Source organism: Streptomyces sp. NPDC006368, from assembly GCF_040612535.1.
GTDB lineage: Bacteria > Actinomycetota > Actinomycetes > Streptomycetales > Streptomycetaceae > Streptomyces.
In genome coordinates this window covers 1-57,377 of sequence record NZ_JBEXQK010000005.1, presented here as the reverse complement: position 1 = coordinate 57,377, position 57,377 = coordinate 1, and the positions used below count along the sequence as shown (strand labels likewise).

The window sequence follows — 57,377 nt, the reverse complement described above, 5'->3', positions numbered from 1 at the left end:
TCTATGGTCGCTTTGCCGGGAGGGGCTGAAGCGCTGGCCAGCGCGCGAGCATACGTTGCCGCAGAGCGGTGCTGAGTCTGCTCACTCCGCTCAGCGAGGTGTGGTCGGCCGTCATCCGGCCAACGACCCCGAGCCGGTGGACGAGCCGTTGTCGGGCGGTCGCGGTGCCCCACCTCCAGTCTTGGTGCGGAATCCGGGCCAGGTGGTCAGTGCTTTCGCGATGTGCCCGCTGAACCAGCGCGTCGCCGCGGAGCAGCCAGCCGGCGCACGCGTCCGCGAGACCGTCCTGGACATCGGAGCCGGTCACAGTGCGCCATTCCTTGCGGTACGCGCTCTCTGCCCGTTCCAGCAGCGGCTCCGGCGCTGAAGTGACGCACCAGCAGGTCGGGAAACCGATGCGCAGGTAGGCGAGCTCCATCAGACCGCTGCCCAGTGATGCTTGCTCGAAGTCGATGAATCTGATCCCCGTGGCGGTGTGGAGATCGTTGCCGGGGCAGGGATCCCCGTGGAGAAGGGCATGTCCGGATGCCTGGTCGAGCCGGTTCACGAGGTCATTGAGTTCGCCGGACACGCCAGAGGTGACAGGAACCTCCAGGGCCCCGGCCAGCCGCAGGAAAGACTCGATATCGGCCTGGTTCGGGCCCTGCCACCGGGGAAGTACGCCAACATCCTCCGGGCGGGCGGTGGCATGCAGCCGTGCCAACGCGGTCGCGTAGCCGACGATCCAGTCACCGGCCGGGTGTCGGTGATCCAGATGCTCCAGTACCAGGACCCGCTCGGCGGGATCGGTGGCCAGCAGCGCCGGCACCACGGGAAGGACAGCTCGGGTGGCGAGCCGCAGCGCGGCCACCTCGCGGGCGTATCGCTCATCGGCGTCAGGGCCGTCGACGATCTGCTTCACCACCGCCGTTGCCTCTGGCAACTCGACACGCCACACGCGCGAGCGGGGGCTGCTGCCCAGCCTGCGAGAGCGCCTGGGCGATCCCAACTCCGCCCGTAACTCGTCCCCGAATGGCAGTCGTAACCACATGCGCTCATCCTCCCACACGGACGAACGAGCCTGCGGTCACCGCCCACAAGTGGCCGTCCTGCTTCACGCCGCCGAGGACCGTGAGACCCGCGGTGAGAGAGGGACACCTGGGGCTGGCTTCGAGGTGCTGGCAGGTCCCATCAACCTGCTTGGCCACTCGGTCACGAAGCGGTGCCAGGCCGTGTCTCCTCACTTTCGGCGGCGCGAGAGACTTCCGCCGCAGCTCGTGGAATCGCGGCCCGACATTCATGAGTACCGCGCCCCGCTGCTTCCTGTGATCGGAAGGCATGCAGGGCGAAGCCGGACGGCATCGCCCTGCACGGTGTGCCTGCTGCGTGAAGCACGTTCCCGGCGCTGCCCGTACCCAGGTGGCCGGAAGCCGGGCACGACCAGTTGCCGGCGCCATGGTCCGGGGCTGGACACCCCAGTGCGCGCGCTGCGCTCGCCGCCCGAGCGCATGAACGAGCCGCCGCGGAGGACTGGGACGTATTCCGTCCTTTCCGCCGGCCGACGGGGTGGTCGACATCGTGTTGGACGTGTTCGCTCCGCGCACCCGTCAGAGTGTCACCGAGTGCTGCGCCCGACCGGCGGGCTGGTCGTGGTACGTCCTACCGAGCGGCACCTGGACGGGCTGTCCGCACGGCCGCCGCGTCACCTCCGGTCGACGCGGCAGGGATCGGCGTTCGGCTCGGGCGTCAGCCGGTCAGGTGGGTCACCACCGAGCGCATGGCGTGGCGCAGGGCCGGGCGAGTCTCCTCGGGCGCGTCGAGGGTTTCGAAGCCGTGGTGGCCGTTCGGGACGTCGACCAGTTCCAGGTGCGCCCCGCAGTCCTTGGCCGCGGTCACGAACGCCTCCACAGTGGCGGCGATCTCGGGTGTCTCCCGCCCCGCACGGAGGAGGACGATGGGCAGGGGACCCGCGTGCGTGACCGCCCGGGCGGGGCGGAACCGGCTACCGGACAGCCCCCAGTTGGGCAGCGGCGCCAGGATCGGGTAGGAGGCGGCCAGGCAGCGCAGCCAGGCCGGGGGTTTCATCAGCCAGTGCGCCGTGAGCAGGCCGCCACCGGAGAAGAACCACAGGGCGACCCGGTCCGCGTCCACCCGGGGATCGGCGCGCACCAGTTCCACCGCGGCGGTGACGTCCGCCGCCGCGCGCTCGTAGTCGGCGATGTCGTGCAGCCGGTGGTCGAGGGTCACGCCGACCATGCCCTCGGCGGCCGCCAGGCGGGCGTAACCCACCAGGGTCGGCCAGTCGCGCGGGGCCGGCCGGGCCCCGGCGGGAACCGGGCCGCCGTGCACGAAGACCACGGCCGGTCGCGGGCCCTCGGCGTCCGGGACGTACAGGTCGACATGTCCCTTGCGGTCCCGGGGCAGCTCGGGCACGTCCAGTGGGAACGGGCGCAGATGGGCGGGCGGTGCGTCGGCGCCGACCGGCCGCAGGCGGCGCCCCTCGCCGACCGCGGCGCGCAGCAGGACGTCCGCCAGTTCGGCGGGGCACGACAGCATCGGCCAGTGCCCGGTGGGCAGTTCGAAGAAGCGCACCCGAGGGCCGGTCAAGGCCGCCAGCATGGGGTCGCCGAAGTCGACGAGCCGCTGCACCAGGTCGACGGTGACGCCGTTACGGGTGCACAGCACCCCGGTGGTGGGCACGGCGGCCACCGCTCCGGTCAGCCGCAGCGGCTGGAGCAGGGTGCCCAGCGGCTGCGGCGCGGCATGGGCGGTGAGCCGGTCCAGTGCCGCGTCGGAGACGCCGGCGGTACTGCCCCAGCGCTGCCACTCGTCACGGGCCGGCGGCGCCAACTCGCCGTCGTACTGACCGTGTTGCGCCCGGTCGGCCAGCTGCGCGCGCAGCACCTGGTCCGGCACGGCGGCCAGGGGCGGGACGCCGTTCCGCGGCATCCCGCAGTCCAGGTGCACGACGCGGGCGACGCGCTGTGGCCGCCGGTCGGCGGCACCGAGCACCGGGTGGATGCCGTAGTCGTGACCGACGAGCACAATCTCCCGGCCGGACGCCGCGTCCACCGCGTCGATCACCGCGATCACGTCCGCGATGTGCGTCTCCAGATCGACGCGCGCTGACGTGGCGGGGCGGCCCGCTTCGACTCCGGTCAGCGGGACCGCGTGCACCTCGCTGCCCGCAGCGGCCAGCCGCGCGGTCGTCTCCTGCCACACATGGGTGCCGGTGAACACGCCCGCCACCATGATGAACACGGTCATTGCACTCCTCGGGTCCGTCACATGACGTCGCGGCGGTCGCGCACGCCCTGGTCCCGCGGACCGGGGCCTTCGCCCGGTCCGCGCGCCGGTACCGTAGGAACTCCCCCAGAGGGAGGTTCAAGTGTCCACGTCGCGCGAGGTTCTCTGGAGCATCGGCGAGCTCGCCGAGCGGGCGGGTGTCACCGTGAAGACCGTCCGTTTCTACTCCGACGGGGGTCTGCTGCCCGAGGCGTCCCGTAGCGGCGGCGGGCATCGTCGGTACGGCCCCGAGGCGCTGGAGCGGCTGCGGCTGATCCGCTCCCTGCGCGCCCTCGATCTGCCGCTGCCCGAGGTGCGCCGGGTCCTGGAGGACGAGGGCGCGGCGGGCCGGGTGCTGGAGGACGCCGTCGCGGGTCGCCTGCGCGAGCTGGGCAGTGAGCTGACGGCGTTGCGCTGGCGGGAGGCGGCGCTGCGGCTGGTGCGGGAGTGCCCGCCGGCGAAGCGGGCCGACCGGCTGCGGCTGATCGGCGCGGTGAGCAGCCCGCCGAGCACGGCACCGCTGGCCCGGTTCTGGCGTGGCTGGCTGCCGCCGCGGATGCCGGCCCGGGCGACCGCGGCGTTTCTGGAGGTGGCCGTTCCGCAGCCGCCCGACGAGCCGGACCCGGCGCAGGTGCTCGCCTTCGCCGAGCTGCACGCGATGACGACAGCCCCCTGTCCGGCCGGACGGCAGCCCCAGCCGGAGGTGCACCGGGTGGCCGGGGCCCGCGGGGCGGCGGTACTGTACGCGGGCCTCACCGAGGCGTACGAGCTCGCGGGCCCGCAGCTGCGCCGAGCGCGGGATCCGATCCCGGGTGAGGCGCTGGACGCCTACGTGGCGGCGTACGCGAGCGCGTACGGCAGCCGGGACACCCGGGAGTTCCGCCGCCTGCTGGCCGCTCGACTCGCGGCCGGGCCGCGTCTGGACCGGTACTGGGAGCTGACGGCTGTGGTGATCACGTCGCCGGGCGGCCGGCCGGAACCGACCCCGGGCTCCGCGGACGACTGGCTGCGCGCGGCGCTGGAGCGGGACAACGCCAAAGCGGTGTAGACAGATACCTGCTCTGTTCCCACGGTCTGTCCACCGTCGTGCCGACCGAGGGAATCCGCGGGTGCTCCGAAGCTCCGGAGCCGAGCAGGCCGTCCACGAACCCACCGGGGCGTTTTCCCCGGCTCGGGCTCCCCGGGCAGCTCGTGCCGGAACCGCTCCGGGGGTCCGGTCCTCACATCGCCATGCGCGCACCGCTTGACCTCAATCACGGTTCAGGTATGACGCTGATCCGCATGACGCCGGAAACCATGGACCGCGCGGCAGACATCGAGGCGATCCACCAACTCGTCGCCACCGTCGAGCACTCCCAGCAGACCAAGGACGCCGAGGAGTTCCTCGGCCTCTTCCACCCGGACGCGATCTGGACGACGGCCCAGGGCAAGGTCCTCCTCATCGGCCTCGACGCAATCTCGCAGTTCACCCGCAAGGTCCTCCCAGCGGCGAGCTGGGACGCCAAGGTCACCTATGAGATGGTCCACGTGCTCTTCACCCGCCCCGACGTCGCGGCCGTCAAAGTCCGTCAGCGTTACCTCACCCCGGGCGAGGAGCGCGAAGGCGCCCCGCTGTATCGACCCGATGTTCTTCAGGCACGCCTCTCCGCGGGTCATGCAGTCCTTGCCCACCGGCATGTCCCAGCACCGGTCGACCAGCTCCACACCCGGCGCGACAGCCCCCGCGGCCAAAGACTTACCGGCCGCTCGGGCCTTCGCTTCCCCGGCCCTGCGCAAGGCCTCGGCGCGCCTGTCCGCACGCGCCTCCTACGCGGCGATGGGAGGGGACAGTCCGATGCGGAGCTTGCGGCCCTTGGCGTCCTGCTTACCTCAGCCACGCTGCTGCGTGGCCTGCCGCTTCACCGCACCGCTCGCGGTGAACGTCGGCAGGGCCGGCCCGGGTCCGTCCTGGTGAACTCGTAGACGCCCTGCCGGCGCGGTCGATCGCTGGCGACGCCTGCGCCGCAGGGAAGCGCCGGCCCGCCGGGCCGCGCCCCGCGACATCACGATCCGGTCAAGAGGTGCCCTCGGGGTCTTGATGTACGGGCGTGTAATCGATTCCATACACACGTCGATGTAATCGATTCCACGAGTGCCCACCCGGTGCTCGCACGACTGATACACAAGGAGGTGGAGACGGTGGCCGGCATCAAGGACGTCGCAGCCGAGGCCCGCGTCTCCGTAGCCACGGTCTCGCGCGTGCTGAACGACCACCCGTCGGTCAGCGCCGACGCACGCACCCGCGTGCTGGCCGCCGTCGAGGCCCTGGGCTACCGACCGAACGCCGTCGCCCGCTCCCTGCGCACCGACCAGACCCACACCCTCGGCCTGGTCATCAGCGACGTGCTGAACCCGTACTTCACCGAACTGGCCCGCTCCGTCGAGGAGGAGGCCCGCGCGCTCGGCTACAGCGTCATCATCGGCAACGCCGACGAGCGGCCCGACCTCCAGGACCACCACGTACGCAACCTCCTGGACCGCCGGATCGACGGCCTGCTCGTCTCCCCGACGGACGGCGGCTCGCCGCTGATGCTGGACGCCGCCCGGGCCGGGACGCCCATGGTGTTCGTGGACCGGTGGATCCCGGGCATGGACGTGCCGGTCGTCCGGGCGGACGGGCGGGCCGCCGTACGGGACCTCGTGGCGCATCTGCACGGGCTCGGGCACCGGCGGCTCGCGATCATCGCGGGCCCGGCGGCGACCACGACCGGCCAGGAGCGCGTCGAGGCCTTCCGCGAGGCGCTCGGCGCGTACGGGCTCGAACTGCCCGACGCCTACATAGGGCAGGGCGACTTCCAGGCCGAGAGCGGCCACCGGGTCACCGAGGGGTTCCTCGCCCTGGCCGAGCCGCCCGAGGTCGTGTTCGCGGCCGACAACCTGATGGCGCTCGGCGCGCTGGACGCGGTACGGGCGCACGGCCTGCGCGTGCCCGACGACCTCGCGCTGGCCGCGTTCGACGACATCCCGTGGTTCGTGCACACGGATCCGCCGATCACGGCGATCGCCCAGCCGACGGACGAGCTGGGCCGGGCCGCCGTACGGGCCCTGGTCGACCGCATCGAGGGACGGCCCGGCGAGTCCGTCACCCTCCCCGCCCGCCTCGTCGTACGCCGCTCCTGCGGCGAGAACCCCGACGAGAACCCCGTAACGAACAGGAGCCAGTCGTGAGCGACGCGGACGAGTTGCTGCGCATCGAGGGCATACGCAAGACCTTCCCGGGCGTGGTGGCACTGGACGGCGTCGACTTCGACCTGCGCCGGGGCGAGGTGCACGTGCTGCTCGGTGAGAACGGCGCGGGCAAGAGCACCCTCATCAAGATGCTCTCCGGCGCCTACACCCCCGACGCCGGGCGGATCCTGGTCGGCGGTGAGGAGACGCGCATCCAGGGCGCGCAGGACTCCGAGCGGCTCGGGATCGCCACCATCTACCAGGAGTTCAACCTCGTACCCGACCTGACGGTCGCCGAGAACATTTTCCTGGGGCGCCAGCCGCGCCGCTTCGGCATGATCGACCGGAAGAGGATGGAGGCGGACGCCGAGGTCCTCCTCGCACGGGTGGGCGTGAACGTGTCGCCCCGCGCACGGGTGGGGGAACTCGGCATCGCCCGCCTGCAGATGGTCGAGATCGCCAAGGCGCTCAGTCTGGACGCGCGCGTGCTGATCATGGACGAGCCGACGGCCGTGCTCACCTCCGAGGAGGTCGAGAAGCTCTTCGCGATCGTGCGCAGGCTGCGCGAGGACGGTGTCGGGATCGTCTTCATCACGCACCACCTGGAGGAGATCGCCGCCTTGGGCGACCGGGTGACCGTCATCCGCGACGGCCGGAGCGTCGGGCAGGTCCCGGCCTCCACGCCCGAGGACGAGCTCGTACGGCTCATGGTGGGGCGCTCGATCGAGCAGCAGTACCCGCGCGAACGGGCCGACCGCGGCCCCGTGTTGCTGTCCGTTGAGGGACTGACCCGGGACGGTGTCTTCCACGACGTCAGCTTCGAGGTGCACGCCGGCGAGGTCGTCGGCATCGCGGGGCTCGTCGGAGCCGGCCGTACGGAGGTCGTACGGGCGGTCTTCGGGGCCGACGCGTACGACCAGGGCACCGTGAAGGTCGCCGGCACGCCGATCGCCAAGGACGACGTCAACGCGGCGATGACCGCCGGCATCGGGCTCATCCCGGAGGACCGCAAGGGTCAGGGCCTGGTACTGGACGCGTCGGTCCAGGAGAACCTCGGCCTGGTGACGCTGCGGTCGGCCACGCGCGCGGGGCTCGTCGACCTCAAGGGCCAGCGCGAGGCCGCCGCGCGGATCGCCGGGCAACTCGGCGTGCGGATGGCCGGACTCGGCCAGCACGTGCGGACACTCTCCGGCGGCAACCAGCAGAAGGTCGTCATCGGCAAGTGGCTGCTCGCCGACACCAAGGTGCTGATCCTCGACGAGCCGACGCGCGGCATCGACGTCGGCGCCAAGGTCGAGATCTACCAGCTCGTCAACGAACTCACCGCCGCCGGCGCGGCCGTCCTGATGATCTCCAGCGACCTTCCCGAGGTGCTCGGCATGAGCGACCGGGTGCTGGTGATGGCCCAGGGCCGGATCGCCGGTGAACTCTCCGCCGACGAGGCGACCCAGGACGCCGTGATGGCACTCGCCGTCAGCACTCCCACGACCGGAACGGAGGCCTCCCGTGGCCACTGACACGCTCAAGAGCACGACGGGCGCGGGTGGCGCCTCGAGGGGCCTGCGCCGCCTCCTGCTCGACAACGGCGCGCTCACCGCGCTCATCGTCCTCGTCATCGCGATGTCGGCGCTGTCCGGTGACTTCCTGACGACGGACAACCTCCTCAACGTCGGCGTCCAGGCGGCCGTGACCGCCATCCTCGCCTTCGGCGTGACCTTCGTGATCGTCTCGGCGGGCATCGACCTGTCGGTCGGCTCGGTCGCCGCGCTGTCGGCCACGGTCCTGGCCTGGAGCGCCACCTCGGCGGGCGTCCCGGTCTTCCTCGCCGTACTCCTCGCCATAGCGACGGGCATCGTCTGCGGACTGGTCAACGGCATCCTGATCTCCTACGGCAAGCTGCCGCCGTTCATCGCCACACTGGCCATGCTGTCCGTGGCCCGCGGCCTGTCCCTCGTCATCTCCGAGGGCTCCCCGATCGCCTTCCCCGACTCCGTCTCCCACCTCGGGGACACGCTCGGCGGCTGGCTGCCCGTGCCGGTGCTGGTGATGGTCGTCATGGGCTTGATCGCCGCCTTCGTCCTCGGCCGGACGTACATCGGCCGCTCCATGTACGCGATCGGCGGCAACGAGGAGGCCGCGCGGCTGTCCGGACTGCGCGTGAAGAAGCAGAAGCTCGCCATCTACGCCTTCTCCGGCGTCTTCGCCGCCGTCGCCGGTGTCGTGCTCGCCGCCCGGCTGTCCTCCGCGCAGCCGCAGGCCGCCGACGGCTACGAACTGGACGCGATCGCCGCGGTCGTCATCGGCGGCGCCTCCCTCGCGGGTGGTACGGGCAAGGCGTCCGGCACGCTGATCGGCGCGCTGATCCTGGCCGTGCTGCGCAACGGGCTGAACCTGCTGAACGTCTCCGCGTTCTGGCAGCAGGTCGTCATCGGCGTCGTCATCGCGCTGGCGGTGCTGCTCGACACCGCCCGCCGCAAGGCCGGGGCGGCGCCGGTCACGGCCGGCACCGGCGGCGACAAGGGCAGGCAGGCGGCGACGTACGCGCTCGCGGCCGTGGTCACCGTCGCGATCGTAGGTGCCACGTCCTTCCTGCACAACGGCTCCTCCGCCCCGAGCAGCCCGAAGATGGGCCTGTCGCTGTCCACCCTCAACAACCCCTTCTTCGTGCAGATCCGGGCGGGTGCCCAGGCGGAGGCGGAGAAGCGGGGCGTGGACCTGACCGTCACGGACGCCCAGAACGACGCGTCCCAGCAGGCCAACCAACTGCAGAACTTCACCAGTGCCGGCCTCGGCGCGATCATCGTCAACCCGGTGGACTCGGACGCGGCGGGCAACTCGGTGAACGCGGCCGACAAGGCGAGGATCCCGGTCATCGCGGTGGACCGGGGCGTCAACAAGGCTCCGGTGGACACCCTCGTCGCCTCCGACAACGTCGCCGGCGGGGAACTCGCCGCCAAGACCATCGCCGACAAGCTGGGCGGCAAGGGCAAGATCGTGATTCTGCAGGGCCAGGCCGGCACCTCCGCCGCCCGCGAGCGCGCCCAGGGCTTCGCCAAGGGCCTCAAGGCCTACCCGGGCATCCAGGTCGTGGCTCAGCAGCCCGCCGACTTCGACCGCACCAAGGGCCTCGACGTGATGTCGAACCTGCTCCAGGCCCACCCGGACGTCCAGGGCGTCATCGCCGCGAACGACGAGATGGCCCTCGGCGCGATCAAGGCGCTGGGTTCCAGGGCCGGCACGTCGGTCTCGGTGGTCGGCTTCGACGGCACGCCTGACGGACTCAAGGCGGTCGAGGGCGGCACGCTGTACGCGTCCGTGGCGCAGCAGCCGTCCCAGCTCGGCAGGATCGCCGTGGACAACGCCCTGAAGGCGCTCCAGGGCAAGAAGGTCGAGGAGACGGTGAAGGTGCCGGTGAAGGTGGTCACGAAGGAGAACGTGGCCGGCTTCACCGGCTGACATCGGGGAACGGCCGGGCGGTCGTCCACCGCTGGTGGGATCGCCCGGTCATGTCACTCACGTGGGGAGACAACACATGTACGACTACGACCTCCTGGTCGTGGGGTCGGCCAACGCCGACCTGGTGATCGGAGTGGAGCGCCGGCCCGGTGCCGGCGAGACCGTGCTCGGCTCCGACCTGGCCGTCCACCCTGGCGGCAAGGGCGCGAACCAGGCGGTCGCCGCCGCCAGACTCGGCGCCCGTACGGCTCTGCTGGCCCGGGTCGGCGACGACGCGCACGGCCGGCTGCTGCTGGACTCGCAGCGGGAGGCCGGCGTCGACACGGTGGGTGTCCTGGCGGGCGGTGCGCCGACCGGGGTCGCGCTGATCACGGTCGACCCGTCCGGGGACAACAGCATCGTCGTCTCACCGGGCGCGAACGGCCGGCTGGCCCCGGAGGACGTGCGCGCCGCCGGGCACCTGTTCCGCGGCTCCCGGGTGGTCTCGGCGCAGCTGGAGATCCCGCTGGAGACCGTGGTGGAGGTCGTACGGAACCTGGCGCCGGGCAGCCGCTTCGTCCTCAACCCCTCGCCGCCGCGCCCTCTGCCGCCGGAGGTGCTGGCGGCCTGCGACCCGCTGATCGTCAACGAGCACGAGGCGAAGGTGATCCTGGGCGGGTCCGCCGTCGGGGACGCGCCCGAGGACTGGGCGCGGACCCTGCTGGCGAAGGGCCCGCGGTCGGTGGTGGTGACGCTGGGTTCGGAGGGCGCGCTGGTGGCGTCGGCGGAGGGCGTCGGCCGTGTCGCGTCCGTGAAGGTGGACGCGGTGGACACGACGGGCGCGGGCGATGCTTTCACGGCCGCCCTGGCCTACCGGCTCGGTGCGGGCGAGTCCCTGGCTCAGGCGGCGGCGTACGCGGCTCGGGTCGGGGCGGCGACGGTGACGAAGGAGGGCGCGCAGGCGTCCTTCCCGACGGCGGCGGAGGTCGCCGCCCAGTGAAGAAGACCGGGATACTGAACCGCCATCTCGCCGGTGCGCTGGCCGAACTGGGCCACGGCGACGGGGTGCTCGTGTGCGACGCGGGCATGCCCATACCGGTCGGCCCGCGTGTGGTGGACCTGGCCTTCCGGGCCGGGGTGCCGGCGTTCGCGGAGGTCCTGGAGGGGCTGCTGGCGGAGCTGGTCGTCGAGGGGGCGACGGCGGCGGCGGAGGTACGGCGGGAGAATCCGCAGGCGTCGAAGCTGCTGGACGGCTACTTCCCCGCGCTGGACCTCGTCTCGCACAAGCGCCTCAAGGAGCTGTCGGCGGGGGCCCGGCTGGTCGTCCGCACCGGCGAGGCACGGCCGTACGCGAACGTGCTGCTGCGCTGCGGCGTCTTCTTCTGAGACCACCGGAACGCTTTCGAGGGGCCCGGTCCGTCGACCGGGCCCTCGGCTTTTCCCCTCCCGCCAGGAACCCCCGCGATCCCCCGGATCCTCTGCCAGAAGTCCTGACACCGAGTAACGATCCGGTCCACGCCGGACAGCGCCGCGCGCGCCCGCCGCCAGTGCTCATCCACCTGGCCCCGGCGTGGCCCGCCACCCCATCGGCGGCAAGTCCGACACCACCACTGGCCCCGCAACCACCACCGCCTCCCTGACCGAGTAGACCAGGTCGTACGGGTCGGCGGTGCGCAGGTGGGCCACGGCGCCGGCGCACACCAGGCTCAGACCCGGGGCGCCCGGGTAGCGGGCGGCGGCGCGCTGGTGCTGCGTGGGGGAGGAGTCCACGGCAGGGACCTTCGCGCCGAGGGCGGCCATGCGGGCGGCGTGCCGGCCAAGCCCGCTGCCCAGGTCGAGCACGCGCGCCCTTCACGTCGCCGAACACCTCGGTGCCGGGGCCCGCCCCCGGGAAGTCCCAGTCCAGCGGTCCAGCTCGGGCAGCTCGATCCGTCGGGCAATCCGGTGGGCGCCTTAGGTGGTCCGGACGCCCTGGTTGTGTGTCTCGATGTCGGACGAGGGGTGCTCCATCAGCAGTGGGGTGGTCAGAGGCGCAGGGCGTAGCAGCGAAGGACGTCGAGGTCGGCGGTGCGCACCACGGACCATCCCGTGGTGAGCAGCTCGGTGTCCGCGGGGGTGATGCCGAGCCGTAGGAGGGCCAGGTCGGTGGTCGTGCGGCGGCCGGCGATCTCGGTGACGACCCGGAAGGTTCCACCGGGTGCCACGAGTCGGCGGACACGGTCGAGGAACGCCGACTTGTCGTCCATCCACCGGTGGACCAGGTGGCACGTGATGAGCGCGTACGCCGACTCCGGCAGGGCGGTGTGGTCGTCGGCGGTGATGTCCAGGCACCGCCACGTCGGCCCGGGGCCGGGGCCGGTGCCCTGGGCGGCGGCGAGCGCGACGGCGCTGGGCGAGCAGTCGACGCCCGTTGTGCGGTATCCGAGCTCATGACAGAGGTGGCGGGCCAGGGCGCCGGCACCGCTGCCGATGTCGAGCGCGGGGCGGCCGTTGCCGGGTCCCGGCTGCTGGTCCATCAGCCGCTTCTCGGCTTCACACAGCGGCCGGTACTGGCGGCCTTGGGCCCAGAGCGGCTCCCAGTAGACGGCGCTCGCGGTGGATGCGGTGGTGGTCACGGTGATCCTTCCCGGGCGGGCGGCACGAACGGGGTGCCGGACGAGGTGGGCATGGTCCGCAGGGTCGGACGGGGAGGCGAGCGGCAGGACCACGGGGACGGTCTGGAGGAGCGCGCCGACGGCGAGGACGGCGCGGACATCTTGGAGGACCGCGGTTCGCGAGAGTGGTGGCGCGGCCGGCGTACTGCAGGCGCCGCCGTCGTCGAACCCGCCGAGCAGCAGACGGGTGGGAGCGGTCAGGGAGCCGGTGACCGCGCCGACGATCGCCTCGCGCACCTTGTACTTCCGCCACCCGCGCATCGCCCCGTCTCTGCGCAGTGGGCCGTACGGGCGAGTGCGGCCCTCCCTTCCGATGGTGACCCAGGGCGAAGTGGCGCACCGTGGTGCCCATGGTGCACACGGCGGATGTGGCGGCGCTCGTACGGGAGCTTGCCCCGCGGGCCGATCCGGCGCGCCTGCGCCGCGACGTGGAGCGCCTCGCGGACGGCCCGCGCAGCCGGACCCGCGCCCCGGAGGCCATGGCGCGGGCCGAGGCGTACGTGACCGGGGAGCTCGCGCGGGCGGGCTGGTGCACCGAACGGCAGCCGTTCGACGTACGGCTCCGCCTCGGCTCCACCGACCGCCGCGGCCACCAGGCGCTCCCGCTGGAGTTCCGGCTGCACCCGCGGCTGTCCGGGGCCAACCTCCTGGCCCGGCCGGCCTGGGGCGACCACCGGGGGAGTGGGACGGCGTCCGCCGCCGGTGGGAGCCGCACCGTGGTCGTTGGCGCCCACCTGGACACCGTCGACGGCAGTCCGGGCGCCGACGACAACGCCTCCGGCGTCGCCGCGCTGCTGGAGATCTCCCGGCTCCTCGCCGCACTGCCGCGGCCGCCCGCAGTGACGCTCATCGTCTTCGACATGGAGGAGCTGGGCCTGATCGGCGCGCGGTACGCGGCCCGGCGGCTCCGCCGCGGCCGGCAGGCCGTGGGCATGATGTGCCTCGAGTCGGTCGGTTACTTCACGCCCGAACCAGGCAGCCAGCAGATGCCGATGGGGTTCGACGCCGCCTTCCCGTCCGTGGCCGCCGAGGTTCGCGCGGCCGGGCTGCGCGGCGACTTCACTCTGGTGGTGCACCGGCGCTCGACGGACGCCGCCGCCGCCTTGTGGCGGGCGGCGGCGCAGGCGGCGGACCCGCCGCTGCCCTGCGTCACCTTGCGGGACCCGCGGCCGCATGGTCCCCTCGGCGCGCTCGCCGGCCTGGCCGTACCGCCGCTGGCGCACCTCGACCGCAGCGATCACGCGGCCTTCTGGAACGTCGGGATCCCGGCCCTGATGCTCACCGGCACCGCGAACTTCCGCAACCGCCACTATCACCGGCCCACCGACACCCCGGACACCCTGGACTACGCGCGGCTTGCGGCGGTCGCCGTGGCGACCGCCGCCACCGCCGTGTGCTGGCCGGAGCGCCGTGCGCGGTTCGGAGGCGCGATCCGGACGTGAGGGTGGCCGGTACCGTGATCAGCGCTCCAGTTCCTCGTCCACCGGTGGCTTGGGCGCGTCGCGCACATGTTGCGACAGTCCGGGCTTGCCCCCGCGCCGGGCCTGCCCGGCTGGCTGCGCGTGGCTGTGGCCGAGGATGTGGCCCCTGCGGTGGGGGCCGGTGGGCACGGCCCGCGGCCACCGCGGTGAGCGGTCCCGCCAGCGCTCCGGGGTACCCCCGGTACCGATTCGTCGATACACCGATCACTGACAGCCCGTTGGGCACAATTGCGCGTGCCGCCCCGGCACACCGCTCTACGGTCGGAGCACCTTGCCAGGCTTGCGGCAGGGCCGCCAGGAAAGGACGCCATGTCCCGTCGTACGAACGAGCCCCAGCTCGGTGGCGTGGCGCCCCTCTTGACGCGGTCCGGCTCGGTCCGGCGGACGACGCGACCGCGATCACCGCAGCCCAGCTGCGGGGTGTTGTCGGCCGGCTCATCGCTGCGGGTCAGTGGCAACCCGGGGACCCGGCCATCGTGATCGTCAGCGACGCCGGCTACGACGTTACCCGCCTGGCCTGGGTTCTGCGGTGACCTGCCGGTCGGGCTGGTTGGCAGGGTCCGCTCCGACCGCGTGATGCGTCTGCCGAAGCCGACGCGGATGCCTGGCGTCAACGGTCGGCCGCCCAAGCACGGTCCGGAGTTCCGCTTCGCCGAGCCGGAGACCTGGCCCGAACCCGCGATCACCACGGTCACCGACACCGCCCACTACGGCAAGGCCAGAACCCAGGCAGGGGACCCGGTCCACCCGCGGCTCACCCATCGCTCATCCTGGCTCGACCACGACGGTGAACTTCCCCTGGTCGAGGGAACGCTGATCCGGATGAAGGCCGAGCCTCTGTCGAAGGACCGTGATGCCCCGCCGGTGTGGCTATGGTCCTCGAAGACCGGCGCCACCCCGGCGGACGTGGACCGTTTGTGGCAGGCCTTTCTCCGCTGCTTCGATCTGGAGCACACCTTCCGCTTCGCGAAGCAGACCCTCGGCTCGACCACCCCGGAACTCCGTACTCCCGAGGCCGCGGACCGCTGGACCTGGATCCTGCTTGTCGCTCAGACCCAGCTCCGGCTCGCCCGCCCACTTGCCGCGGATCTGCGCCGCCCTTGGGAGAAACCCGCCGTCCCCGACCGGCTCACCACGGCACGGGTCCGCCGGGGGTTCAGGAACATCCGCGCTCACCTCGCCTGCCCCAACCGTGTTCCTCAACCCCGAGGGCCCCGGACGGCCACCGGGCGCCGAGAACAAACACCGGGCACCCCGCTACGACGTCGGCAAGATTGTCAAACGCCCCGAGAGCCTCAAGGCCATCGGCAAGCCCGGAAGATCCTGGCAGATAAAGGACAAGATTAGGGGGCTGTTTCAGAAGTGACCTTCTGAGGCGCAAGCCCTCGTTGGTGCCGATGCCGATGAAGCTTGGCAGGTCGGCGAGTCAATAATCGGTTGCCTATTGGCGATGGTGGTGGATCCAATGACCGGCATGTTCACCCGGGCGTGCCCGCCGCGGCGAGACGTGATGAACGCGGACCGCCGGCCCCGGCGCGCGATCCGGGCGGACTGTGACCGCATCGTCCCAGGGGAGACGTCACCCGATGAACACGCCACCATCACCGTCCGGAGCGGAGTCGTCCGTCCGTCTGGGCGCTCTCGTCCCGCTGACGCGGCCCGGCTGGGTCGAGGCGGGCCGCCACCTGCTCGCAGGACTTGACCTGGCCGTTCGCGAGGTCAATGACGCCGGCGGGATCGACGGCAGACCACTGGAGCTGGTGGTCCGGGACACCGCGGCCGATCCGGAGCGGGCCGCGGCGGCCGTGGACGAACTGGCCGCCCTGGGCGTGGCCGCCGTGGCGGGCGAGTACCACAGTGTCGTCGCCCGCGCCGCCGCGGCCCGGGCCGACGCCCTCGGCGTGCCGTTCCTCTGCTCGTCCGCGGTGCTTGACGCGCTTACCGAGGAGCCGACGGAGTGGGTCGCGCGCTTGGCCCCGGCCCAGTCCCGCGGCTGGCGGATCTACGCGGACTTCCTCGTCGGCGCGGGTCGGCATCGGATCGCCGTGGCGACCCAGCCGAGTGTCTACTGGGCGTCCGGGACCCGCGTCCTGCGGGACCACCTCGCTGACCGCGGGGGCACCGTCGTCGAACTCGACACGAACGCGCTCACCCCCGAGGCCCTGTGCGACGCGCTCGTCGATCACGGTGCGACGGCGCTCCTCCTGCTGGTTGGCCATCCGGAGCCGGCGGTGCCGATCGTCAGGGCTGTGCGGGGCGACCGGCGGCTCGCGGAGATTCTGATCGGCGCTCCGGCCGGACAACCGGAGTTCGTCGAATGGGCCGCGGTGCTGGGTGAGGACGGCGCCGGGATCCCCTTCCTGCGCTACCTGCCCGAGCGCCTTGGTCCGCTCGGCGAACGCGTTGGGAAGGAGCTCCGCGAGCGGCTGGGCGAATCGGCCTCCTTCGTCGCCTTCGAGGGCTGGGACACCGTCGCCGTCCTCGCGGACGTGCTGCGTTCCCACGGGGCGGACCGGGCGGCCATCGCCGAGTCATGGCCGCGCGTGGCGGTCGAGGGCACCCGCGGGCCGATCCGGTTCTCCCGCACGCCGGGCATCAGCGTTTGGCAATGGGCTTGGACACCAATCCAAGTCGTTGATCGGGACCCGGTGGAACCCGATCGCTTTCGGATCCTCCACGCCGGCTGAGAAGCCGGTGCTAGGGTGCGTTCGTCACAACCACTCGTTGATGGCTGCAACCAGCACGGTCGCCTCGTAGCGGACGGCGAGTTTGTCGTATCTCGTGGCGACCGCGCGGTGGCGCTTGAGGCGATTGATTCCGCACTCCACCGCGTGGCGCTCTTTGTAGTCGGCCTTGTCGAACTTCGGCGGCGGCCACCGTGAGAGCCGCGTTTCTTTCGGTTGGCGATCTGGTCGCGCTTCTCCGGGATCGTGCAGCGGATACCGCGCTTGCGCAGGTACGTGCGGTTGTGAAGTCCACTCCTGCGACGGCGAGATGCTCGTCCACCGTGAGCACCCGGGCCGCGACTCCGTACAGTCGCTGATAGCGCTCCGTCGTCCAGATTCCCGCGCAGCGCCCCGTGCCAGACCCTGGGTCGCGAGGTAGGCACTACTCGTGTGTTCCGACGCGCGGGGGTGGGAGCGTGCGCGTTCGGGACCGTGGTCGCCGGTTCATCAGCCACTTACCGCTTTAGGGTTTCGGTGAGATCAACGTCAAGAACCCCCCTTCGCCGCGCGCTTTGCTGCGCCCGTTGCGCAGAGAAGGTCACGGAACACATACCCACCGGCACGGACCCCATCGATGAAGGGGTTGGGTCCCAACCCGGCGCGCGCCCCGCCCCGGCCGTCACAGCGGCAAGGAAGGTTCGGCGTCATAAGCCTGATGCAGCTGCTTCAGGAAGAGTGGGGCGTCCGGCAGGGGGACCGGGCCGATGCGGTGTACCGGGATTCCCGGGGTCCAGGAGTTCATGACGACCGCTCCGGCCAGCGCGGGCAGATCGTCGAGGGAGATCTCCTCGGTGCGCTGGGGAATACCGAGGTGTTCCAGTTGGCGGCGGATGATGACCATCGTCGTGCCCGTCAGCATCTCCGCGGCAGGCCACACCACGCTGTCGCCGTCCCAGAAGGCCAGGTTCCAGATCGTGGCCTCGCTCAGCCGGCCCCGCCGGTCGACGAAGGCCGCATCGTCGAATCCCTGTTCGACGGCCTGGCGGAGATGATACGTCTTGGCCACCTCGCCGACATGTTTCACGGCCGGGAGTTCCCGTTCGTGCTCGACCGCCGCCAGGGCCAGCGGGCCCTCGGGACCGGTCGCCGCAGGTCCCGTACGGACCAGCAGCTCAGGCTCCACCTCAGGTCCGGCCGCGGTGAATTCGCCTGCCGGGGAGTACACCGTGGCGATCAGCGAGAGGTCGGCCGGGCCAGCCCGCAACGCCGTCCGCAGGTAGGAACGGACCCTGTCGTCAGGCAGTGCCCGCCCGAACATTTCCACGGAGGCGGACCGCAGCCGCTCCAGGTGGAGGTCGAGGCCCCGGACCCGGCCGTCCCGGACCTGTAGGGCGGTGAAGTGCGCGTAGCCCGCGAAGGCGAGGGGCGTCAGCTCCTCGGTGGTCGCCGCCAGGCCGTTACGTTGGACAACGAAAGACATCGTGCATCACTCCAGCATCCGTAGTCATCAGTCAGGCACCAGTGCGAAATGCCCGCTCGGTGGACGACGTTAAGGCTTAACATCGATGCGAAGGTCAAGACGCGAGCAGGCACGACGGGCGGGGCAGCATGCTGATCGGGGAGTTGTCCCGGCGTACCGGGGTAAAGGCGCGGTTGCTGCGGTACTACGAAGCGCAGGGCCTCCTGGACGCCAGGCGCGAGCAGAACGGCTACCGGGACTACGACGAGGACGCGGTCGTCACCGTGCGAAGAGTGCGCGCTCTGCTGGACGCGGGCCTGTCCACCGAGGTGATCCGTTCGGTGCTGCCATGCGTCCGCGGTGAGGCGCAGGAAACGCCGGAGTTCGACTGGTGCGCCGACCTGCGGGTCATCCTGCAGGGGGAGATGGCGGCCATGGACGAGCACATCGACCACCTCCGACGCACCCGCGGCACTCTCGCCGACTACTTGGCGCAGTCGCCCGTCAGCCCCACCCGTTGAAGGCGGCCACACCCAGCGTGGCGGTGGTGCCCCGCGGCATTCGCACGGTCTGGTCAGGCCCGGCTGCTGGCGCCGGACGTGGACAAGTACGCCGCGGGCCTGGTCCGTCGCGGCGTTGGAAACCGGGCGGGCGTCGTGGACCGCGCTGCTGGCCGCGATCCGGTTGGAGCCTGGCGCCGATGTCGCCGCGGTCACCGCCGGACAGGTCCGCGACGTCGTCGGACGCCCTGGTGAACGCCAGCCAGTGGCGGGCTGCCCGAGCATCCGCAAGCCTGTGCCGGTGCCGTGGATCTGTCCGCCGCAGGGCGGTCGGCCGCCTCAGCACGGCGGGGGTCGTCTTCGGCGACCCGGCCACGTGGGGCGAGGCCACCGCGGTCACCGTCACCAACACCGACCGGTACGGGGCGGCGACCGCGCAGGCGTGCCCCACCCCCGGCTGACGCGGCGAGCCGCGTGGGGTGACAACGAGGGCCCGTTGCCGATCATCAAGGGCACCGTGATCCGGTTGACAGTCGAGAAGCTGCCCAGCGGCGGGGGCGAACAAGCCCGTCTGGCTGTGGTGGTCCGGCACCGGCGCCACTACGCAGGACGTCGACCGGTGTTGGCAGTCCTTCCTCAGGCGCTTCGACCCGGAGTACACGTTCCGCCTGCTCAAGCAGCTCCTCGGAGGGGCCCGGCCGCGGCTGCGGGGCTCCGGAGCGGCCGACCGCTGGACCTGGCTCGTCCTGGCCGCACACGCCCAGCTCCGCCTGATCCGAGGAGGCGGAGGGGAATTCAGCGCGCGGACGAGATGCTGCCGATGTGCACGGGCGCGGCCGTGCGGGCGTGGATGTCTTCGACGGTGACGCCGGATGCGGTCTCCACCAGGGTCAGGCCGTGGTCGGTGACGTCCAGGACGCCGAGGTCGGTGACGATGCGGTCGACGCAGCGGCGCCCGGTGAGCGGGAGCGTGCACTCGTCGACGATTTTCCGGGTGCCGTCCTTGGCAGTGTGCTCCATGAGGACGATGACCCTTCGCGCGCCGTGGACGAGGTCCATGGCGCCGCCCATGCCCTTGACCATCTGGCCGGGGATCATCCAGTTGGCGAGGTCACCGGCCGAGGAGACCTGCATGGCGCCGAGGACGGCGGTGTCGATGTGGCCGCCACGGATCATCCCGAACGACAGCGCCGAGTCGAAGAAGGAGGCCCCGGGAAGGACGGTGACGGTCTCCTTGCCGGCGTTGATCAGGTCGGGGTCGACCTGGTCCTCGGACGGGTAGGGACCGGTGCCCAGGATGCCGTTCTCGGAGTGCAGCACGACATGGACGCCGGCCGGGAGGTGGCTGGGGATGAGGGTGGGCAGGCCGATGCCGAGGTTGACGTAGGAGCCGTCGGTGAGTTCGGCGGCGGCTCGGGCTGCCATCTGCGCGCGAGTCCAGGTCATCGGGGACGTACCGTCCTTTTCTCGATCGGTTTGTCGGCCGCCTGAGCGGGGGTGAGTTGGACGACGCGCTGGACGAAGACGCCGGGCACGTGGATGTGGTCGGCGGCCAGTTCGCCGGGTTCGACCAGTTCCTCGACCTCGGCGATCGTGATCCGGCCGGCCATGGCCGCGAGCGGGTTGAAGTTGGCGGCGGCCCGGTGGAAGACGAGGTTGCCGTGGTGGTCGCCGCGCCAGGCCCGGACGAGGGCGTAGTCGGTGGTAATGGCGTGCTCCAGGACGTGCGTGCGCCCGGCGAAGATCCGGGTTTCCTTGGGGGGCGAGGCGAGGGCGATTGTTCCGTCGGGCGCGTAGCGCCAGGGCAGTCCGCCGGTGGCGACCTGGGTACCCACGCCTGCCGGGGTGTAGAAGGCCGGGATACCCGTGCCGCCGGAGCGCAGTCGCTCGGCGAGGGTTCCCTGGGGCACCAGTTCCACCTCCAGTTCCCCGCTCAGGTACTGGCGGGCGAACTCCTTGTTGTCACCGACGTAGGAGCCGGTGACCCGGGATATGCGGCCTGAGCCCAACAGGATCCCCAGGCCGCGCCCGTCCACGCCGCAGTTGTTGGAGACCACTTTGAGGTCGTCAGCGCCCTGCTCGTGGAGCGCCCGGATGAGGGTGTCGGGTACGCCGCTGAGGCCGAACCCGCCGACGGCCAGGATCGCTCCGGCAGAGATGTCGGCCACTGCTTGCGTGGCCGAAGCCATCGTCTTGTTCATGGAAGTGAAGAGGCCCTTCGTGTGCGGTGCCCCGCGGGCCGGCTGCAGAAACGTTCGCTGCGCTGGGCCACCAGGGAGGGTGCGTAAGTCAGGGTCGGTGTGGAAGGCGGGGCGGGGCCGGCCGTGCCGGGCGCTGCCAAGTGCAGGACCCGGCACGGCCGGTGGACGCTCTCGTCCCAACCGGTGGGGGTCAGGCGCTTTCGTGTGCGGTGATGAAGGAACGCATCTTCGCCAGCGCCGTGGCGTTGGAGATGATCATGAGGTGGTTGGGTGCCATCGGCCCGCTCATGAGGTAGTTCTCGTCCGCGCCGGCCAGCATCGCGGTGTCGACGGGTGTGGCGTTGGTGTCCGCGGTCGACCTGATCGTGAGGTAGTCGACCTTGTCGTTGAAGGGGACCTCGGAGGAGCTGTTCAGCTCCTGCAGGAAGGGGGTGTTCGGGGAGGCGAACTGCTGGCAGGACACGTACCACTGGCAACCGTTGTTGGTGGTGCCGTGCTGCGGTCCGGCGAAGCCGATGTACTGGGAGACCTTGTCGGCGCCGTCGAGGTTCTTGATGTAGTACCGGGCGGCCAGGGTGGACGCGGACCACGTGGCGAGGACGACCTTGTCCGCCCCGGTCTGGCTGCGGACCTGGTCGACCTTGGCCGACAGCTGCCGGGCTGCCTTGGCCAGGTCCTGCGTCATGGAGCTGCTGTCGGTCCACGTGAACAGCCTGTTCGCGGGCCAGCCATTGCTCTGCAGGTTGGACTTCATGGTGTTCATGTTGGACGGGGTGCCGGTCATGCCCGGGATCATGATCACGGGGTCGTGTCCGGCAGTAGAGGTCGCCGGCTGAGGCGCTGCAATGGATGTCTGGGATGCCAGTCCCAGAAGGCTCGTGGTCAGCAGGGCCGCGAGGGAGGCGCTGAGCAGCCGCCGCGCACGGACCGGTCGCCGGTTGCCCGTGTGCGTCGTTGCCGGCCCGCGGGGCGTCGTGGATGCAAACAGCATGTGGGGCTCCTTACCCGTCGTGCGGTCATCGAGCGCTGATGTTGCGGCTCGCACTCGGCGGACGCCGACAGGGGTGGTGGGGTGGTGTGACACAGGGCACGCTAGAGCCTCCTGCCGCAGCAGTCAGATGGTCACAGCGCACGTCTTTCGCCCCCTGCGGTGTCCGCTCCAGCCATTACGTCTCGGCCGCCCGAGCGGGTCACGCGCGACCGCTGGCGCTGGGCCGCGTGGGTGCGCCGAGTATGCGGTGTGCACACCCCTAGTGCTCCGCGTGTGTGTGCCGCACCTCTCGTAGTACCTGGCGGGGGCGGAATACCGTCATAGCGATTCGGCGGGGCTGCCGTCGACCGAGCCGTGCGGACCACGTTCTGCAGCTTCAGCCTCCGCCTGCTGTGCGCCTCGCCATGCATCTCCAGCTCTCAGAGCCGCGAGGGCACACGTCACCGCACAACCGCTCAGCTATTGGAGGACAGGCAATGACCCGGTTCGGAATCATCGGCGGTGGGCTCATGGGGCACGGGATCGCTGTTGCTCTGGCTCAGGCAGGGCACCGTGTCATGGTGTACGACGCGGACCCTGCGACCCTGGCATCGCTCGATGAGCGCATCGTGCGGGCCCTGGAACGCTGCGACATCCCGCCGGGCGATGTCGGGATGATGACCGCACGCGTCACGGCAGCCAAAACCCTGACGGACCTGGTGCTACGGGTGGATGTGGTGATCGAAGCCGTCCCCGAGCGTCTCGACGTCAAGCATCAGGTCCTGGGAGCGCTGGAAGCGAAGATTCCGGCCGTGATGCCGGTGTGGTCCAACACCTCGGTGCTCCCGCTCACCGAGGTGGCCAAGGGCATGCGGTACCCGCAGCGGTTGGTGGGGGTGCACTGGTGGAATCCGCCCTATGTCATCCCGCTGGTCGAGGTCGCCCCGGGCGCGGAGACGGACCACCGGTTCGTGCAGGAAGCGTGCGACATGCTGGATGGGATGGGCAAGACGACGGTGCGCCTGCACCGGGATGTCCCGGGGTTCATCGGCAACCGGCTCCAGTTCGCCCTGGTTCGGGAGGCACTGCATCTGTTGGAGCAGGGAGTCTGCGACCCGGGGACGATCGACACGGTCATGCGGGCGAGCCTGGGCCTGCGCTGGTCGGCTGTGGGCCCCATGGAGAACGCGGACTTCATCGGCCTGGACCTGACCAGGGACATCCTCGACAGCCTGGCGCCCCACTTGTCAGCTGCGGTCACGTTCCCCACGCTCGATAAATCCCTCAACGCCGGACATCGAGGCCGCGCCTCCGGTGGCGGACTGCTGGCCTGGCCGGCCGGGCGGGGAGAAGAAGTGGCAGAGCGCCTGGACCGCGGCGTCCGCCGCAACCTCGACGAACCGTAGAACGCCCGGGCCGGCGCCAGGGGACCGGTTGAAGGCCGGCGATGGCGGCAGAGCAGAGGGGCGGCGGCTCCCCCAGTTCGCTGCGGTGCCTGACCGGGCAGCGCCATACTTGCCGAGCGCCGGGAGTACGGCTCGACGGAGGATCAATGGCACACGGGTACGGATTGTCTTTCCTGAAGCTGCTCGTCGATGACACCGACATCGAAGCCTTCGACGAGGCCCTGGCACTGGCCCGCGCCGCAGGGGAACCGGCCGGCCGGCTCGACATTCTGGAGGAGGAGCGAGCGATCGCGTTGCGTCTGCGGGAAAGACTGCTGCGCCACCGCCGCAACGAGGCGGAGCTGCAGCTGCTCAACGACACCGCGAACGACCTGGCCTCCCTGCGGGACCTGGACACCATCCTCCAAGCGATCGCCGACCGGGCACGGCGGCTGCTGGACTGCGATCTCGCCTACATCAGCCTCAGCGACCGCGGCCGCGGCGACAGCTACATCAAAGCCGCCGCCGGCAACATCTCCGGCCTGCTGCGCGAACTGCGGCTGCCCATCGGGACCGGCGTCGGGGGGATCGTCGCGCGGACCGGCGAACCCTACGCCGTCGCCGCCTACCTCACCGACGACTCCTTCGCCCACACCACCGAGATCGACAAAACCGTAGCCGCCGAGCGGATCGAGTCCTTGCTGGGTGTGCCGGTCAAACTCAACCAGGAGGTGATCGGAGTCCTGCTGGCCGCACACCGGAGCCAGCAGGACTTCAGCAGCCGGGACATCAGCGTGCTGATGATGCTCGGCTCGCACGCCGCGGTGGCCATAGAGAACAACCGCCTGCTGAGCGCCGCCCAACGGGCGGTGTCGGAGCTGCGGGTCGCCAACGACACGATCAGCTCCCACATGGCGGACCTGGAACGCACCGCGGAGGTCCATGAACGCCTCACCCGCCTGGTCATCCAGGGCAATGGCGTCGACGAAGTCGTACAGGCCACCGCGACCGCGGTCTCCGGCACGGTGGTCGTCCTCGACGAGGAGGGCACCATCGTGGCCCAGTCCTGCGGCCACGACACGGTGCCGGCCGACGAACTCGGCCGGCTCAGCGCGGACGCCTGGCAGGCCGGACACACCGTGATCCGCACCACGCGTTGCGCCGTTCCCCTGATCACCGAGTCCGAGCCCCTCGGCACCATCGTCCTGAGCGCCACCGCGCAGGTCGACGCCACCGACCGGCGCATCCTGGAAAGGGCCGCACTGGTGGCCTCCCTCGTGCTCGTCACCCGCAGACGCATGGCGGAGGCCGAAGCCCGCGTACGCGGAGAACTGCTGGGTGACCTGCTGGCCGCGCACGACAAGGACTACGACCTCCTTCGGCACCGGGCCGCCCTGCTCGACGTCGACCTCGCCACCTGTCGCACCGTGGTGGTGGCCCGGGTCGATGACGAACCACGCGAGCGGGTCTACGCCGCCGCCGCGGCCATCGCCCGGCGCTCCCACGGCCTGGCGACCTTCCAGCGCAGCACGGTCATCCTGCTGCTGCCGGGAGATGACCCCCAAGCCGTGGCGCGCCGCGCCGTCGATGAACTGGCGCGGACCTCACGCCACCCCGTTACCGCCGGCACCGCGCGAGCCGCGGACATCACCCACATCGCCGCCGCCTTCCGCGAGGCGGACAACTGTCTGCACGCGCTGGTCGCCCTCGGCAGGACCGGCGAGATCGCCGGCACCCGCGGACTCGGATTCGTCGGAGCCCTCTTCAGCGGCGAGCCGACCACTGCCTCCTTCATCGAATCCGTCATCGGCCCGGTCATCGCCTACGACCGCACCCACCACTCCGATCTGGTCCACACCCTCGACACGTACTGCCGCACTGGCCAGCATGCCCGCAACACCGCACATCTGCTGCACCTGCACGTGAACACCGTCACCCAACGCCTGAGCCGGATCAGCCAGCTCCTCGGCGCCACCTGGCGCGACCCCGAACGGCTCCTGGAGATCCAGGTCGCCCTGCGGCTGCTGAGAGTCAGCAAGTCCTAGGGTCTGTCCGGCGGATCATGGTTGGACACCGCGCCGATCGACCGCTCGAGGACGCGCGGCTGACACGGACGAACGGCCCGTGCCGCACATCATGCGGCACGGGCCGTTCGTTCGTGTAACGAGTCACCCGTCACCGGAGGATCAGGAGACGGTCACCGTCGCCCAACCCCGGTAGAAGGTGTGCTCCGACAGCTTCAAGTACTTGCCGTTGGCGTCCTTGGCGGCCTCCACCGGTTTGTGCTTGATGATCGTGCGCGCGGCATCGCCGAAGTACATGGCGTAGGAACCACCGCTGAGCGTGTCGGTTGTGGTGGCCTCGGAGAAGAAGAGGTGGTCGATCTTGCTGTTGCGCTGGTCGTGGTCCAGCGGTGACAGGTCGACGGTGGTGGACTGGCCGCTCCGGCAGGTCTTGGCGGGGGCGACACAGTCCGGATCCGTCATGGTCCAGTAGCCGGGGTCGGGGCCGGTGCCGTCGGGGTCGTTGTCGTCGGTGGTGTCGGCTTCGTAGAACCGGCCGATGCCCCCGCCCGGCGCTGCGTCGGGGCGGTAGAAGCTGTCCAGGACCGGGCCCTTGTGCGGCTGCGGGACCGCGTTGAAGTCCCCGCCCACCACGACGACCTTGCCGGCGTCGATGTCCGCGTCGAGTTCGGAGGCGAGGCGCGCCGCCTGCGCGGAACGCGCCCGGTCGCTGACGCCCTTGGCGTCGTCGAAGGCGCGCAGGTGCACGCTGCAGCCCTTCACCTTCCCGGGGACGCCGTTGAGGGTCACGTCGTGGCAGAGGGCGTTGAACGTCCGCGGCAGGGGGAGCGGGTTGCCGTTGTTGTCGAGCTGGTGGTTCTCGCCGCCGAGGGGGATCTCGTCCTTGGGGCCCAGCGCCCCACGGGCACCGAGGACCTGGCCGATCCAGCAGCGCGTGTCGTCGTTGTTCGGGTCGCTGTCCATGTTCACCGAACAGTCGGACGCGCCACAGGTCGGGTAGTTGGTGAGCAGGGGCGTGAAACTGAACTCGTAGGTGCCCGCGTACTTGCTCTTGAACCACTCGAACTGCGAGTAGCACACCTCCTGCAGCATGATCAGGTGCGCCGGCGCGAAGTCGTTGATCTGCTTCTCGATGTGGTACAGCAGGTCGGTGCCGCCCTTGTTGCAGAAGCCACCGCACATGTTGAAGGTGACCGCCCGGAGCTGGACCTGGGTTCCGGGCCCGGCGTCGGACGCCGCGTCCGTCGCCGTGCGCTTCGTGTCCGTCACCGCCGCGCGGTCCGCCCGCAGCAGGTCCGCCCCGCTCTGGGCCAGACCCGCCATCAGGACGACGGAGAGGGCGACCACGAAGGCCGCCAGGATCCCGCGTATTCTCATCGCTTTCCTTGTGTCGGAATCGGCAAAGGCGATGATCTTAAACGCCGCGTGATCATGTCACGCGAGAAGGGTAGGCACTGTCCAGCGGATCATGAGCGAAGCCAAGTACGACGCCCCGGCACCACCGCCCCGACGAGGGACTCGGACGGTCCCGGCGGCCTGACCTGCAAAATCCACCTCGCCGGCGAAGGCGGCGAAAAGGGGGCTCCGCGACCCGGCCGTCGGCCGGTCCAGAGGCGGGCTGACCAGCAAGATTCATCTGGCCTGTGACGGCCGGGGCCGCCCGCTCGCTTTCGTCGTGACGGGCGGCAACACCAACGACTGCGCCCGGTTCACCACCGTGATGGAAGCGATTCGCGTGCCTCGCATCGGACCGGGACGGCCTCGAAACCGGCCCGATCACGTCCTGGGAGACAAGGGCTACAGCTCGAAAGCGATCCGCACCTGGCTGCGGCGTCACGGAATCGCCCACACGATCCCGAGCGGGCCGACCAGGTCCGCAACCGGGCCCGGAAAGGCAGCCGCGGCGGCCGCCCGCCGGCCTTCGACCGCGAGGTCCACAAGCACCGCAACGTCGTGGAACGGTGCTTCAACCGCTTGAAGCAGTGGCGAGGCATCGCCACCCGGTACGACAAGACCGCCGAGCCTACGAAGCAGCCGTCACCCTCGCTTCACTCCTGATGTGGGCGTGACGTTTGACGACAACACCAAACAGGACCCCGTGCACAGCACATCTCGCAGGCAGCCCATGTGTGCGCCCAGCCCATACCGTCTCTGGTGGCACGCTCCGTAACCTTTGCGCCTCGCGACACGAGGCACAAGCAACGGAGACGCCATGAAGAGAACCCTCGCCGCAGCAGGAATCGCCTGCGCTCTGCTCAGCGGCACGCTCCTGTTCCCGGCACACGCCACTCAGAGACCGGCCGACTGCAGTGACCTGCGCGGCCTACGGATACCCGCCTCAGAAATCGGGCTGCACACCACGGGCGGCGAGGTGAGCGCAGCGAACATCATTGCGCCAACCGGAAGCGGAACCTCGGCGACCGGCACATACTGCCGTGTCGAGGCCGTCATCCATCCCGTAGACCCTCAGGCACCCGACATCACCCTGCGCGTCGCCCTGCCTCAGCAGTGGAACAAAAAGACGATGATGTTCGGCGGCGGAGGCTACGACGGCACCATCCCCGATGTCACGGGCAACGTTCCCTTCGGCCCGACCAATCAGCCGCGCCCGCTCAGCCGCGGCTACGCCACCTACGCCAGCGACTCCGGCCACCAGGCGGCGCCGGACTTCAAACCAGCCCCTTCCCTCGACGGCTCTTTCGGCGTCAACGACGAAGCCGTCCACAACTTCGCCGGCGACGCACTGAAAAAGACCCACGACACTGCGCACTTCATCATCCGCACGCATTACCAGGGCGCCGACCCCGCGCACAGCTACTTCGCCGGCGGCTCCAGCGGTGGACGCGAAGCCCTCGCCGTCGCCCAGCGATGGCCCGCCGATTTCGACGGCGTCATCGCCGCCTATCCCGCCTGGAACGCCGCCAGCCTCAACCTGTTCTTCGGCCACGAAGCCCAGGTCCTCTCCCGCCCCGGGGCCTTCCTCAACCCGGCCGAACAGGACCTGCTGTACCGCAGCGTCATCCGGTCCTGTGACGGCAAGGATGGCTTGCGCGACGGCGTCATCTCCAACGAAGCTGGATGCCGCTTCCAGCCCCGCACCCTGCGCTGCCCGGACGGCAAGGACACCGCGGACACCTGCCTGAGCGATCACCAGATCCACGCCGCACAGGCGCTCTCCTCGCCACTGCGATGGAAATACCGCCTGGCCAGCGGCGAACATGGCTATCCCGGGTTCCCCTTCCTCTCCGGCGCCGACATGACCACCCCGCTGCTGGGCATGGGCTCCCGCCCCCCGGGCCATCCGATGCCGAAGGCCAGCGGCTACGGCGTCCAGTTCTGGGACCAATGGGTGAGGTACTTCGTCACCCGTGACCCGGCACACAACTCGCTGGCCGTGGACCCCCGCCGCCCCGGCATCTGGCAGCAGCGCATCAGCCGTCTCTCCGCCCTGCAGGACGTCAACAACCCCGACCTGCGCCGCTTTGCCAAGGCAGGCGGAAAGCTCCTCCTCCTGCACGGCACCGCCGACGAGCTCGTCAGCCACCGCTCCACCGTCGAATACTTCCAGCGCGTCCAGAAACTCATGGGGCCGCACGCCACCCGCGACTTTGCCCGGCTCTATCTCATCCCCGGCGCCAACCACGTCAACGTCGACGCGGCCTTCGCGGCAAGCTACGACTCGCTGAGCGCCTTGGAAGGCTGGACGGAAGAGAACAAGGCACCCGCACGGCCCGTCGTCACCGACACCAGCCCCGCCGGCAACGCCCGCACCCGGCCGCTGTGCGCCTACCCCTCCTGGCCGAAATACCTCGGCCACGGCAACTCCGCCTCCGCACACGGTTTCACCTGCCACGGCGCACGGCCACGAACCTGATCCGCCCCGGGCGGCCCCTGCCCCCGGCTGCTCAGCAACACAGGCACAGAAGCACACACCGTCCGGTCCGGTATGGCTGCGGCGAGGACATCCCCGCACGATCAGTGTCCGCTCCGCACATAACGGATTGCGGGCCGCGGATCCCACCCTGGTGGGAGACCGCACGAACTCAGCCACCATCACGGAAGTGGTACTCGCACATGTCATCGCCACCCCCAGCCCCACCCCAGGCCTCCAGCAGCCTGAAGAAGATCGTGGCCGCCAGCCTCATCGGCACCACCATCGAGTGGTACGACTTCTTCCTCTACGGCGCCGCCGCCGCACTGGTGTTCAACAAACTGTTCTTCCCCGACTCCGACCCTCTCGTCGGCACGCTCCTGTCATTCCTGACCTACGCAGTCGGCTTCGCCGCCCGCCCCATCGGCGCACTCGTCTTCGGACACTACGGCGACCGGCTGGGACGCAAGAGACTTCTCGTCTACAGCCTGCTGATGATGGGCGGCGCGACCTTCCTGATCGGCCTGCTCCCCACCCATGCCACCATCGGCTCGGCCGCTCCGCTCCTGCTCACCGTGTTGCGCCTGGTCCAGGGCTTCGCCCTGGGCGGCGAGTGGGGCGGCGCGGTCCTGCTGGTGGCGGAGCACGGAGACGCCGGTCGGCGCGGCTTTTGGGCATCGTGGCCGCAAACCGGAGCGCCGGCCGGGCAGTTGCTGGCCACAGGCGTGCTTGCCATACTGACGGCAACATTGTCGGACGCGGCGTTCAACTCCTGGGGCTGGCGGGTGCCGTTCCTCCTCTCCGGCGTGCTGGTGCTCGTCGGACTGTGGATCCGGCTCTCCGTCGATGAATCGCCCGTGTTCAAGGCCGCCCTCGCAGCAGCCGAACGCCGCAAGACCGACCAAGCCGTCCGCGAGAAGCCGCCCGTACTCGCCGTCCTGCGCGACCACTGGCGCGACGTCCTCATCGCCATGGGCACCCGCATGGCGGAGAACATCTCCTACTACGTCGTCACCGCCTTCATCCTCGTGTACGCAACCGAGCACGCCGACACGAGCAAACAGGCAGCCCTCAATTCCGTCCTGATCGCATCCGCCGTCCACTTCGTGACCATCCCCCTGTGGGGCGCCCTCTCGGACAAGATCGGACGACGCCTCGTCTACCTCATCGGCGCCCTCGGCATGGGCCTGTGGATCTACCCGTTCTTCGCCCTGGTCGACCGGCAGTCCTCCGGCGCAATGATCACGGCCGTCACCGTGGCCCTGCTCTTCCACGGCGCCATGTACGCTCCACAGGCGGCCTTCTTCTCCGAACTGTTCGCCACCCGCATGCGCTACTCCGGAGCATCCATCGGCGCCCAGTTCTCCTCCGTGGCCGCCGGCGCCCCAGCTCCGCTCATCGCCACCGCCCTGCTCGCAAAATACGACAGCGCCACCCCCATCGTCCTCTACGTCATGGCCGCCGTCGTCCTCACGGTCATCGCACTCGGCTGCGCCAAAGAGACCCGCCACCGGGACCTGGCGGACGCAGAAGCCTACGGAACCGATCCAGCACGGGCCGGGGACCAACCGGTTCATACGGCCTGAAGTACCCGCTGCATTGGATCGCCCCTCGGCGGAGCTGACCTCATTGGCCAACGGCAGGCACCCAAAGGATTCCGCACAAGCGCCCACCCGCGTGCGTGACCCCCGTGTCACGCTCACGCTCCATCAGCGTGACACGGGTCTTCACTGCGTGTGGCATAGGACGTGGGGGTTGGCACTTCTACGACGTCTTCTCCCTGGGCGGACAGCGCTGGGCGTTCTTCCTCGGGGACGTGTGCGGCAAGGGCCCGAAGCCGCCGCCGTCACCTCACTGACCCGCTACACCCTGCGCGCAGCCGCCCAGCACCACGACGATCCCACCGAAGTCCTCGACGCCCTCAACAGCGCCCTGCTGCTCGATCCCTCGATGGGCAGCCGGTACTGCACCTGCGTCTTCGGCACCCTGCAGCCCGCCCCGGGCGGCGGTTTCACCGTGACCGTGGCCATGGGAGGCCATCCCCCCGCCTTCCACATACAGCGCGGGGACGACGGCGCGATGGTGGTGGACGGGGTACGGCCCAGGGGTGGCATGCTCGTGGGAGCACTGGAAGGCGCCCAGTTCGCCTCCCACTCCTTCCATCTCGCCCCGGGCCACGGGCTGCTGCTCTACACCGACGGGCTCACCGAGGCCTGCCTGCCGGACGGGACCATGCTGGGTGAGGAAGGCGTGGCCGCCTTCCTCCACACCCGCACCACCCTGGACGCCGGCCGCCTGATCGAAGACACCATCGCCCTCATCACCGACCTGCCCGCCGGTCGCGGTGACGACGTCGCCCTACTCGCACTGTCCGTACCCCTGGCACCGGCCACTGAGCAGCCAGCCGCCCTATCGACGGCCCGCACCCTGGCCACGCCCGTCGCAGGCGCCGCCTGCGCCGACCAGGAGCGCTGATTGGTGACCGACGACCTCACCCTCACCACCACCCACACCGACGGACACCTGGCGGCCCTCTGCGTCGGCGGAGAGATCGACGTATACACCGCTCCCGCCTTGCGCAAAGAAGCACTGGACGTCATAGCCCAAGGACATCCGCACCTGATCCTGGACCTGACCGGAGTCACTTTCTGCGGCTCCTCCGGCTTCAACGCCCTGATCGGCATCATGCGCTGCGCGATGGCCGCAAACGGCTCCCTGACCCTAGCCGCCGTGCCCGACCGCCTGTCCCGAATGCTCGATCTGACCGGCCCGAGTACCGTCATGCCGTCCTAACCCAGCATCGAGGCCGCGATGAACGCCCGCCTCACTACCACGCCCGAGCCCGCCTGACCCGGCCGATCCAGCGGCCACGCCGCCCCAGTGGCCCGATCCAACTCCATTGACAAACCATCCATGTGCAACGGCAGAGGAACCCTCATCTCGTGGTCTGGGGGTCTGGGGGTCTGTGGGTGCCGAACGTGAGGTGATCCCACGGCGGGCATGTGCACGGTCGGCAGGTGGCGCAGTCCGCGCAGCTCATGCAGAACCGGCGGACCGACGGACAGGCGCAGATCGGGTTGTAGTCGGGGGCGTCCTCGCCGGGGTAGTACGTCTTGCCGAACGGTGACTCGGTCCACGCCTGGACGGTGCCGTCGGCGAACAGCTCCTCGAAGTGCCGGCCGATGGCGCTGGCGGTGGGCCAGACCGCGACGGCCTCCGGCTCCTGGTCGTGGGTCATGCCGGGCTCCCCGTGGGGCCGGTCGGCTCGGTGGCGCCGGTGAGGAGTGCGGCGAGGGGTGCGTGGCCAGGGTGCGGGCGAGTCAGGTGTCGGCGTCGGCTCGGACGTAGGACCCGGCGCGGCGGGTGAGCTCGTCACGGACGGCTTCGTCGCCCTCGCGCGGCTCGGCCTGCTCCAGCGTGCCCATCTCGCGCAGCGCCTGGAGCTCATCGGCGCGGGTCGTGACCCGGGCGGCTTCGCGCAGCTCGGCTTCCCGTTCGGCGGCCGCGGCTTCGGCGGCGAGCTCGGCCTGGACGACGTCGTCGGTGTCCGGGCCGTACACGGTGCCCGGCGCGGCGGCGGCGAGCATCTGGTCGATGCGCTCCCACTCCGCCAGCTCCGCGCGGCCGCGCTCGTCGTCGGCCAGGTGCTCGCGCCGGGAGTCCTCCCCGCGCGTCGAACCGGGCGTCCTCGGGGGCCACCGCGACGGCGGCGGCGTCCATGCCCTTCGCCCGGCGGCGCACGACGCGCCGGCCGATGCGCGCGGGGTCGACCGGTTCGCGGGGTGCGGCGACGCGTGGGGCGAGCGAGCGGCGGGCTCTGCTCCGGGCCGACCAGGCCGTGGTCATCGGCCTCGCATTCGGGGTGCGGAATGGGAAGCGGGCCGCCGTCAGAGCGCTTCTGTGACGGCCCGCGCATTGTGCCGAGGTTGGCTAGTTGTCACCGGATCAGCTGGATGACGTGGTGCGTGGGATTGGTCAAAGCAGGCTGGCTGGCACCAGCGAGGCAAGCGGCTTGTCGCACACCCCGACTTGGCAGCACTTCGGTCACCGGCTGACGGGAGGGTGTGTGACACGTCGCCGGGGCGTTGAAGATCGCCGCCATCCGCAACTGGAAGGCTGGCCGGGCCAGGCATACCACCCAACAGGGCGGTACACCCCCATCGGACAGACCCTAGCGTTGTGCCGCTGCGCCCGCCCGCGCCGGGTCGCTGTCGCCCGCCCGCCTGCCGGGCCGATGCGAAGCCGGATCGGACCGCGGCCGGGCTGTGAGGTTCTGCTGCGTGTTGCAGTAGCGCACGATTCATTTCCAGGCAGGGGCCGGGCGGTACAGGTGTGGTGTGCACCGCCCGGCTGCTGAGCCGTGTCACGTGTCCGCCGTGACCTTCTTCTCGGCCGCCGTGACCTCCACGGGTTCCGTACCGATTGCGCCGTGCCGTTCGGCCCAGTTGTCCAGGGCCGTGCGGCAGGCGTGGTCGATGTGGTGCAGGCCGGACAGGTCCAGCTCGGCGGGGCGGCCCTGGGGGAGGGCCTCCAGGCTGCTGAGGATCTTCGGCAGCCGTAGGAAGGTTGCGTTGCCCGACAGGTACACCTGGATGGGACCGGCGCCCTTGTCGATGACCTCCAGCTTGAGATGCGATGCCTCCCAGGCGGTCTTGGCCACGGCCAGGGCCAGACCGATGAGCACGCCCTCGAACATGTTCACCGCGACGATCGCCACCGCGGTGACCACGAGGATCAGGGCCTCGCCCCTGTGGCTGCGCCACAGCGACGCGATCTGGCGGAACGGGATCAGCTTCCAGCCCGCGTGCACCAGGATGCCGGCGAGGGCCGGGATCGGAATCAGCGCCAGGGCCCACGGCATCGCGGCGGCGAACAGCAGCAGCCACACGCCGTGCAGCACACGGGACGCCTTGGTCTTCGCGCCCGCCGCCACGTTGGCGGAGCTGCGCACGATGACTGCGGTCATCGGCAGCGCGCCGAGCAGACCACACACGGTGTTGCCCGCGCCTTGGGCGATCATCTCCTTGTTGTACTCGGTGCGCGGACCGTCGTGCAGCCGGTCCACGGCCGCCGCGCTGAACAGACTCTCCGCCGAGGCGATCAGCGCGAACGCCACGATGGTGCCCCAGATGGCAGGGCCTGCCAGCTCACCGAACGCATCGGCTCCAGGCAGCTGGATGACACCGAGCAACCCCTCCACCTGGACGGTGGCCACCGGCAGGCTGAAGGCGGCCGTGGCAACCGTGGCCAGCAGCACCGCCGCGAGGGCACCGGGCACGGACTGTACCGCCTTGGGCATCTTCTTCCACAGCACGATGACCGCGATGGTGCCCGCGCCAAGCGCGAGCGAGGCCAGCGCCTCAGTACTGCCCAGCGTGTCGGCGAACGCCCCGGGCAGACCCGCGATTTTGCCGATGCCGGTCTCCGGGGCCTTCAGGCCCGCCGCCGCGTAGATCTGGCCGGCGATGATCACCAGACCGATACCGCACAGCATGCCCTCGACGACCGAGACGGATATCGCTCTGAACCAGCGGCCGATCTTCAAAAAGCCCATGGCGAGCTGGAGCAGACCGGCGATCAGCACGATCACACCCAGCGTGCCAACCCCGAACTCGCTGACCGCCTCGAAAACGATCACGGTCAGGCCGGCGGCCGGCCCCGACACCTGAAGGCTGCTGCCGGGCATCAGCCCGGTGAGGAGCCCGCCGACGATGCCGGTGACAAGGCCGAGTTCGGCGGGGACGCCTGAGGCGACCGCCACACCGACACACAGCGGCACGGCGACCAAGAAGACCACAATGGAGGCGAGGAAGTCCTGCCTCAAACAAGGGAACTTCGACAGCACGGTCACCATCCCCCTCACAGCGCTTCGAACGTCTCGGACTCGGCGCGGTGTTCGCGCACGACGCCGGTGTGCACCTCGTAGTACCAACCGTGCAACTGGACTTCACCCGCTTCCAGGCGCTTCTGGACGCACGGGTAGGAGTGCAGCCGCTGCACCTGCGCCAGCACGTGGTTCTGCACCGCCTCGGCGACCGTCGGATCGCTGGGGTCGGAGCACTTGGGCTCGTCCGCGGCGTGGGCGAGCCAGTCGCGTACGGCGGGTACGACCGTCAGGTCGTCGTGGCGCACCACCGCGCCGACGGCGCCGCAGTGGGAGTGGCCGCACACCACGATGTGCTTGACGCCGAGCACCTGCACGGCGTACTCGATCGTGGCCGCCTCGCCCGTGGGGGTGGTGGAGGCGTACGGAGGAACGATGTTGCCCGCGGTGCGCAGCTCGAAGAGCTCGCCGGGCCGGGCGCCTGTGATCAGGGCCGGAACGACCCGGGAGTCGGCGCAGGTGATGAAGAGGACCTCGGGGGACTGTCCCTTGGCGAGGTGAGCGAACTCCTCAGGGCGCTGTCCGAACGTGCGGGCGTTGTCGATGAGGGGCTGCATGGCGTGGTGACTCCTCCTGGCGCACTGTGGGGGCGCGTCGGACTTACAGGACAGGGATGGGGGGGGGCTGCTCCGCTGCTCAGCGGAGCACCTGCAGAGCGGCCGGCGAGTGGGCTGACGCCCCTCTCTGCCTGCCGTGGTACGCGGTGCGGGGCGTGACCGGCTCCGATGCGGTCGAGGCAAATGCCGTCATCAGTGCGTGGCCGAGCGTCGAGTCGGCGGTGTGGTGCCGGTCGTGGGCGCGTAGGCGACCGGTCGGGTCGCCGAGGACGCTGGAGGTCCGGCAGGTGACGGACTCGCGAAGCCCCTTGCCGGAGAGCTTGATTCCGGGCTGAGCCTTGGCCATGGCGTGACGGGCCGTGTGCGCAGGCGTGAAGGACGCCGTGGACGTGAAGAACGGGAGAGCGAGCAGGACCGCGGCGAGGCATCCAAACCACGGACAAAGCCGCCGCACCTCGCAACATGCGTCCCCTCCCAGCAGTTCACTACCTCTTGCACAGGCCAATGAATAGTAAAAGGCCCGTCAAGAACAACATAACTCAGCAAAGTCGCTGGCGGGGTTAATTGAGTGTCGCCAGAGGAAGGGAACCCGAAAGACGAAGTGAAGTTGGCGTGAACGTGCCCCATGTCGGCGCAGAAGTGACCGTTGTCAAAGTGGCTCACTCCGGCCGCGAAGAGAGCGAAGAGCATGACCGCCACCCCGGCGGACAACGGGCGGACCAGGTGGGCGATCCGCTCAGCCCCGCGCCTCCCGCACTCGCCGTCCTCAGTGAGCTTGATTCTCGGTTGTCTGCTTCATTTGGCTTAGCTGTCGCGCCAGTTGGTGGTGGCTGCTTCGTGGGTGAGGCGGCGGGTCATGAGGTTGATGGCGGCAAGCTGGATCATGGCGGCTGATCGGTGTGGATGGGTTTCGTAGTCGCGGGCCAGGCGGCGGTGGTGCGTGAGCCAGCCGAGGGTGCGTTCGATGACCCAGCGGCGAGGCTGTACGTGGAAGCCGCGGGCGGTGGGTTCGCGTTGGGCGCTCTCGAGGTCGATGCCGAGGTGGGCGGCTTGTTCCACGGCTTTGGCCCGGTAGCCGTTGTCGGCCCGGGCTTTGGTGATGGAGGGGTGGCGCTCGCGGACTTTGGTCAGGAGTTGGGTGCCGGCTGCGGAGTCGTGGACGCCGGCGGCCGTGACGGCGACGGCGATCAGGAGGCCGAGGGTGTCGGTGACGATGTGCCGCTTTGCGTCCGGTGATCTTTTTGGCCGGGTCGATGCCTTGGCTGGTCAGGCGGACGGTGGCGGAGGTTTTGATGCTCTGGCTGTCGAGCAGGCAGCGCTGGGCTCGCTCGTGCGGCCCTCGGCCTGGCGGACTTTGCCGCGTAGCAGGCCGGTGAGCTGGTCGAAGATGCCGTCGGCTTCCCGGTGGGCGACTAGCCGTAGACGGTCTGGTGGGGCGGGAAGTCATGGGGGAGGTCGCGCCAAGGGATGCCGGTGCGGTCGATGTAGAGGATGGCGTTCATCAGGGTGCGCAGGTCGTGGGTGGGTTTACGGATGCCGTTGGGGCCTGGCGCCAGGCTTCGAGGGTGGGGCGGATGAGTTCCCAGCGGGGGTCGGACAGGTCGCTGGGGTAGGGCCGTGAGGGCTGCATGATGCCTGGGTATGCGGTGGCGGCTGGCCTGAGCAGGGCGGGTGCGGGGGTGTCGGGTGCACCGGGGCGTGCGTTCTCAATCTCCTGTGAACCGGTACGTTTCCAAATGAGACGGGAGCTTTTGCGAGGAAACCGGCGCATTACTGGTCCACTGATTGCCTCAGAAGTCGCCTTTCCGGCACATCGCTCGGCTCGGCCCGTACCTGGCCGCTGAAAATCAGGATGAACCATCCGATGGGCGAACCAAACGCTCACTCTTAAGGGCTTCCGTCGGCATCGTAACGATTGGCGCCCAAGGCCTGTTCTGGGGGAGGCGTCATAATGGTGGGGATTCGGACACCTCCAGGGCGTCGGCTCCACGGGCCGGGGGCCCGGTGAGGGCGGTCGCAGGGCTTGGAGCGCGGGGATGGTGTGCGGCCTGCGGCCCCGATGGGTCGCCACGTGCGAGGCGCGCGGTTCAGGTCATTCACCAAGGCGCCCCTTGACGGTTGATTGACCATCTCTTTACTTTCAATGCCGATGGGCGATCATCGCAAAGCCATCCCTTCATGAAAGCAATGCCCGACCCCTTCCTTTCTAGGAGGTTTCACCATGGAGCAGCTCATCAAGCGCATGACGGAGGAGTCCGTGTGGCGCAAGTGGGTCGCCGCCAATTCCGCCCAGGCGGCGAAGGACGGGTGCATCAGCGTCGCGCCCAAGAGCGGCTGCATCAGCGCCGCCGCCAAGGGCGGCTGCATCTCCTGACCCTCTGATGCCCCATGCTGCCGGCGTGGCCGTCGCCGCGCCGGCAGGTCCCGCTCGCTCCTCCCGCCGCCGACCCCGCCCGGAGAGCCCCGTGAACCGCCTGCCGAGTGCCGATGTCCTGGACAGGGTGCGCGACATCCCGATCTACCGTGCTTCCGTCGAGCGCGGCCACTTCCCGATTCTGGAGAAGCCGGAGATCGCCCGGGACTTCCCCGACAACTGGATGACCCCGGAGCTGGCCCGCGCACTGGAGGCAGGAGAAGCCGAGTTCGTGCTCTCCACCGGGACCAACCACGCCCGTATGCAGCTCATTCGGCCGCCCTACTTCCTGCTCCGCTCCTACTACCGCCTGTGGAGTGAGCACCCCGATCTCGGCGCCTCGTGGCACGACGGCGCCCGGCGGGTCTCGCTGACCACCGTCCTCGCCACCGAGCACGTCGCCCGCGTGAACGCCCGCAAGCCCGGTACGACCCCCGGCGAACGCTGGCTCGACGACCGCACGCTGTATCTCAACCGCCGCTTGGACCCCGCCGACTGGGACCGAGACGACGTCGAGCGCATGCTCGCCGAGATCCGCGAGGCGGCCACCGCCCACCCCGACGGCTCCTATCTGTTGGACTGCTCCGGTTACCACTTGGCGCACCTGGTCCGCAAAACCTCCGCATGGGGCCTGTGGGACGACTTCCCCCGCCCGGCCGGCATCGTCCACGCCTACGAGTACACACCGTTGAACGTCCGCGCCCACCTGCGCGCCCACTTCGACTGCCCGGTGATCGACCTCTTCGGCAGCACCGAACTCGGCTACCTCTTCTACAGCGACGCCGAAGGCCGCTACCAGCCCTACCTCCAGGACATGAGCGTCGAGCTGATCCCTGTGGAACCGGGCAGCGGCATCCACAGCCTCATCGTCACCAGCGTCCGCAACCCGTACATGCCGCTGGTCCGCTACCGGTCCGGTGACTGCGTCCGCACCCGCGACGGCAGCGCCGACCCGGAGCGGATCGTCTCCTTCTGCGGGCGGGAGAAGGAACTGCTGCCCACGCCAGAAGGGCCCGTCTCCCAGGCCGACCTCGACGCCCGTATCGCCGGCATCTGCACCCGCGTCTTCCTGCACCAACTGCACCTGACCGGCGAAGGCGAGTGCCGTCTGTCGTACACCACCTTCGACGACGCGCCGCTCACAGCCGACGAGACGGCGGAACTGTCCGCGTCCGTCAGCACCTTGACCGGGCGGTTCTGCCGGGTGGAACACTGCACCGGCATCCCCATCGGGCGCTCCGGCAAGTACGCCTGGCTGACCATGCCCGACCTGTCCTGACCACGCCGACCGCCCCGTCCTCTCCCCCCGTCGCTACCGGCCGTCCCTGTGCGCGTGCCGGTTCGACGCTCCCGCCGACGACCTCCCGAAGGAGCCTCATGCCTACGTCCGCAGCCCACGCCCCCTCGGACAACGCCGCCGAACGGGCGCCTTGTGCTGAGGGGTTGCTCGGCCCAGCTCTGCACGAGGAGGTGGTGCGGCACTTCACGGCCAAGCCCGACGCTCCGTCCGCATCCGTCGTCCGGCACCAGGTCCGCGAGTGCCTGCGCTACCTCTACCTCCTCTCCCGCCACCCCGACCGGCTCGGTGGCCTCTTCCTCCCCGTCGAGCAGGACATCGACGAGATATGGCACTACCTCATCCTGCAGACGCGCGAGTACCTCGACCTGTGCGAGCACCGGCTGCCCGGCGGTCACTTCATCCACCACCGGAGCATCTCCTACAACGCCTACCAGGAAGCCCCCGGACGGGAAACCGCCGTCGAGGAGGCCCTGCGCTGGATCCCCCTCTACACGGCCGCGTTCGGCCCCTTCGACGCCGACGCCCTGCCGCACTGGACAATCGTGCGGTTCCTGCACGACGAACTCGGCATGTCGCTGGGAGAGATAGCCGCCCTGGCCGGTGACCCACAGACGCCCGACGGCACCGCGGCCCCGGTGCGGGATCACGCGTGACCCAGACGGCCCCACCGACCCCTGTGCCGGACCTCTCCCGGGAACGGCGCCGCGCTCTGACGGTGCTCGTCGCCTCGCAGATCCTCGGCGGTGCCGGTATGGCGGCCGGCATCACGGTGGGCGCGCTGCTGGCCCAGGATCTGCTCGGCTCGACCAGCCTGGCCGGGCTGCCGGCCGCGCTGTTCGCCGTCGGTGCGGCCCTCGGAGCGGCCGTCCTCGGGCGTGTCTGTCAGCGATTCGGGCGCCGCCTGGGGTTGCTGCTCGGCAATGGAGTCGCCGCGCTGGGCAGCGCGGGCGTGGTCGCCGGGGCTGCGGCGCGCTGGCCCGTCCTGCTCCTGGCCGCACTCTTCGTGTACGGGGCGGGTACGGTCACGGGGCTGCTCGCGCGTTACGCCGGCGCCGACCTCGCCCCGCCCGAGGGACGCGGCCGGGCCGCCGGAACCGTGTTGTTCGCCCTGACACTGGGCGCGATCGCGGGCCCGAACCTGATCGGCCCCACCGGCACCCTCGCCCACGCCTGGGGCGTTCCGCGACTGGCGGGGCCCTTCCTGCTGGCGGCGGCGGCCTACACCGCAGCAGCCCTGGTGCTGCTGGTGTGGCTGCGCCCGGACCCGCTGGGCCCGGCACAGCCCCAGCAACCCGGCGGTACTGTGGCCGAGCCCGGCGCCGGACCCCACGGCTCCGTGCGCAGTGCCCCTGGTGTCGTCATCGGCGCCACCGTGATGATCACTGCCCAGCTGGTGATGATCGCCGTGATGACCATGACGCCCGTCCACATGACCGGCCACGGCCATGCGACGCAGGCGGTGGGTCTGGTCATCGCCCTGCACGTGGGCGCGATGTTCCTGCCGTCACCCCTGAGCGGCCTGCTCGCGGACCGGATCGGCGGAAGGCGGGTCGCCGCCACGGCCGGCGCCGTCCTGCTGGCCGCAGGCCTGTCCGCGGGCCTTGCCCCACCGACCTCCGTCACGCTGCTGGCCTGCGCGCTCATACTTCTCGGCATCGGCTGGAACCTGGCCCTGCTCGGCGGCACGGCCCTGATCACGGACGCCACCTCCGCCGAGAACCGTGCAGCGGTACAGGGCCTGGCAGACGTGGGGATGTCCGCGGCGGGCGCGACGGGCGGCATGGTCTCGGGCCTGGTGGCCGGCGGCAGCGGCTACCCGGTCCTGGCGATGGCGGCGGGGGCCCTCGCCCTCGCGGTGATTCCGGCGGTGACGCTGGGCAGGAGAGGCCGAAGCCCGTGAGAGGGGCCGGAACCACGCAGCGGCGCGGCCCGGCCATCCGTCAGGGCGAGACCACCACCGTCCACGCCGCCTCCTTCGCACCGCAGGCCTCCACACCTGGTCCGCGAGGTGATGCGGAAGAACAGGAGAACCCCGATGGTTACCACCCCCGGCCCGCCCTCCGCCCCCCACTCGGTCGATGCCGTCGTCGTCGGGGCCGGACTCTCCGGTCTCTACCAGCTGCACCGGCTGCGTGAGCTCGGCCTGACGGCGGTGGTCTTCGAGGCCGGTGACGACATCGGCGGAACCTGGTACTGGAACCGGTACCCCGGGGCCCGCTGCGACATAGAGAGCGTGTCCTACTCCTACTCCTTCTCCCCGGAGCTGGACCAGGAGTGGGAATGGAGCGAACGGTACGCTTCCCAACCGGAGATCCTGCGGTACATCCACCACGTGGCGGACCGGTTCGACCTGCGCGGGGACGTCGTACTGGGCACCCGGGTCACCCGCGCCGTGTACGACGAGGACAGACACTTCTGGCGGGTCTCCACGAACACCGCACGGGTTGTCACCGCCCGGTTCGTCATCCTGGCGACGGGCTGCATGTCGGCCCCCAAAGCCCCGGAGATATCGGGCGCCGACAGTTTCACGGGCCAGATCCACCACACCGCCCAGTGGCCGCACGAGGGCGTCTCCTTCACCGGCCGGCGGGTCGCCGTGATCGGCACCGGGTGCTCCGGTGTCCAGGCCATCCCCGTCATCGCCGCCGAGGCGGCCGCCCTCACCGTCTTCCAGCGCACCCCGGCCTACGTGCTCCCGGCCCACAATCGCCCGCTGCGCACCATGGAGGTCGAGGAACTCAAGGCCCACTACCCGCAGTTCAGGCAAGCGCAGCGGTCGTCCAGGGGAGGAACCGTCTTCGAGCCACCGACCCGGTCGGCCCTGGATGCGGACGAGGCGGAGCGCACGGCCTCCTACGAGGCAGCCTGGGACTCAGGCCTGCTGAGCGGACTGCTGCGCACCTACACCGACATCCTGACCGACGAGACGGCCAACGAGACCGCGGCCGAGTTCATCCGGTCCAAGATCCGGTCGATCGTCACCGATCCGGCGACAGCCGAACTGCTCTCCCCGCGCACGTTCCCCTTCGCGACCAAGCGGCCGTGCCTGGGCACCGGCTATTACGCCACCTACAACCTGCCGCACGTAACGCTGGTGGACCTCCGCACGACACCTATCGAGACCATCACGCCCCGGGGCATCCGGACCTCGGACGGGGAGCACATCGTCGACACGATCGTCCTCGCCACCGGCTTCGACGCCTTGACCGGCTCCCAGCTCGCCATCGACATCGTGGGCAAGGGCGGGATGAGCCTCCGTACGAAGTGGGCGGACGGCCCCCGGAACTATCTAGGACTCGTCTCGTCCGGCTTCCCCAACCTCTTCACCGTCCTGGGACCGCTCAGCCCGTCCGTGCTCACCAACATCGCGGTGTCCCTGGAACAGCAGGTCGAGTGGATCACCGACTGCATCGCCCACCTTCGGGAGCGTGGGCTCACGGAGATCGACGCCACCCCAAGAGCCGAGGCGGACTGGGGCACGCGGGTGACAGAGCTCGCCGCCCGAACGCTCTACCCGGCGGTGGACTCCTGGTACACAGGAGCGAACGTTCCGGGCAAACCCCGGGTGTTCCTGGCCTATGCCGGCGGACTGGACCGGTACCGGGAGGAGTGCGACGCCGTGAGCCGGGGCGAGTACACCGGCTTCGTCCTCTCCGCCTCACACTCCTGAGCGCGGGTGGATGCGGCGCCGAGCCAGTTGCGTGACGGGCCTCACCGGGTTCCGCCGGGCGCGGCGCGCCGGAACGGGGAACGCCGTGGCCCGGGTCGGGGCCACCCGCGCGTCCCCGGTGACCGTCGTCGCTGGTCCGGGGGTCAGGATCCTGCTGACTCAGCCGGTGGGAGACACGCTGACGGCAGGTCGGCACTCCACGGAAACGCTGCTCCGGCTGAGACTACGAGGGCGGTGCCGCAAGGCGGCGGAGTGCCGGGTGCGGGTGCCGACCCGATCCGGCTGTGCGGGCCCGCCGGGTCGCGGGAGTGCGACGCACCCCCGCGGGCACGCGCGGGTGCAACGCGCCCGGCCGCGAGTCGCCCACGGGCGGGTTTGCGAAAGAGGGACGCGGCCGGCGAACCCGCCGTCCAGGCCATCGGCCGGCCCCGAGGTGGGCCGACAACCCAACCGCGCTCCTCTCGTGAAGCGCTCGCCGTACAACGACGGCACCCACTCCGCTCAGCCCCTGGGACCCCCGTTGTAAACGGGAGATGTCCCGCCTGCGGCCTTGTGCAACTCGCTCGGGGTCGCGGTGACCTTCATGGCTGCCGCGGCCAGGTCAGGTTCGGTGACCTTCACTGGTTCCGTACCGGCCTCGCTGTGCCGCTCGGCCCAGTTGTCCAGCGCCGTGCGGCAGGCGTGGTCCAAGTGTTGCAGCCCGGTGAGGTCCAACTCGATCGGACGGTCTTGCGGCAGGGCCTCCAGCCTGTCGAGAATTTTCGGCAGCCGCAGGAAGGTCGCGTTGCCCGACAGGTACACCTGGACGGGACCGGCGCCCTTGTCGATGACCTCCAGCTTGGTGTGCGAGGCCTCCCAGGCGGTTTTGATCACGGACAGCGCCAGTCCGATCAGCACGCCCTCGAACATGTTCACCGCGACGATGGAGACGGCCGTGACCGCCAGGATCAGAGCCTCGCTCCGGTGGGAACGCCACAGCGCCGCGGTCTGGCGGAAGGGGATCAGCTTCCAGCCCGCGTGGATCAGGATGCCGGCCAGCGCGGGAATCGGTATCAGCGCCAGGGCGGACGGCAGCGCGGCGGCGAACAGCAGGAGCCATACGCCGTGCAGCACCCGAGACGCCTTGGTCTTCGCACCCGCCGCGACGTTGGCGGAGCTGCGCACGATCACCGCGGTCATCGGCAGCGCGCCGAGCGCACCGCAGATCGTGTTGCCCGCGCCTTGGGCGATCATCTCCTTGTCGTACTGGGTGCGCGGGCCGTCGTGCAGCCGGTCCACCGCGGCGGCGCTGAACAGGCTCTCCGCGGAGGCGATCAGGGCGAAGGCGACGATGGTGCCCCAGATGGCCGGGGAAGCCAGCTCGCCGAAGGCCCCGGAGCCAGGCGGCTGGATCACGCCGAGCAGCCCCTCCACTTCGACCGTGGCGACCGGCAGGCCGAAGACAAGCGCGGTCACCGTGGCCAACAGCACCGCCGCAAGGGCGCCGGGCACAGCCCGCGCTGCCTTCGGCATCCTCTTCCACAGCACAATGACGGCGATGGTTCCTGTACCGATCGCGAGCGAGGTGAGCGCCGCGGTGCTGCTCAGGGCCTCGATGACCGCTCCTGGCAGCCCTGCGATCTTGCCGAGACCGGTGTCGGGCGCCTTCAGGCCGGCCGCTGCGTAGATTTGACCGGCGATGATCACCAGGCCGATGCCGCAGAGCATGCCCTCGACGACGGAGACGGATATCGCGCGGAACCAACGGCCCACCTTCGAAAAGCCCATGGCGAGCTGGAGCAGTCCGGCGACCAGCACGACGACGCCGAGCGCGGACACCCCGAACTCGCTGACGGCCTCGAAGACCAGCACGGTCAGGCCGGCGGCGGGCCCTGACACCTGGAGGCTGCTGCCGGGCATGAGCCCGGTGATGATGCCCCCCACAATACCGGTGACCAGGCCCAGTTCGGCCGGGACCCCGGAGGCGACCGCCACACCGACGCACAGCGGCACGGCGACCAGGAAGACGACGAGGGAGGCGGTGAAGTCCTGCCGCCAGTAGGGGAACTTCGACAGTACGTTCATGGCGGTCACCGGTCCCCTCAGAGCCTCTCGAAGGTGTCGGACCCCGCCTGGTGCGCGTGCACGGTTCCGGTGTGCACCTCGTAGTACCAGGCGTGCAGTCCCAGCCGGCCGTCCGCCAAGCGCTTGTCGACGCACGGGTACGAGCGCAGCCGCAGCACCTGGGTCAGGACGTGGTTCTGCACCGCCTCGGCCACCGTCGGGTCGCCGCTGTCGGCGCACCGGGGTTCGTCGGCGGCGTACGTGAGCCACTCGCGCACAGCCGGTACGGGGGTCAGGTCGTCACCGCGCACCAGCGCGCCGACGGCCCCGCAGTGGGAGTGGCCGCAGACCACGATGTCCCTCACCCCGAGCACCTCCACCGCGTACTCGATGGTGGCCGCCTCGCTGGTGGGGTGCGCGGAGGCGTACGGCGGGACGATGTTGCCCGCGGTCCGCAGCTCGAACAGCTCGCCGGGCCGGGCACCCGTGATCAGAGCCGGAACGACCCGGGAATCGGAGCAGGTGATGAACAGGACGTCGGGGGACTGCCCTTCGGCGAGGCGGGCGAACTCCTCAGGGCGCTGTCCGAACGTGCGGGCATTGTCGATGAGGGACTGCATGGTGTGGTAACTCCTCCTGGCGCGCAAATGGGGGCGCGTCGGGCCTGCATATGACGGGGACGGGGCGGATTCTCTGTTGCTCAGCAGCGGAAGACCTGGAGCGCGGCCGGGGTGCGGGCCGGCGGCGGTCTCGGAGCGCGGTGGTGGCGGCGCCGGACCGGACTGTTTCCTGTGTCGCCGACAGGCTCGGTGTCAGCGGCGGACGGGCGGGCGCTCCCGGGACGGCGTCCGCGATGCGGAGCCGGTCGCGGGTGCGCCGGAGGCCCGCCGGGGCCGTGGGAACGGCCGATGGCGCGGCAGAGGGCGACCTCGTCGCGCAGCGCCTTCCCGGTAGAGAGTGTTTCGGGGCGTCACGCCTTCGCGGCAGGATCACTTTCGGCCTGACTCCGGGTCTCTGGAGAGCGGACCATGTGCGCGGATGCGAAGGACGCGAGGGGTGCGAAGAACCGGAGGCTAACGGGGCGGACGTCAGGTCCCCGGTCGTCGCCCGGGGCGTCACAGCACGGAACATGCGCCCCCCTTCCGGTAGTTCGCACCCATAGCACGTGTCAATATCTGGTCAACCACTGGTCAAGAATGACTTTACCCGGCAAAGTCGTTTGCAGGGATAACTCAATGTTTCGAGGGCTAAGAGAGCCTGAAAACCGCAGATGGTTGGCGCGAATCGACCCTTGGTGGACGCGGTCGGACCGGGCGGACACGGTTGGACCCGGTCTGTCCGGGCCGGGACACGGGTGCGGGCGCAGACGCCCGCACGGCGTGCCGACGATTCAGTGGACGTCGCGGGGCAGGGCGGTGGGGGGAAATGGGTGGGACTTCGTGTGGAAGCCTCCGCCCACCTTCTCCGCGCCGAACAAGCGACCTTTGGAGAAGAAGCTGGAGCTGCGCAAGCAGTGGCGGCGGCTCCGGGACGCCGGACGGTGCCGCTTGGCCGCCGGGCAGTCGCGCCGGCCCGGCCTGGGCAGAACCGGATCGGTGACGCGGCCGCGCGCCGCGACGCGCGTGCTCTGTCCCGGGTGTGGCACTCAGGCGCCTGGTTGTGGTGACGATGCAGGGGCATCGTCCACCGAGTGGAACGCACGATGTTCTGCGTCCAGTGGTGATGCACGACATCGGGTGGCGTCCACTCAGTGGAGCCCACCCGATGGGCTCCACTGAGTCAATGTCCCTCCGGTGCGCACCTGATGACGATGGACGCCACTCAGGTGCGCACCGCGATGTCCGGCACCGCGCCCGGTGCGCACCACCCGGCGATGGCCGGCACTCTCGCGCGCATCCGGTGCGCCGCACCCGATGTTGCGTACCGCACCGGTGCGGGCGCCGCCGACCGACCCCTTGACCAGGTTCGCCCTAGCACGCGCCACTGTCACCCCCGAGCGCGGCGGACCTTGGCACCACGCTCGGGATGGGCGAGCTGTAGAGGGGGCACGGCCTGCCAGGGCCAGGAGGGCGCTCGTCCCGCGCCCGGCGGACCCGCCTCCGGCAGGGGGTCCCCCCCGGCCGTCACCCCAGTGGAGTCACCTTGGTCGCCCGCATGCCCTTCGGACCCCGCACGATGTCGAATGACACCCTCTGCCCGGCGTCCACACTTTTGTAGCCGTGCATCTGTCTCGCGCTGTAGTGAAAGAAGACGTCCTCGATGACTGTCGGCGCCGGGTCGGGCCCGCGTCGTAACCTGCTCCACCAGCTGCGGGGCGGCGGGGAGGCAAGCCAGCCATCGGGCGTGATCCAACCGTATCCCTTCTCCGAGTTGAACCATTTGACCGTTCCTTCGGCCATGCCCGCCTCCCGCTCCAGCCGATCGGTACGTCCGAGACCCCTCTGATTCTCGCTCCGGGCATAGTGCCGACAGCACCGTGCAGGTCCTCGAGGAAGCCGGCCGTCCGTTTCCGGGCGCCGCGCCGGTACGGGACCTACTACCGCGAGGTGATCACGGCGGGGGACTACAGCCAGGCTGTGCCGGCCGTCTTCACCACGATCTTCTGGGTGGGCTTCGCCGCCACAGCCGCCCAGGTCCTGGCCTCCCGGAGCTTCGAGATCTTCACCGGCGCCGCGGCCTTCGCCTTCGGTATCTCCGTCTGCAACCTTGCCGAGTGCGAAGACATCAAGCCGAGGGAGGTCCTGGACAATGCCCGCCTGCACCGGCGGAAGACCAAGCGATGGACGGTCGCGCCGACCGCTGCCGCCGCCGGGATCTGCCTCTCCACTGTCAGTCTCGTCTTGCACACGGGCGGCCGTGACAAACAACAACCAGGCCAGGAGTCATTGTCAAGGTCTGTGGATCGATGGCTGTCTGCGAGGTCTGACGGTGGTCTTGTCGTGACCGTGCAGGAGTTCTCAAGCGAGGCCTTCGAGTAAGTCCGAGAGCGCGGTGTGCAGGGTCTCAGGCTGTTCCAGATGCAGGTCGTGGCCGGTGCCGGGGATGCTCACGGCCATGGTGACAGGCCGCAGCCGGAGCATCTCGTCGGCTTCCTGCGCAGGGATGAAGCTGGATTGGGCCAGGACGACCAGAGTGGGGCACGCGACCTGCCCCCACTCGTGCCAAAAGGAACGCCGGGCGTTCTCCGCCAGCGAGCGAACCATCACGTCCCGGTCGAAGCGAGGCCACCATCCATCCTCGCGTTCCTCCAGCCCGGCTGCCCAGCCTGCACCGACCGGTCCGCCGCCGAGGAACGCGACTGCCGCGTCGCGTGAGGGGAACGGTGTCGGCCACGAGTCGAGCCATCCGCCGATGTCCACGGGGCCGTTCGGGTTCGGACCGCCGGGGCCGGCCTCGATGAGCACGAGCGCGCGGACGAGTCCGGGATGTGCAGCGGCGGTGAGCATGGCCGTGTGCCCGCCCAGCGACTGGCCGACCAGGACAGGCCGCCGCAGCGCCAGCTGATCGACAACGGCGATGACGTCGGCGACGTAGGCAGCGCGGGAGACGTCCTGTGGGTGGCGCTCGCTGGCGCCGTGCCCGCGCTGGTCGACCGCGACGACCCGATAGCGGAAACTCAAGCTCTGTGCCAGCACGTCCCATTCACCCGCGTGACCGGCCAGGCCGTGCAGCAACACGATCGGCTGCCCCGGCCCGCCCCAGTCCCGGCAGGCAAGCCGGACACCGTCTCGCACCACCACCTGTTCGGACCATGCCACGTCGGACCTCCACGGAATCAGCCGGCCCTGATCATGCCGCAACCGCCTCGGGCGTTCGACGAGCTGGCCTCGTTCGAAGCGGGCTCCGGCGCGGACGAGGGCGACGAGGTGGGATGCGTTCACGGCCCGCCAGCGGGCCTGGGCGGACTCGACGAGCTTGAACACCATCGCGAAAGCAGCGGTGCGCTGGTGCATGCCTGCTGCGGCACGGGCGTTCTTGAGGGCTGGGTGTGGGGCGGCCCCGCCACCTGGGGATGGCGGCGGGGCCGACGTGCTCGGAGGGGGGAGCCGAGCTGTTGTTGATGTGCTGCTGCCCGGGATCCGAGGCCATATGCACGGGGCGCGGCGGGCTTTCGCTGTCCGGCAGGTCGCCGAGCCCTTCCGGCGCCGCTGTCCGTCCGCCCGGCGACGTCGACGGGTTGGCGGCTGTCTCCAAGACCGGACCACATCCAGCACCGCCGTATCCGGTGACGGTACCCCTACCGCAATAGCCCCCGCACCAGCCCGGCGCGGGACCGCCCGCACTGCAGTACGCCTCGGGGCGTCTCATCGCAGGCCGGCGCCTGCGCGGACCAGGCTGCACGGCGGGCGCTGGGCCCGGTCGCCGGGGGACACGCCACCACGACCAGCGCGCCAGAGGCGGTGCGCACGAAGAAGTCCGGCACCAGACTCCTCTCCCGGCCCCTCTCCCGCCACTCAAGCCGCGCCGACCAGGCCTGGAAGTCCACCACCTGCGGGTGGAAGTCCGGCAGCATCGCCACGGTCAGCCTCTGAAGCGACCGGCAGCTCACGAGCCGGCCGGTGGTGGCCGACCACCACCAGGTGGCGATGCTGCGCTGGGAGGGGTGCCGAGAGGGTGCCCACACCGCATCACGTCTCGTCAGTGGCACACCGGCCGCCTGGGCAGCCGGAACCTTCACCGTGCGCCCCACGGCGTCCCGGTGGACCACCACGACGTCCTTGGTTACGCCCCTGCCCCTCCGCTCATGTCCGGTGACCGGGCAGCCAGGCACCCCTGGTGCATGACCGCCCGGTCATCCGCAGGCGGCACGGAGGCTACGCCGCCCCGTCCCAGCAGCAACTGGTTTCGGTCAACAGGCCTCCTTACGATGCCTGTTCTACCCGCCTCGGAGTCCACCGTGGCCGGTTTCCCGCCGCGGTGGACTCCGGGATCGTCACCGATTACGGGACAGAGCCGGTGACCGCGTGGACCCGTCGCTTTACCCTGCAGCCTCTGCGACAGGGTTCCAGGCTGCATGCCAGTCGGCGCTGCCCTGCGCGGCGGCCTCTATATCCCTCAGCTGCCTGGCCTTGTGTGGGTCGGCGATCGCGGCCTTGACCGCCCCGGCACTCCAGCGGCCGGGGTTGACCTGCCGGAGCTACGCGTTTGACCTGCTTCGTTGGTCTCGGGTGCTGTGGCTGCTGGACGTCGGCTGGGCTCAGGCGACGGAGGCTGAGACGGCGGCGATGGTGGGGTGGCTGCGGACAGCCCGGAACCCGCAGCGACAGCGTTGCCGCGCGGATGGATTCCCGACCGGGGCGGTGAATCCCAAGACGGGCAAGCGCACGCCGACGGCGGGGTATTCACCGGCGACGATCGCGCACGCACTCACGGTGGTGCACGGGTTCTATGACTTCCACATCCACTTCGGCCGCGGACCGGTGCTCAACCCGGTGCCGGACAGTTCGGCTCGTCGGGCGGCATTGGCTCATCGCTCGCCGATCGAGGCCCCGGCCCGTTTCCGGCGGGGGCGGCTGCGTCCCAAGGTGCCGGCCCGCCAAACCGCGCCATCCCCGATCAGCAGTGGGACGAGCTGTTCAGCCGGATGCGGTGCAAACGGGGACCGGGCTCTGCTGTCCTGCTACGTTGACTCCGGGGCGCGGGCCAGCGAGCTGCTGGGCCTGCTGCTGCCTGACATCGACTGGCAGAAGGGCCAGCTCTGGGTGATCTCCAAGGGCACCAGGGAACGGCAGCCGGTCCCCGTCTCGCCGAGCGGGCTGGCCCATCTCGCGGCCTACCTGGAGGAAGCCGGCCTGCCCAAGGACGGTCAGACGGTCTGGCGAACTTGCAGGGGCGAGGTGCGTCCGCTGACCTACTGGGCGGCTCGCCGCATCCTTCAGCGGGCGACCGAGCACTTGGGCATGAACTGGACCCTTCACGATCTGCGGCACACGGCCGCGACCCGCATGGCTCGGGACCCGGCCATGACCCTCGCGGAGGTGCAGACGATCTTGCGGCACGCCCACATCACAACTACGCACCTCTACACCGTGGTGGCACTGGACGACCTGGTCGACAAACTCGCCGAGCACTACAGCCGTCTGCAGCAGCCGACGACGTGGTCGCAGCAGTACGACGCCGAGGACATCGCGGTGGTGTTCGGTGCCCGGTAGTCAGGCAGGAACCAGTGCCCGGGTCCAAGGACCGACCACCAGCAGGGTCCGCCGGCGCGAGCGCGTGACGTTCTACGACCGGGACTTCAGCTTTGCTCCCACAGCCATCCAGCCGGTCGTCCCGACACCTCCGAAGCACCCGCCCCGCCCGCTGGGTGAGTTGTCGGAGGCGTCAGCAGAGGAGATCGTCGCCCTCGTCTGCCGGAAGTTCGGCACGACCCCGCGGAAGGAGAAGTACCTGCGGAGCTCGCTCCTGCCTCTCCTTGTGAGTCTCTCCCGGTTCCCCGGAGGCACTCAGGCCGGACGCTTGAACACGGCCGAGGGCTACGCCTTCGCCATCCGGCTAATCCAGCCTTCCCTTCTGGCTTTCCGCTCCTACAACTTCCTCCACTACACCGACATCTTCCGTGAGGCCGCCCAGGACCGGCTGCTGGATGAGTTCTTCGAGCCGTCCAACGCCAGGTCGATGGCACAGAAGTCTCACCGGCAGTCCAGGTTCGACATCTGCGCGGCCTTAACGGTCTACGGAATCGAGCTGGCCGACCTGACGCCGGAAGGACTGCTGCACTACGCGACCGAGAGCCGCAAGCACGGTGTCACCCTGGGCGAACACCCCGCCGACGGCTGCTTCGCCGGCACAAAGTGTTGGCCCGTGCTGGTGGACATGGGCCACTTCCCAGAGTCGGCACCGCGCTCAATGCGCTCGGCCGTCGTCCGCGGCCAGCGCAGCGTTGACGAACTCGTCGACCGCCACGAGATCCGCAATCAGACATCCGCGATCTGTTCGTCGACTACATCACCCGCCGCCGGACAGAGGTCGACTACTCCACGCTCCAGGCGCTGGTGCACAACCTGGTGAAGCTGTTCTGGAAGGTGATTGAGGAGGTCCGCCCCGATCAGGCTGACCTCCGGCTGGACGAGGAGACCATCACCCACAGCACGGCCGTGTCACCGCGCATCCGTCAATACACTCCGTGAGCGCTGCTGGTTCTGGGCCGGGCCGCTCCATCGGTGATCGCACGGAGCGGCGGCGCGCTGTCCGCGCAGGCGCCGGAGGGCTGGACGGAGATCAGCGCCGAGGAGTACGAGAGTCGCCTGACGACACACCGATCTCATGCTGAAACGATCAGTTAGCCGGTCGCGGACGCCGTCCGTAAACAGCCCGCCGGCGATGCCGGCGGTCAGCTGTGTCGGGCCGCAAAGGCCGCGGTGGAGGTGTCGTCCAGGTCCACACAGCATCCGTAGCGCCAGTAGACGTAGTAGTGCGGGCTCGCGAGTTGACGCCGGCAGGTGGCACACACGACTTGCTGGTGGGGATTGGCGCGGATGACGGCCGTGTCCTTCAGGTTGAAGACCGCTCGGGTGGCGTCCAATCCGTGCTCTTCGATTCCCTGCTTCACGAATTCGAACGCGCCGTACGGGTGTCCGTTGGGGCACTCGATCCGGTTGGAGTAGGCCGAGCCGCTAGCCTCGGTTCCGAGTGCGGTTCTGATCCGGGCCATTTCCTCGTCCGACACCGGCTCGAGCCCCATGTGCTTCATCCGCTGAGGAGTCCAGTACCACGCGTTGATGGCCGAGAACTGAGAAGGGGTCAGGTAGAGGGTGGCGGTTCTGCCGTTCTTCACGGTGGCCTTCACGACGTCGACGACGACGCTGTCCTCGGCCGTCATGACTGCCCTGCCGCCGCTTACGACCGAATCGATACCGGCCAGCGAGGACTTGTCCATGGGTGCATCACTCCGAAGCAAGCAGCGGCGGGTTGGAACACCCGGCAGAGGCCTCTGTCACTGTGATGCTCCGTCAGCCCATCGCACCCTGCAAGCAGGGGCACCCATTCGTGTTTCGCACATCTGTGCGCACCCGTCTATCAGGCCTGGGCCTCCAGGAGGCGGCGAGGGGTGTTCCGTGCCGGTCGGTGATCAATCTCTTCAACGATGTGCCTGACGGCCTGACTCAACGAGCCCGATCGTTCGTCCGCGCTCACGGCGTCAAGGTCGACATCCGGCCCATCGGGGAGCACGGGCAGTGGTGGCTTGACCGAGACGTCCCGGCGGCGGTCATCGACCGGATGGCGGCCTATGAAAAGCGGTGGGGTGGCCTGGTCCTGCCACCTTCACCGCAGTACGACGGCGGCCCCAGATACCTCGAAGCGGACTCACCCGAAGGCTCATCCTCCGATGGGTGGTGGTTCGAAGCCGGGATGCAGCGGACCGCGGTCCCTTACTCGTTCATGATCGGCCCGTCCGGTGAGTTCGGTATTCACTCAGGCCGGTGGGCGCCCCTCCACGCCACCGTCGAAGGCTGGGTGGAGTCGCTCGCACTGACCCACCACGCGTCCGGATGCGCACAGCAGATCGTCAAGGTCACCGGTGACGATGTCGATGACATCGTTCTGGACGGGTACGAGCCAGTGCGCGAAGTGATGGGCCTGTCCGACACATGGTGGCGCGGAGCCGACTCGCTGGTGGCGGTTTACGCAGGGGAGGCCGAGGCTCTCTCCTTTTCGCGGGGCCGCACCGCGTTTCATCTACTCCGGCCTGGATGAGTGGGGCCTGCGAGGAGGCGTCAAGGACAGCGACAGCTGAGGACCACAGAGCGTTCACGGGCCGCTCATTTCGAGCAATGCTCAACGCCACCGGGACCGCGTGCAGCGGCCTCAACCGCGAGGCACCTTCGAAGGCGGGCAGTCAGAAGCTCCAGCTGTATAGGCGGGTGTTGACGGTGAGTAAATGGCACCCTGCATTACAGGTGTACAGTCACCTTGGGGCTTGTGAGATACCGAGCTGACTGAGCCAGCCGATGCTCGAAACCCAATTGCCTTCCATGGTTGGCCAGATAATGGCCGACTGCTGCGAGTGAGCGAGAGCAATTACATCGGGCTCTGGCCGCCCGGACAACAAAACCGCCCTCTTTGGCTGTTCCAGAAAGCGTGTGTAGTCGGCCAACTGGCTCAGCGCCATGCGGACACTCTCCCGATCGGTCTTCACCTTGGCTTCGATCAGGAGGTAAGCCGAGTCCACCCAAATGTCCGTGAACATTGGAGCGTGGTCTGGCGTATGCCTGATCTGCAGGCTGAAGGTTTCATGGCCGTTGCGGTTCAGGTACTGGCAGAACCTGAGGACGAGCTTGTTCTCAGGGCGCAACTTTGCGGTGTCCAGGGCTGATTGATCACATAACAAGTCGCCACGCTCGACTGCTCGGAAGGTCACTACCTGCGAGTCGCACACTGCAGCGAGCTGCCCAGGAACATGAGCCACAGTCTCTGTGGGGCGCAACTTGAAAACAGGAGGATAGGCGAACCTGCCCCCAACTCTCATGGCTTGAGGTGGTCCCACGTCTTCTAGGATGAATTCGTCGATATGGCGCGCGGTTTGCCCTCCCGTCTCGAAGACGTGGATGGGTCGTCCCTCTTCGGCTGCCGCGAGAAGCCGCGCATTCGTCGGATGGCTAAGGGCATCGCGGTGATGTACAGGGTGGTCGAAGACGAGAGAAGCACCCAGGTAGTGCAGCAAGCCGTCCGCGTGCCAACCAGCAGTATCTTGCGGAGACTTGCCCGTTCGGATTAAGAGGCCAGCATGTGAACCTCGCCGATCCGCTCGGATGCCGGATTGTGTCCCCAGGACGCCGGAATTCCTGAGCTCCGCGATGTCCCAGAAGTCTCCTGGTCTACCCCTCAGATGTCCGCTGCGTCTCATCGGCTGCCGTACCACGGACTGGCCCTCGCTCTCCGGCCTAACCAGGCGTCTCTGAAGTGAACTTGACCGGACCGTACACGGCAGCACTGACATCACGGAGGGCGTTGGTGACCATCTCCCAGGCAGACATCCTCAGCGGCGTGGCTGAGGACCCGCCCACCCCGTGGTGATGTGAGGAACAGGTCACTGAGTGCCCATGAACCCCAGGGGCTAGCTCGCCGGGGGTCAGGGCCAGGCGGGATAGGTCGGGCAACCGCGGATGCTAGAGCAGTGTAGGGAGCGTGACTTCATGAGCACTGCTGTCTGCGGATACGTCGATTCCGCGTCTGATGAGCAGCGCTCGTATTCGGTGATCACGAGCAGAATCGCTTGCCGGGTTCTGGGCGGTGGCCACTGCCGGTAGCGAGACCTGGAGTTGGGGACTGCGAGAGGAGCGTGTTCTTCATGTTCTCCACGGGAAGCTCGGGGGCGTAGCGAGCTTCAATGGTCGCGACGATCGCCGGTTACCCAAACCGGCGATCGTCGGCTATGTTGCGGTCGCTCGGCATGCGCCCCCCCCTGCTCAGAGGGCCCTTACGGCTCTCCAGCGCTACCACGGCGATCAAGCGGTGAAGTCGTATTGGCCCACCTTGCAGTCATCGGCCCGGCCTGTGACGACGCGGCCACGGCGATCAACCGATCTCGCGAATGATCAAGATGTGCTCGGACCTCAGCGTGTGTTGCGCCTGTCGGGCAGCGGGCGGGGGGTCTGTCGAGAGGGCGTCAGCCGGCGAGCTGGCTTTGCCAGTGGTGCAGCGGCTGGATGAGGCGGCGTCCGGCCTGGTGGTCGATGGCTTCGGCGAGGCCGTGCAGGAGGGAGGTGAGCATGGCGCGGGTAATGGGGTCGCTCAGGCGCTCGCCCGGCTCGGCCTCGTGGTCCAGGCGGGTGTGGACTTCGGGGACGGCGACTTGGGGGCCGCCGACCACGTAGACGTTGAGCAGGGCGAACAGTTCGCGCAGCTGGCTCTGGGCGCGGATACCGCCGAAGACGCCCGGGGAGGCTGACAGGACTATCGCGGCGTGGCCGGGCAGGGCGCTCGCGCCGTACGGGCGTGAAGCCCAGTCCAGGGCGTTCTTCAGGACGCCGGGCATGGCGCCGTTGTATTCGGGGGTCGCCACGATGAGACCGTCGGCGTCGGCGATGGCCTGCCACATCCTGCGCACGGTGGCCGGCGGGTCGGCCTCGAGGTCTTCGTTGAAGTGAGGCAGTTCGCCCAGGCCCTTGAACAGCTCGATGTGCATGCCTTCGGGGGCGAGGGTCTGAAGGCCCTGGAGCATCTGGGTATTGAATGAGGCGGCTCGCAGAGAGCCAGAGATAGCCAGGAGCACGGCTCATGAAGGGTTACTCCGGGACGGACACGGGCGTGGCAGTGTCGCCGCGCCGACATGGACAAGCGGCATTGAGGGGGAGGGGCGGGACAAAGACCGGCCCTGCCGGGCGGGGCTTCGGGGCGGGGCCGGCGGTCAGACAGCTCGGTGGGTCAGCCGCGGAAGCTCTCACGCTGGGCGAAGTCGGGGATCTCACCGGCCGCGAAGGCATCCGTGTAGCGCAGGGGGCGGGCGGTGTCGATGTTCCACACGTAGATCGGCAGCCGGTCGCGGGCCGCGGCCAGGCGTGCCTGGTTGGGGCCGTGATTCATTCCGCCGGGGGTGACGCTCATCAGCCCGGGGGGCGGGCCGGCCCTGCGGCCGTCGGGAGTGCCGAGGGGGACGATCACCTCGTCGTAGTCGACGTTGCGGTGGTAGGGCTGTGCGCGCTCGGCGTCCTCGGCACTCTGCATCGGGCGCGGGGACATGGTGACGATCCAGTTCTCGCCTGACTGGAACGTGGCGTGTGTCATCGGCGGCACATCCAGCCGCTCCGATGTCAACGGCCGGATGTCCGCCAGCCGGAGACGGAACGGGGCGAGGCTGCCGGTCCAGCCCTCGACGTCGGCGGGATCGAAGGCGTAGAAGATGGAGGACAGCTCCCCGTCGCGCGTGACGAGCACCTTCCACTCCCCGCTCGGGTTTTCTGGTGCCGGGACGGCGTCCTGGGCGTCGAGCCGGGGTATGTCCAGGACGCCTCGGTCGAAGGGAAGGAAGTGACCGAGCGGGCCGCGTTCGGGAAGCGCGATCGGCTCCCGCGTCTGCACCACGTACGTCAGGTGCTCGACACCTTCGTCGGGCACGAGGCGGTAGTTGGTGCCTTTCGGGATGACCAGGTACTCCAGTGGCCCGTAGGCCAGGGCGCCGTAGTCGCAGACCAGGGTGCCGCTGCCGTACTGGGTCAGCAGCAGCGTGTCGCCGTCGGCGTTACGGAAGTAGTACGGCATCGCGGTGGACCGCTTGGACACCGAGATCTTGATGTCGTCGTTGAACATCAGCAGCGTCGGCAGTGCCCTGGGGTCGGACGCGTCAGCGGTCGCCAGATCGGTGAGCTGGATACCGCGTGGCCGGATCGGGCCTTCGACGCGCAGCCAGTCGGTGGTGGGGTGGGCGTGGTAGAGCTGGGAGACCTCCCCCTC

Annotated in this window: 46 protein-coding genes and 8 pseudogenes; 29 read left to right on the top strand and 25 right to left on the bottom strand. The window is 69.7% G+C overall.

The features are described 5' to 3' along the window. Position 1: 1 nt before the first annotated feature. Together ABZZ38_RS06375 and ABZZ38_RS06370 are read right to left on the bottom strand one after the other, a co-directional pair. A complete protein-coding gene (locus ABZZ38_RS06375) occupies positions 2-1,030 on the bottom strand; it encodes an aminoglycoside phosphotransferase family protein (protein ID WP_356736360.1) in 1,029 nt (342 codons plus the stop codon). 695 nt (positions 1,031-1,725) lie between these two features. Further along, positions 1,726-3,246 carry an alpha/beta fold hydrolase gene (locus ABZZ38_RS06370; RefSeq protein WP_356736358.1) on the bottom strand — a complete coding sequence of 507 codons (1,521 nt, stop codon included), beginning with the start codon at positions 3,244-3,246 and terminating at the stop codon, positions 1,726-1,728. Between the two features lie 121 nt (positions 3,247-3,367). Between ABZZ38_RS06370 and ABZZ38_RS06365 the strand changes: the two genes are divergently transcribed. The 7 genes and pseudogenes from ABZZ38_RS06365 to rbsD all read left to right on the top strand — a co-directional run bounded on the left by ABZZ38_RS06365 (position 3,368) and on the right by rbsD (position 11,292). Then, positions 3,368-4,312, top strand: coding sequence for a MerR family transcriptional regulator (locus tag ABZZ38_RS06365; protein ID WP_356736356.1), 945 nt, complete (start codon positions 3,368-3,370; stop codon positions 4,310-4,312). A 233-nt stretch (positions 4,313-4,545) separates the two neighbouring features. Next, positions 4,546-4,881, top strand: a pseudogene (locus ABZZ38_RS06360) (SgcJ/EcaC family oxidoreductase); the annotation flags it as partial. 561 nt (positions 4,882-5,442) lie between these two features. After that, positions 5,443-6,471, top strand: coding sequence for a LacI family DNA-binding transcriptional regulator (locus ABZZ38_RS06355; RefSeq protein ID WP_356736354.1), 1,029 nt, complete (start codon positions 5,443-5,445; stop codon positions 6,469-6,471). Next, complete coding sequence (locus ABZZ38_RS06350; protein ID WP_356736352.1) at positions 6,468-7,988, top strand: sugar ABC transporter ATP-binding protein; 1,521 nt, start codon at positions 6,468-6,470, stop codon at positions 7,986-7,988. Before ABZZ38_RS06355 ends, ABZZ38_RS06350 begins: the two co-directional genes overlap by 4 nt. Further along, positions 7,978-9,927 (top strand): substrate-binding domain-containing protein, encoded by a 1,950-nt coding sequence (locus ABZZ38_RS06345; protein ID WP_356736350.1) that lies wholly within the window; start codon positions 7,978-7,980, stop codon positions 9,925-9,927. The genes ABZZ38_RS06350 and ABZZ38_RS06345 overlap by 11 nt, the downstream gene beginning before the upstream one ends. Before the next feature lie 76 nt (positions 9,928-10,003). After that, the gene (locus ABZZ38_RS06340; RefSeq protein WP_356736348.1) at positions 10,004-10,906 is read left to right on the top strand and encodes a ribokinase; all 903 of its coding nucleotides are present in this window, start codon (positions 10,004-10,006) and stop codon (positions 10,904-10,906) included. Further along, positions 10,903-11,292, top strand: coding sequence for a D-ribose pyranase (gene rbsD / locus ABZZ38_RS06335; RefSeq protein ID WP_356736346.1), 390 nt, complete (start codon positions 10,903-10,905; stop codon positions 11,290-11,292). Before ABZZ38_RS06340 ends, rbsD begins: the two co-directional genes overlap by 4 nt. A gap of 165 nt (positions 11,293-11,457) precedes the next feature. On the opposite strand, the gene ABZZ38_RS06330 is transcribed toward rbsD, so the two are convergent. Together ABZZ38_RS06330 and ABZZ38_RS06325 are read right to left on the bottom strand one after the other, a co-directional pair. Beyond that, positions 11,458-11,748: a class I SAM-dependent methyltransferase gene (locus ABZZ38_RS06330; protein ID WP_356736344.1), complete on the bottom strand. Its 291-nt coding sequence runs from the start codon at positions 11,746-11,748 to the stop codon at positions 11,458-11,460. Positions 11,749-11,930: 182 nt separating this feature from the next. Next, positions 11,931-12,821 carry a class I SAM-dependent methyltransferase gene (locus tag ABZZ38_RS06325; RefSeq protein WP_356736342.1) on the bottom strand — a complete coding sequence of 297 codons (891 nt, stop codon included), beginning with the start codon at positions 12,819-12,821 and terminating at the stop codon, positions 11,931-11,933. 89 nt (positions 12,822-12,910) lie between these two features. Here ABZZ38_RS06325 and ABZZ38_RS06320 point away from each other — a divergent pair, with 89 nt between their 5' ends. Continuing rightward, a complete protein-coding gene (locus ABZZ38_RS06320) occupies positions 12,911-14,002 on the top strand; it encodes a M28 family peptidase (RefSeq protein ID WP_356736340.1) in 1,092 nt (363 codons plus the stop codon). An 18-nt stretch (positions 14,003-14,020) separates the two neighbouring features. Here the strand turns inward: ABZZ38_RS06320 and ABZZ38_RS06315 are convergent. Continuing rightward, a pseudogene (locus ABZZ38_RS06315) lies at positions 14,021-14,137 on the bottom strand (DUF2795 domain-containing protein); the annotation flags it as partial. A 260-nt stretch (positions 14,138-14,397) separates the two neighbouring features. Between ABZZ38_RS06315 and ABZZ38_RS06310 the strand changes: the two are divergent. Together ABZZ38_RS06310 and ABZZ38_RS06305 are read left to right on the top strand one after the other, a co-directional pair. Then, positions 14,398-15,407 (top strand): annotated as a pseudogene (locus tag ABZZ38_RS06310) (transposase); the annotation flags it as partial. A gap of 220 nt (positions 15,408-15,627) precedes the next feature. After that, positions 15,628-16,728, top strand: coding sequence for an ABC transporter substrate-binding protein (locus ABZZ38_RS06305; protein ID WP_356736338.1), 1,101 nt, complete (start codon positions 15,628-15,630; stop codon positions 16,726-16,728). Positions 16,729-16,752: 24 nt separating this feature from the next. Here the strand turns inward: ABZZ38_RS06305 and ABZZ38_RS06300 are convergent. Both ABZZ38_RS06300 and ABZZ38_RS06295 read right to left on the bottom strand, forming a co-directional pair. Continuing rightward, a pseudogene (locus ABZZ38_RS06300) lies at positions 16,753-17,009 on the bottom strand (transposase); the annotation flags it as partial. A 377-nt stretch (positions 17,010-17,386) separates the two neighbouring features. Further along, positions 17,387-18,187, bottom strand: coding sequence for an aminotransferase class IV family protein (locus tag ABZZ38_RS06295; RefSeq protein WP_356736336.1), 801 nt, complete (start codon positions 18,185-18,187; stop codon positions 17,387-17,389). A gap of 128 nt (positions 18,188-18,315) precedes the next feature. Here ABZZ38_RS06295 and ABZZ38_RS06290 point away from each other — a divergent pair, with 128 nt between their 5' ends. Both ABZZ38_RS06290 and ABZZ38_RS06285 read left to right on the top strand, forming a co-directional pair. Next, positions 18,316-18,687 (top strand): MerR family transcriptional regulator, encoded by a 372-nt coding sequence (locus tag ABZZ38_RS06290; protein ID WP_356736334.1) that lies wholly within the window; start codon positions 18,316-18,318, stop codon positions 18,685-18,687. A gap of 106 nt (positions 18,688-18,793) precedes the next feature. Beyond that, positions 18,794-19,445: pseudogene (locus tag ABZZ38_RS06285) on the top strand (transposase); the annotation flags it as partial. Between the two features lie 16 nt (positions 19,446-19,461). Here ABZZ38_RS06285 and ABZZ38_RS06280 read toward each other — a convergent pair. From ABZZ38_RS06280 to ABZZ38_RS06270, 3 genes are all read right to left on the bottom strand, one after another. Next, entirely contained in the window at positions 19,462-20,112 is a 651-nt protein-coding gene (locus ABZZ38_RS06280; protein WP_356736332.1) for a 3-oxoacid CoA-transferase subunit B, read from the bottom strand. Further along, the gene (locus ABZZ38_RS06275) at positions 20,109-20,867 is read right to left on the bottom strand and encodes a CoA transferase subunit A (protein ID WP_356736330.1); all 759 of its coding nucleotides are present in this window, start codon (positions 20,865-20,867) and stop codon (positions 20,109-20,111) included. Before ABZZ38_RS06275 ends, ABZZ38_RS06280 begins: the two co-directional genes overlap by 4 nt. A 190-nt stretch (positions 20,868-21,057) precedes the next feature. Beyond that, positions 21,058-21,663, bottom strand: a complete 606-nt coding sequence (locus ABZZ38_RS06270) for a hypothetical protein (RefSeq protein ID WP_356736328.1) — start codon at positions 21,661-21,663, stop codon at positions 21,058-21,060. 671 nt (positions 21,664-22,334) lie between these two features. Here ABZZ38_RS06270 and ABZZ38_RS06265 point away from each other — a divergent pair. Both ABZZ38_RS06265 and ABZZ38_RS06260 read left to right on the top strand, forming a co-directional pair. Beyond that, positions 22,335-23,243: a 3-hydroxyacyl-CoA dehydrogenase family protein gene (locus ABZZ38_RS06265; RefSeq protein ID WP_356736326.1), complete on the top strand. Its 909-nt coding sequence runs from the start codon at positions 22,335-22,337 to the stop codon at positions 23,241-23,243. A gap of 146 nt (positions 23,244-23,389) precedes the next feature. Continuing rightward, positions 23,390-25,267: a GAF domain-containing protein gene (locus ABZZ38_RS06260; protein WP_356736324.1), complete on the top strand. Its 1,878-nt coding sequence runs from the start codon at positions 23,390-23,392 to the stop codon at positions 25,265-25,267. A 141-nt stretch (positions 25,268-25,408) separates the two neighbouring features. Here the strand turns inward: ABZZ38_RS06260 and ABZZ38_RS06255 are convergent, their stop codons facing one another. Beyond that, positions 25,409-26,623, bottom strand: coding sequence for an endonuclease/exonuclease/phosphatase family protein (locus ABZZ38_RS06255; RefSeq protein ID WP_356736322.1), 1,215 nt, complete (start codon positions 26,621-26,623; stop codon positions 25,409-25,411). A gap of 217 nt (positions 26,624-26,840) precedes the next feature. Between ABZZ38_RS06255 and ABZZ38_RS06250 the strand changes: the two are divergent. The 5 genes and pseudogenes from ABZZ38_RS06250 to ABZZ38_RS06230 form a co-directional block, all read left to right on the top strand. Then, positions 26,841-27,315: pseudogene (locus ABZZ38_RS06250) on the top strand (IS5 family transposase); the annotation flags it as partial. 143 nt (positions 27,316-27,458) lie between these two features. Beyond that, entirely contained in the window at positions 27,459-29,120 is a 1,662-nt protein-coding gene (locus ABZZ38_RS06245) for a tannase/feruloyl esterase family alpha/beta hydrolase (RefSeq protein ID WP_356736320.1), read from the top strand. Positions 29,121-29,320: 200 nt separating this feature from the next. Beyond that, the gene (locus tag ABZZ38_RS06240; protein WP_356736318.1) at positions 29,321-30,703 is read left to right on the top strand and encodes an MFS transporter; all 1,383 of its coding nucleotides are present in this window, start codon (positions 29,321-29,323) and stop codon (positions 30,701-30,703) included. A gap of 232 nt (positions 30,704-30,935) precedes the next feature. Continuing rightward, positions 30,936-31,592 carry a PP2C family protein-serine/threonine phosphatase gene (locus tag ABZZ38_RS06235; protein WP_356736316.1) on the top strand — a complete coding sequence of 219 codons (657 nt, stop codon included), beginning with the start codon at positions 30,936-30,938 and terminating at the stop codon, positions 31,590-31,592. 3 nt (positions 31,593-31,595) lie between these two features. After that, complete coding sequence (locus ABZZ38_RS06230) at positions 31,596-31,910, top strand: STAS domain-containing protein (protein WP_356736314.1); 315 nt, start codon at positions 31,596-31,598, stop codon at positions 31,908-31,910. A 142-nt stretch (positions 31,911-32,052) separates the two neighbouring features. Here the strand turns inward: ABZZ38_RS06230 and ABZZ38_RS06225 are convergent, their stop codons facing one another. From ABZZ38_RS06225 to ABZZ38_RS06205, 5 genes and pseudogenes are all read right to left on the bottom strand, one after another. After that, positions 32,053-32,355, bottom strand: a complete 303-nt coding sequence (locus ABZZ38_RS06225) for a hypothetical protein (RefSeq protein ID WP_356736312.1) — start codon at positions 32,353-32,355, stop codon at positions 32,053-32,055. A gap of 82 nt (positions 32,356-32,437) precedes the next feature. After that, positions 32,438-32,704: a hypothetical protein gene (locus ABZZ38_RS06220; RefSeq protein ID WP_356736310.1), complete on the bottom strand. Its 267-nt coding sequence runs from the start codon at positions 32,702-32,704 to the stop codon at positions 32,438-32,440. 776 nt (positions 32,705-33,480) lie between these two features. Further along, positions 33,481-34,971, bottom strand: a complete 1,491-nt coding sequence (locus ABZZ38_RS06215) for a SulP family inorganic anion transporter (protein WP_356736308.1) — start codon at positions 34,969-34,971, stop codon at positions 33,481-33,483. A 5-nt stretch (positions 34,972-34,976) separates the two neighbouring features. After that, positions 34,977-35,558, bottom strand: a complete 582-nt coding sequence (locus ABZZ38_RS06210) for a carbonic anhydrase (RefSeq protein ID WP_356736306.1) — start codon at positions 35,556-35,558, stop codon at positions 34,977-34,979. An 804-nt stretch (positions 35,559-36,362) separates the two neighbouring features. After that, positions 36,363-37,188 (bottom strand): annotated as a pseudogene (locus ABZZ38_RS06205) (IS5 family transposase). A gap of 591 nt (positions 37,189-37,779) precedes the next feature. Here ABZZ38_RS06205 and ABZZ38_RS06200 point away from each other — a divergent pair. The 5 genes from ABZZ38_RS06200 (at position 37,780) to ABZZ38_RS06180 (ending at position 42,941) form a co-directional block, all read left to right on the top strand. Beyond that, positions 37,780-37,932 (top strand): hypothetical protein, encoded by a 153-nt coding sequence (locus ABZZ38_RS06200; protein ID WP_356736304.1) that lies wholly within the window; start codon positions 37,780-37,782, stop codon positions 37,930-37,932. 91 nt (positions 37,933-38,023) lie between these two features. Beyond that, entirely contained in the window at positions 38,024-39,250 is a 1,227-nt protein-coding gene (locus tag ABZZ38_RS06195) for a hypothetical protein (protein WP_356736302.1), read from the top strand. A 98-nt stretch (positions 39,251-39,348) separates the two neighbouring features. Next, entirely contained in the window at positions 39,349-39,924 is a 576-nt protein-coding gene (locus tag ABZZ38_RS06190) for a hypothetical protein (RefSeq protein ID WP_356736300.1), read from the top strand. Beyond that, entirely contained in the window at positions 39,921-41,171 is a 1,251-nt protein-coding gene (locus ABZZ38_RS06185) for an MFS transporter (RefSeq protein ID WP_356736298.1), read from the top strand. Before ABZZ38_RS06190 ends, ABZZ38_RS06185 begins: the two co-directional genes overlap by 4 nt. Before the next feature lie 135 nt (positions 41,172-41,306). Beyond that, positions 41,307-42,941 (top strand): NAD(P)/FAD-dependent oxidoreductase, encoded by a 1,635-nt coding sequence (locus tag ABZZ38_RS06180; protein WP_356736296.1) that lies wholly within the window; start codon positions 41,307-41,309, stop codon positions 42,939-42,941. 501 nt (positions 42,942-43,442) lie between these two features. Here the strand turns inward: ABZZ38_RS06180 and ABZZ38_RS06175 are convergent. The 3 genes from ABZZ38_RS06175 to ABZZ38_RS06165 all read right to left on the bottom strand — a co-directional run bounded on the left by ABZZ38_RS06175 (position 43,443) and on the right by ABZZ38_RS06165 (position 47,383). After that, positions 43,443-45,005, bottom strand: a complete 1,563-nt coding sequence (locus tag ABZZ38_RS06175; RefSeq protein ID WP_356736294.1) for a SulP family inorganic anion transporter — start codon at positions 45,003-45,005, stop codon at positions 43,443-43,445. A gap of 17 nt (positions 45,006-45,022) precedes the next feature. Then, entirely contained in the window at positions 45,023-45,604 is a 582-nt protein-coding gene (locus tag ABZZ38_RS06170; protein WP_356736292.1) for a carbonic anhydrase, read from the bottom strand. A gap of 1,503 nt (positions 45,605-47,107) precedes the next feature. Continuing rightward, positions 47,108-47,383 carry a cold shock domain-containing protein gene (locus ABZZ38_RS06165; protein WP_356736290.1) on the bottom strand — a complete coding sequence of 92 codons (276 nt, stop codon included), beginning with the start codon at positions 47,381-47,383 and terminating at the stop codon, positions 47,108-47,110. 147 nt (positions 47,384-47,530) lie between these two features. Here ABZZ38_RS06165 and ABZZ38_RS06160 point away from each other — a divergent pair, with 147 nt between their 5' ends. Beyond that, positions 47,531-47,962, top strand: coding sequence for a hypothetical protein (locus tag ABZZ38_RS06160; protein WP_356736288.1), 432 nt, complete (start codon positions 47,531-47,533; stop codon positions 47,960-47,962). On the opposite strand, the gene ABZZ38_RS06155 is transcribed toward ABZZ38_RS06160, so the two are convergent. Both ABZZ38_RS06155 and ABZZ38_RS06150 read right to left on the bottom strand, forming a co-directional pair. Further along, the gene (locus ABZZ38_RS06155; protein ID WP_356736584.1) at positions 47,942-48,742 is read right to left on the bottom strand and encodes an alpha/beta hydrolase; all 801 of its coding nucleotides are present in this window, start codon (positions 48,740-48,742) and stop codon (positions 47,942-47,944) included. The two genes, ABZZ38_RS06160 and ABZZ38_RS06155, sit on opposite strands and share 21 nt — an antisense overlap. Before the next feature lie 48 nt (positions 48,743-48,790). Then, positions 48,791-48,913, bottom strand: a pseudogene (locus tag ABZZ38_RS06150) (IS256 family transposase); the annotation flags it as partial. Positions 48,914-50,152: 1,239 nt separating this feature from the next. Here ABZZ38_RS06150 and ABZZ38_RS06145 point away from each other — a divergent pair. The 3 genes from ABZZ38_RS06145 to ABZZ38_RS06135 all read left to right on the top strand — a co-directional run bounded on the left by ABZZ38_RS06145 (position 50,153) and on the right by ABZZ38_RS06135 (position 52,114). After that, a complete protein-coding gene (locus ABZZ38_RS06145) occupies positions 50,153-51,136 on the top strand; it encodes a site-specific integrase (protein WP_356736286.1) in 984 nt (327 codons plus the stop codon). A gap of 64 nt (positions 51,137-51,200) precedes the next feature. Beyond that, complete coding sequence (locus ABZZ38_RS06140) at positions 51,201-51,995, top strand: hypothetical protein (protein WP_356736284.1); 795 nt, start codon at positions 51,201-51,203, stop codon at positions 51,993-51,995. Then, complete coding sequence (locus ABZZ38_RS06135; RefSeq protein ID WP_356736282.1) at positions 51,992-52,114, top strand: hypothetical protein; 123 nt, start codon at positions 51,992-51,994, stop codon at positions 52,112-52,114. Before ABZZ38_RS06140 ends, ABZZ38_RS06135 begins: the two co-directional genes overlap by 4 nt. A gap of 203 nt (positions 52,115-52,317) precedes the next feature. Here the strand turns inward: ABZZ38_RS06135 and ABZZ38_RS06130 are convergent, their stop codons facing one another. Next, complete coding sequence (locus tag ABZZ38_RS06130) at positions 52,318-52,863, bottom strand: hypothetical protein (protein WP_356736280.1); 546 nt, start codon at positions 52,861-52,863, stop codon at positions 52,318-52,320. 188 nt (positions 52,864-53,051) lie between these two features. On the opposite strand from ABZZ38_RS06130, the gene ABZZ38_RS06125 reads away from it, so the two are divergent. Next, positions 53,052-53,681: a hypothetical protein gene (locus tag ABZZ38_RS06125; RefSeq protein WP_356736278.1), complete on the top strand. Its 630-nt coding sequence runs from the start codon at positions 53,052-53,054 to the stop codon at positions 53,679-53,681. 211 nt (positions 53,682-53,892) lie between these two features. Here the strand turns inward: ABZZ38_RS06125 and ABZZ38_RS06120 are convergent, their stop codons facing one another. The 3 genes from ABZZ38_RS06120 to ABZZ38_RS06110 all read right to left on the bottom strand — a co-directional run. Next, positions 53,893-54,648 (bottom strand): hypothetical protein, encoded by a 756-nt coding sequence (locus tag ABZZ38_RS06120; protein ID WP_356736276.1) that lies wholly within the window; start codon positions 54,646-54,648, stop codon positions 53,893-53,895. Positions 54,649-55,593: 945 nt separating this feature from the next. Next, positions 55,594-56,199 carry an NAD(P)H-dependent oxidoreductase gene (locus ABZZ38_RS06115; protein WP_356736274.1) on the bottom strand — a complete coding sequence of 202 codons (606 nt, stop codon included), beginning with the start codon at positions 56,197-56,199 and terminating at the stop codon, positions 55,594-55,596. Between the two features lie 152 nt (positions 56,200-56,351). Then, the coding region (locus ABZZ38_RS06110) for a homogentisate 1,2-dioxygenase (protein ID WP_356736272.1) at positions 56,352-57,377 on the bottom strand (1,026 nt) is incomplete at its 5' end.

What these genes read in the sequence shown, in the direction of transcription:
- ABZZ38_RS06375 (WP_356736360.1), bottom strand. Translation starts at nt 1,030, where the DNA reads ATGTGGTTACGACTGCCATTCGGGGACGAGTTACGGGCGGAGTTGGGA.
- ABZZ38_RS06370 (WP_356736358.1), bottom strand. Translation starts at nt 3,246, where the DNA reads ATGACCGTGTTCATCATGGTGGCGGGCGTGTTCACCGGCACCCATGTG.
- ABZZ38_RS06340 (WP_356736348.1), top strand. Translation starts at nt 10,004, where the DNA reads ATGTACGACTACGACCTCCTGGTCGTGGGGTCGGCCAACGCCGACCTG.
- ABZZ38_RS06325 (WP_356736342.1), bottom strand. Translation starts at nt 12,821, where the DNA reads ATGCGCGGGTGGCGGAAGTACAAGGTGCGCGAGGCGATCGTCGGCGCG.
- ABZZ38_RS06320 (WP_356736340.1), top strand. Translation starts at nt 12,911, where the DNA reads ATGGTGCACACGGCGGATGTGGCGGCGCTCGTACGGGAGCTTGCCCCG.
- ABZZ38_RS06305 (WP_356736338.1), top strand. Translation starts at nt 15,628, where the DNA reads ATGAACACGCCACCATCACCGTCCGGAGCGGAGTCGTCCGTCCGTCTG.
- ABZZ38_RS06295 (WP_356736336.1), bottom strand. Translation starts at nt 18,187, where the DNA reads ATGTCTTTCGTTGTCCAACGTAACGGCCTGGCGGCGACCACCGAGGAG.
- ABZZ38_RS06290 (WP_356736334.1), top strand. Translation starts at nt 18,316, where the DNA reads ATGCTGATCGGGGAGTTGTCCCGGCGTACCGGGGTAAAGGCGCGGTTG.
- ABZZ38_RS06280 (WP_356736332.1), bottom strand. Translation starts at nt 20,112, where the DNA reads ATGACCTGGACTCGCGCGCAGATGGCAGCCCGAGCCGCCGCCGAACTC.
- ABZZ38_RS06275 (WP_356736330.1), bottom strand. Translation starts at nt 20,867, where the DNA reads ATGAACAAGACGATGGCTTCGGCCACGCAAGCAGTGGCCGACATCTCT.
- ABZZ38_RS06270 (WP_356736328.1), bottom strand. Translation starts at nt 21,663, where the DNA reads ATGATCCCGGGCATGACCGGCACCCCGTCCAACATGAACACCATGAAG.
- ABZZ38_RS06265 (WP_356736326.1), top strand. Translation starts at nt 22,335, where the DNA reads ATGACCCGGTTCGGAATCATCGGCGGTGGGCTCATGGGGCACGGGATC.
- ABZZ38_RS06260 (WP_356736324.1), top strand. Translation starts at nt 23,390, where the DNA reads ATGGCACACGGGTACGGATTGTCTTTCCTGAAGCTGCTCGTCGATGAC.
- ABZZ38_RS06255 (WP_356736322.1), bottom strand. Translation starts at nt 26,623, where the DNA reads ATGAGAATACGCGGGATCCTGGCGGCCTTCGTGGTCGCCCTCTCCGTC.
- ABZZ38_RS06245 (WP_356736320.1), top strand. Translation starts at nt 27,459, where the DNA reads ATGAAGAGAACCCTCGCCGCAGCAGGAATCGCCTGCGCTCTGCTCAGC.
- ABZZ38_RS06240 (WP_356736318.1), top strand. Translation starts at nt 29,321, where the DNA reads ATGTCATCGCCACCCCCAGCCCCACCCCAGGCCTCCAGCAGCCTGAAG.
- ABZZ38_RS06225 (WP_356736312.1), bottom strand. Translation starts at nt 32,355, where the DNA reads ATGACCCACGACCAGGAGCCGGAGGCCGTCGCGGTCTGGCCCACCGCC.
- ABZZ38_RS06220 (WP_356736310.1), bottom strand. Translation starts at nt 32,704, where the DNA reads ATGCTCGCCGCCGCCGCGCCGGGCACCGTGTACGGCCCGGACACCGAC.
- ABZZ38_RS06215 (WP_356736308.1), bottom strand. Translation starts at nt 34,971, where the DNA reads ATGGTGACCGTGCTGTCGAAGTTCCCTTGTTTGAGGCAGGACTTCCTC.
- ABZZ38_RS06210 (WP_356736306.1), bottom strand. Translation starts at nt 35,558, where the DNA reads ATGCAGCCCCTCATCGACAACGCCCGCACGTTCGGACAGCGCCCTGAG.
- ABZZ38_RS06200 (WP_356736304.1), top strand. Translation starts at nt 37,780, where the DNA reads ATGGAGCAGCTCATCAAGCGCATGACGGAGGAGTCCGTGTGGCGCAAG.
- ABZZ38_RS06190 (WP_356736300.1), top strand. Translation starts at nt 39,349, where the DNA reads ATGCCTACGTCCGCAGCCCACGCCCCCTCGGACAACGCCGCCGAACGG.
- ABZZ38_RS06180 (WP_356736296.1), top strand. Translation starts at nt 41,307, where the DNA reads ATGGTTACCACCCCCGGCCCGCCCTCCGCCCCCCACTCGGTCGATGCC.
- ABZZ38_RS06175 (WP_356736294.1), bottom strand. Translation starts at nt 45,005, where the DNA reads ATGAACGTACTGTCGAAGTTCCCCTACTGGCGGCAGGACTTCACCGCC.
- ABZZ38_RS06170 (WP_356736292.1), bottom strand. Translation starts at nt 45,604, where the DNA reads ATGCAGTCCCTCATCGACAATGCCCGCACGTTCGGACAGCGCCCTGAG.
- ABZZ38_RS06165 (WP_356736290.1), bottom strand. Translation starts at nt 47,383, where the DNA reads ATGGCCGAAGGAACGGTCAAATGGTTCAACTCGGAGAAGGGATACGGT.
- ABZZ38_RS06130 (WP_356736280.1), bottom strand. Translation starts at nt 52,863, where the DNA reads ATGGACAAGTCCTCGCTGGCCGGTATCGATTCGGTCGTAAGCGGCGGC.